The sequence below is a fragment of the Erwinia aeris genome (assembly GCF_041224955.1).
GTDB classification, from domain to species: domain Bacteria; phylum Pseudomonadota; class Gammaproteobacteria; order Enterobacterales; family Enterobacteriaceae; genus Erwinia; species Erwinia aeris.
Genome location: NZ_JBGFFX010000020.1, coordinates 1 through 57,671, shown reverse-complemented (window position 1 = coordinate 57,671; position 57,671 = coordinate 1). Strand labels below are relative to the sequence as shown.

Here is a 57,671-nt window from a genome sequence, read left to right as displayed (position 1 = left end):
GTGATGGATCTGCGCAATAACGTTATCCAGCGTTATCTGTAGCAGTAAGCTTTCCGCTTCACAGCGCGCAGGCCACTGCAACAATCGTTACTTTTTGCATGTTTGCTCTTCCCCATTGTCTGGATATCGCCTTAATGAAGGCTGGATGCCTGGCTCGCAGACCGGCCGACAGGAAGGTTTTTTGCTTATTACCATGCCCCATATTGTAGCTTGCACACGGAAACGCTCTGTTTCTCTCCAGGGCGGCAGCGAGAAGAAGGTGAACCAGAAAAAATGCGGTACATGCTTAGCGGGCCGCCACCCGGCTGCCAGCTGTGCATCCTCTTTGACAGGGATCTTTGCGCAACGGTAGTCCTGTCTCAGTTTTGATCATGAAGAAGGTTCATGTTCATTGAAAACAAATCACTTTTCCTCAACCAGCGACTCAGGCATAAAGTATGGATTGTTAATAACTTTAGATAATATGAAATCTGGGATGCCCTGAAAGGCAACAAATAAATCAGATTTATAACAAACCAGGATACCAGACGGCCATGAACAAAGCGTTTACCTTTACCATTAAAAGCCTTCGTTTCGACGAAAACTATAACCCCTCCGGGAGTACGCGCATCACCACCAACTTTGCCAATCTGGCGAGAGGTGAGAGACGTCAGGAGAATCTGCGTAACGCTTTAGTGATGATTGATAATCGCTTTAATGCGCTGGCGCACTGGGATAATCCCAAAGCGGATCGCTATTCCGTTGAGCTTGAAATTATTTCCGCTGAGTTAAACGTTGAAGTGAAAGGCAATGCCTTTCCGGTGATTGAAATATTAAAACCTACCATTATTGATAAAAGCACCAGTGAACGTATCGATGGTATCGTAGGCAATAACTTTTCCTCTTACGTACGCGATTACGACTTTAGCGTCTGGCTGCCGGAGCACAATAAAAGCCAGCCCGAATTTACTATCCCCGAAGATTTTGGCAAGCTGCATGGTAATATATTTAAACGCTTCGTTAATTCAGCGGCCTACACGGAAAATTTTAATAAAGCGCCTGTGATATGCCTGAGCGTTTCCACTAAAAACACCTATTGCCGCACGACTAATCAGCATCCTGTACTGGGCTTTGAATATCAGCAGGATGAGCCTTCTCTGACCGATATCTATTTTGCCAAAATGGGGCTGCAGGCGCGCTATTTCATGCCGCCCAACAGCGTTGCGCCTTTGGCCTTTTATTTTCATGGTGATTTGCTCAGTGATTACACCAATCTTGAGCTAATCAGCACCATCAGCACGATGGAAACCTTCCAAAAAATTTACCGGCCTGAGATTTACAATGCTAATTCCGCCGCAGGGGCATTGTATCAGCCCAACCTGACACACCAGGATTATTCGTTAACCCGAATTGTTTATGATCGAGAAGAGCGCAGCCAGCTGGCTGTTGAGCAGGGCAGGTTTACTGAAGAGCACTTCATTAAACCCTACCAGACTATTCTTGAGCAGTGGTCTGCCAATTCCGCTCTTTGATAAACCGAAAATATAAGGTCATCTTTTATGAAAAAGCTTTTACCGACATCCACTGCTGGCAGCTTACCTAAACCTTCCTGGCTTGCGCAGCCGGAGACGCTCTGGTCACCCTGGAAATTGCAGGATCGGGAACTGATTGAGGGCAAGCAGGATGCCCTTCGCCTGTGCCTTGACGATCAGCTGCAGGCAGGCATTGATATCGTCAGCGATGGCGAGCAAACGCGCCAGCATTTTGTCACGACGTTTATTGAGCACCTCAGCGGCGTGGATTTTGAAAAACGTCAGATCGTCAAAATCCGCGATCGCTATGATGCGAGCGTTCCTACGGTCGTGGGCGAGGTGACCCGGCAAAAGCCCGTATTTGTTGAAGATGCTAAATTTTTACGTCAGCAAACCCAACAGCCTATTAAATGGGCCTTGCCCGGCCCTATGACCATGATCGATACGCTTTACGACAGCCATTATAAAAGCCGCGAAAAGCTGGCCTGGGAATTTGCCAAAATTCTTAATCAGGAAGCCAGAGAGTTAGAGGCGGCCGGTGTCGATATTATCCAGTTTGACGAGCCGGCTTTTAATGTCTTTTTTGATGAGGTTAACGACTGGGGAATTGCCGCGCTGGAAAAAGCCATCGAAGGGCTTAAATGTGAAACCGCCGTGCATATTTGCTATGGCTACGGCATTAAAGCCAATACGGACTGGAAAAAAACGCTGGGTTCAGAGTGGCGACAGTATGAAGAGGTTTTCCCTAAGCTGAAAACGTCGGCTATCGATATCATTTCGCTGGAATGCCAGAACTCTCATGTACCAATGGATCTTATCGAACTGATCCGCGGCAAAAAGGTGATGGTTGGGGCTATCGATGTGGCGACCAATGCCGTTGAGACGCCCGAAGAAGTAGCCAATACGCTACGTAAAGCGCTCCAGTTTGTCGATGCCGACAAGCTTTATCCTTCCACCAATTGCGGCATGGTGCCTTTATCCCGTCAGGTAGCAAGGGGCAAGCTGAATGCCCTCAGCGCCGGCGCAGAAATCGTTCGTAGAGAAATTTTGGCCAGGTAACCTTGCTGACCAGCTAATTTTCTGAAAACTCAGTCCGGATTGGGCCATGCCAGCCGGACTCAGTGATAAATACCGTATTCAGCAACGTTATTCCCTGCCAGGACGTCTCCCAGCTATCTCCTGTTCATCCCGGATCATTCAGCGCTCCCTGTCTGCAACCTTTACCTGCGCATTGTGAAATACACCACATAATTTAATCGGTACTCTCAAGAGTTTCTTCACGATGACGATACAAACAGTAATCATCTGCCTTTCGGTATTCTCCCATGAAAGTTTCAACCCGTATTGTCGGAGGCTTCGGCCTCATGGTACTGCTGCTGGTCATTTGCGCCGGCGTGGCTATCAATGCTCTTAACCACGCCCGGGACGATATGGGTGACGTGGTAAACGTCAAAATGAAAAAGTTCCAGCTTGCGCTGGATATGCGCGCCAGCGTACGTGATTTGTCTATCGCGGTAAGAAACCTGGCGTTGCTGACCGACCCGAAGGAAATGGCGCCCGAATGGGACCGCGTGCAGACCCAGAAACGTCTGTTCCTCAAAAACCGTGAGGAGCTGGGTCGGCTGATGGAAACGGATTCGGTACCGGCGGGCCGGGAGGCATACCGGAAAATAGTGGAAAGAGAAGGACCGGCGCTGGCAAGCTTTGAAAAGGCAGGTCAGCTTGGATTGCAGAATCTGCAGCAGGAGACCGTGACTTACCTGATGACCGTCTCTCGCCCGGCGCAGCGGTCGCTGCAGGAAGCCCTCAATACCCTGACAGAGGTGCAGATGCAAAATGCCCGCAGCGCCGTGGAAAGCAGCAGCGATCAAAGCCGTCGTGCCGGGCTTCTGTTGGTCGGCCTGGTGCTGGTATCTGTGCTGCTTGCTGGCGGCACCGGTTTCATGACTATACGGATCCTGATGCGCCAGCTGGGCGGTGAACCGGCGCAGGCGCAGGTACTGGCGGCAGCGATAGCCGACGGTGACCTGACGTCTCAGGTCATGCTTCGTCCCGGCGATAATACCAGCATGCTGGCATCGCTCGCCCGAATGCAGAATCGCCTGGGCGAACTGGTATCGAGGATTAAGGACGCTTCGGCTTCCGTAGCCCTTGCCTCTGATGAAATCGCCAGAGGGAATACCGAACTCTCGGCCCGTACTGAACAGCAGGCAGCTGCGCTGCAGGAAACGGCCGCAAGCATGGAAGAGTTAACCGCGACGGTGAAAAGCAACACGGCGGGCGCCACTTATACGGCTGGATCGGCGCGGGAGGCGGCCGCGCTTGTCCGTGACGGTGAAAAAAACGTGCGCCAGATGACCGAAACGATGGCCGATATCTCTGCCAGCGCGGCGAAGGTTCGCGATATTACCGGCACCATTGAGAGCATTGCCTTCCAGACGAATATTCTGGCGCTGAATGCGGCGGTTGAAGCCGCACGCGCTGGCGAACAGGGGCGGGGATTTGCCGTGGTGGCCAGCGAGGTCCGCACGCTGGCGCAGCGTAGCGCGACGGCAGCGCGGGACATCAAAGGCCTGATTGAAAACGCGGTGACCATGGTGGAGGCTGGCGTGGTAGTGGCCGACGGCACTGCGGAAAATATCATGAGCGTGACCGGGAAGGTCAGCGAGCTGGCTGAGGCAATGGATGAAATCGCGCTGGCTTCAAACGAGCAGATGCAGGGCATTTCTCAGGTGACCGTGGCCGTTGGCCAGATGGACGGCGTAACCCAGAGCAACGCCGCGCTGGTAGAGGAGTCCACGACCGCTTCTCAATCGCTGGCGGAGCAGGTTCATGCCCTGAGAGGAATGGTGGATACCTTCCGCGTCTGAAGAGGAGAGCCCCGGGAGCAGGCTAAAAAGCCGCTCCCGGCTGGCTCGCTATGCAACCGATAAACCATCCCCGACGCTTTTCTTCTGTCCTTTGACTGCGTGCACGGCGGGTCATGACGCCTCTCAAGAGGATATCCAATGCCGGGCCTGAAACCGGAGCCGATCGCGCAACGTTGCCCTTGTGTCGGCCAGTCAATGCCGGTGTACAGGCTGGACGAATGCAGTAAAATTATTGAGATAAAACAGGATGCTACGTGTTAATCTTAGCAATCTTTAAGGCCGGGCCGGTGCCTGGTGATGCCATTCTTACATTTGTCGTCTGACAGCAGTAATGAAATCGGCCCGGACGATGCAGAAAGCAGCTAAAATTGACGTTAAATTAAATATCTGGAGTAGCTTATGAACGATGAAATCCCGCTTAAATACTACGACATCGTGGATGAGTATTCGACAGAATGCGCAGCACCCGTGGCTGAGGCAGAGCGTAAATCCCTGGCGCACTATTTCCAGCTGCTGCTCGATCGCTTATCAAATAATGAAGAGATCGGTGAAGACGCGCAGAAAGAGATGGCTAAAGAAGCCGGTATCAACGAGAGCCGTATCGATGATATCGCCTCGTTTCTTAATCAGTGGGGCAACGAGTAGTTTTGTCACAGCAGCCGTTAAGGCTGCTTGTCTGTGTCGGCAGCAATTTTTTCAGATAACTTTACTGAGCGAAAATTAGTACCCCTGTGTGATAATATTTATCGGAAATAAATCGCTGTAAATTTAAGTAAAAACGAATGATTTATAACAATAACGAACCGATGATATTAAGCCAAATTTAACCGTTATTTACCCCGTTATTCAGGGCTAAAATTCAGGATCCGGACAGGAAAAGATGCCACCATTACTCCCCCTTCGCACGATAACGGTTTTGGCGCTGATGATTGTGGCGGGCTGTTCTTCCCATAAGCCCGATGAAGCAAACGATAATAGTCCCGATACCACCCATCGCGCTGGCGAACCCGATCTTATTCCGGTTATCGCGGCATTACATGACCAGATGTACGCATGGGAAGGGACGCCTTACCAGTGGGGCGGTACGGAACTCTCCGGCGTGGACTGTTCGGGCTTTGTCTGGCGAACCCTTAAAGACCGGTTCAATTTACCCATGAAGCGAGTCACCACCAGCCAGCTGATCCATATGGGAAAACGTATCCAGCCCGATCGTTTGCAGCCTGGCGACCTGGTCTTTTTCCGTATTAACCGGCAGATGCACGTAGGCTTTTATGATACGGACCGGCATTTCCTTCACGCTTCGGCCAGCCGTGGCGTAATGCGATCGTCACTGGATAACGTTTACTGGAAATCGGTATTTCTGGAAGCGCGCAGGCTGCCGAACGAACACGGTGCCCGGATATCATTTAATTATGATGAAGACGATAAGAACGTTCTGGCTAAAAATTAACGCCGGTTCTGGATTTGCAATATATAAGCCTTCGGGCCAGGAAAAATATTTACAGGATCATAGCGTGGGCTGCCAGGACCACGCTGTGACACAGATTTTTCCTGACAGACTTCTTTATGCTGAGCAGTACAAACCGTCGAAAATATTTGTTTAATCTTCTCCGCACCTGCCGATGTTACAGACAATGGCTCCCCCTCGCTCTCCCTCCCGGCTGAAGATCCTTTAAACCTCCGCGCCTTCCACTGGCTGTCATCTGACAACACCGCACTGGTAAGAGATAATAAATGGGCACCAGCCTGATAAGGAAATAATGGGTCAGTTTCCAGAACCAGACTTATCAACTGATGAATTTTCTTCGTAGCTTCCCCGATCCATGCTTATGACAGCGCGTTCATTTATGCCTCCGCTTACGGGCCTTTCGGCCGTGCACAACAGTGAAAAATGCTCTTAAAACACGGCCGATAACCCTTCTTTATTACTGACTACCCTTCATCCAAATGCCCTTGCGCTGTTTTTAAGCCCTTTAATGTGATCTTCATCAGACTTTCATTGTTAAACAGATGTTGAATACTGGTTCTTTATTGTGAATGAAGGTTATATTTGTTTCACTCGAAACAAAGATGGCGAAAGCAGCGGAGAGCACCATGGACACCAGCTTCACTTCAGTCGATCAACCAGAAGACGCTAAGCAAAATATACGCCTGATGAAAAAGGCGCTCAGGGAAGAAATTGGCGATGTGGAAGGATTATTCGAACAGGTAAGAGCGAAGATTGTCGGCGAGCTCAAGGCGGCACGTACCGAAGAACAGCAGCAGGGCTCCGCATGGCCGGAAGTCAGCCTGCAAGAGATTGCCGCAGGACGTGTTTCGGAAGAGACCAGGAATTATATTCGCCGCAGGGGGTGTGTGGTGGTCAGGCAAACTTTCAACCGTGAGCAGGCGCTGGGATGGGATAAATCGATGCTCGACTACCTGGACGCCAACGATTTCGATGGCGTGTACCAGGGGCCTGGTGACAACTTTTTCGGTAGCCTCGACGCTTCACGCCCTGAAATCTACCCTGTTTACTGGTCTCCGGCTCAGATGGAAGCGCGGCAGAGCGACGCCATGGCGCAAACTCAGGCTTTCCTGAACCGGCTCTGGAAACTCGAATCGGCAGGTATACGCTGGTTTGAGCCTGATGTGAACATCATCTATCCCGACCGCATACGACGTCGTCTGCCGGGCACAACCTCAAAAGGGCTGGGTGCGCATACAGATTCAGGCGCGCTGGAGCGGTGGTTGCTTCCTGCTTATCAAAAAGTGTTCCGCAAAATTTTCTCGAACCGTTTTAATGAATACGATCCGTGGGACGCAGCCTGGCGTACCGATGTTTATGAGTACCAGGCCGGCACCACAACAAAATGTTCGGCATTTCGTACCTTTCAGGGCTGGACGGCGCTTTCTGATATGCAGGTCGGGCAGGGGCTGCTGCATGTCGTGCCGGTACCCGAAGCAATGGCTTATTTGCTGTTGCGCCCGCTACTGAAAGATGTCCCGGAGGAGGAGCTGTGCGGCGTTGCGCCCGGGAAAGTGCTGCCGGTGTCGGAAAAATGGCATCCTGAACTGATTCAGGGATTGTGCTCAATACCTTCACTCCAGGCAGGGGATTCAGTCTGGTGGCATTGTGATGTTATTCATTCCGTTGCCCCGGTAGAAAATCAGCAGGGCTGGGGAAATGTAATGTATATCCCGGCCGCGCCTCTCTGTGACAAGAACGCCGTCTGCGCGGCCGCCGTTGCGCAGGCGCTGGCATCAGGCGAATCGCCCGCCGATTTTCCACAGGAAGATTATGAAGTCACCTGGAAAGGTCGCTTCACCTCTGAAAAGCTGAACGCGAACGGGCGCCGCAGTCTCGGACTGGAATGAGACCCTTGCCGACCCGCTTTCGGCGGATCGGCAGCATTTGTAGCGGCCTGTCTTTCTGGTAAGCTTGCTAAAAAAGCTTACCGGCAGGCACCATGAACGTACGTCATCAGAATATTATTCAGCTCGTCAGTGAACGCGGCAGCGTCAGCGTCAGCGAACTTTCTCAAATCACTGGTGTTTCCGAGGTAACGGTACGTCAGGATCTGAACGTGCTGGAAAAAGGCGGTTTTCTGCGTCGCGTGCACGGATCGGCCGTTGCGCCTGAAAGTGATGATGTGGGCGCAAGGATGCGCACCCGCTATGCCGTCAAGAAACGTCTCGCAGAGCATGCGGCTTCACTGGTGAATGCCGGAGAGGCGGTTTTCATTGAGGGAGGCAGTACCAACGCGCTGCTGGCCAGGGAGCTGAGTGAAAGACGGGACATTACCATTATTACGGTCAGCCACTATATTGCCGGATTGCTCAGGGAGACGGGTGGGGAGGTTATTATTCTTGGCGGCCTGTATCAAAAAAGCAGCGAATCCGTGGTAGGGCCGCTGACCCGACTTTGTATCCAGCACCTCAACTTCCATAAGGTCTTTATCGGCATAGATGGCTGGGACGCGTTGACCGGTTTTACCGGTCGTAATATGCTGCGCTGCGATGTCGTTAACGCCCTGATGGCTAAAAACACCCATACTATTGCGCTGACCGACTCGTCGAAATTTGGTCAGATCCATCCGTATCCGCTCGCCCCTGAACACCCTTTTAGTCACGTCATCACCGATACTGATTTACCCGATACCTGCAAAGAAATTCTTCAGGCGCAGGGGCTGCGTCTGGATATTATTGGTCCCGTCTGAGCCTGGGTTTATCGACAGGCAGCGCCGTTTTCTCTCGCGATATATTGCAACGCTATAAGAGGTTTAGTAAGAGCGGATTGGGCTATACAAACCTACGTGCCCGTTTGGATTTGGTCATTGGGAAAATCGGGTGCTGAAGGCAGGTATAGCATGCGGGATGTGTGGAATAATTTAAATCGAAAAGTGATTTCAGGTGCGGTTTCTGCATACTTTTCAATGCAATACGTCGGAGCCAGGTATAATAACGCGGCCTGGCGTATTGCACAGCCAGCCAACAGGGTACATTTTTTCGGCACCCGCAGCGATCGTAACCCTGGCCTAAGCACCTGCCACCATTAATGCCTGATCCGCGCCAGTTCTTCTTCGCCAAGACCGGTCATTTTCATCACGGTGTTACGATCGAGGCCGTTTTGCAGCATAGTGCGGGCTACTTCAAGCTTTCCTTCTAGCTTGCCTTCGAGCTTTCCTTCAAGCCTGCCTTCATATCTGCCTTCCTGTCGGCCGAGCTGAATACCTTCGGCCCGCCCTTTTTCAATGCCTTTCTGTTCAAGCTGTTGCGCGATGGTCATCAGTGCATCCTCATGTTTCGGCACCCGTTGTGCCAGTTCACGTACAAAGGCCTCTGCGTCTGAAGTTTCGCCTGCCTGTATAAGGTAGTTTATCAGCGATGCCAGCTGCTGTCCTGTAACATGTTCCTTCAGCAGAAGCGTCGCCAGCCGATCCAGCAGCTCGGCCAGATCGCGTTGGTGGATATGTTTTTGCAGCAGCGTCAGGGCCGCCATACTGCGGTGCTCCATGATCTCGTCGTCAGGTATAACCGTAACGTCGACGAGGGGGAAATGACCGCTATAGAGCTTTTCAGCCTGCACCGGATCGGCAAATTCATCCAGCCAGCGCGTGGAGTAAGGATAGGGGCTGCGCCGGCCGGTATAGAATAAAACCGGGATCACCAGCGGCAGCTTTTTATGACCGGCGTCCAGATGGCGCTGCATAGCCGCTATTGCATAGCGGAAAAGCCGGAAGGCCATGTGCTTGTCCGGTGTGGACTGATGCTCAATCAAAACATGCACATAGGCGTCACCTGCAGCTGTTTTCAGACTGTAAAGCACATCGCTAAAATAGGGGCGCAGATTTTCCTCAATAAAACTCCCGGACTCCAGTTTTAGCGTGTTGAAATCGCAAACGGCCTGCAGTTCTGACGGCAGATGCAGCTGCATAAAATCCCGCGCGGTATCGGGATGGGTCAGGAACTGTTTGAATGCCAGGTCGTGTGGCGTTGGAGAGGTTTTCTTTCCGCCCTTTGCTTTTTTATCAGACATAATTGTTTTTACTGCATGCGTGGTGAGCGGACTGGCTGCACATTGACCGTAAAGCTTTCATCAGCCCCCTCCCTTATTTGATTGGAAAATCCCTGTTAATTAACCGGTTGTATAGTACAACCGCCTCCTGGCTGGTACAACAGCAGGCTTAAAAGGCGGTAGCTCAAACTCTTTGTCGGGCTGGGCCATCCACAGGGATTACTGTAAATAATCGACCGCTGGCATAAAACCATACTTTTCTGTGCACAGGCTATCCACTTTTTCTGTGGATAAAATGCCTGTCAGGATTGGACCGCTAACGGGCATTTTATGCGCCAGCGTCAGGGGGGCGGCGCAACTGCATAGCGGGCAAATCAGGGTTTCTTCTCCATTAAATCCACCATGGCTCCCTGATGAGCATCAACGTTACGGATATAGCGCATCAACGTTTCCGGTTTTTTCCAGGTTCCTTCCTGCATTATTTGCGCCACGGCATAGCCCTGTTTCGCCATATCCTGCGCTGCACCGACGCGGGCACTATGGCCGCTCCAGCCGCCATAGCGGTTTTTGTTCAGCTTCGCTGATTTTGAATGCCCTGACGTTCGCCAGGCATGGGCGAAAATAGTTTCAAAAGAGGGGGTGCTGAGCGGCCGCTCGGCGATCATTACCGCTTTATTAGAACGATGAACCGGACAGAACAGGAAAGCATCCGGTTCTGCGGCCAACCCCGCAGCCGCAATCCATTCCATCAGCCGCTGGGTAGAAAGATTGCTGAGTGCCTTAATCAGTCCGCCCGTCTGTACGATAGTTTTTGTCCAGGCCACATCAAGAATAATGCGTCCGTCATCGGCAAAGGTGACGTCGCGGACCCGAAGGCGGGAGAGTTCGCTGACGCGCAACAGTGTATTATACGCAACATGGAGGAAAGCCAGATTGCGTTTCTCCCTCAGTAAAGAGGAATTAAACCACAGGCTATCAAGCTTCATCAGGTCAGCGAGTCGGAAAGGGATCGCCTGACCGGTACGCTCGCCGCCTACGACAGCCACGCGGTTAATCTTTTTGATAGTACGGAAAACGATCGGCGAAGTGTTTGGTGGCGTCAATCCGGCGTTACGGTGTAACATCGAAATCAGTGAAGCATGAGTAGCAATCGTCGAAGAAGCTCGCCCTGTCAGCTGTAGGAAATTGAGATAATCGCGAAGATCGGCGTCAGTCATAGGCAAAAAGGTGCGTGCATTCTCCCTGGCCCAGCGATAGCAGACACGCATCACGCTAAGTAGCTGCCGCCAGGTATTGGATGAAAAGGCATCTTTGTCCTGCACGAACTCCTTTAGCCGTGCTGCAATATCTTCATCGGCGGTAAGGGCCGATACCATACCGTTGGCTATGATTTCACCCATTTTCGTCTGATAATCTCCTCAATTTTTTCCGATCGCGCTACGTGAATTCTGCATGAGTAAGAGGGGCTAATCCCCTAATAATTTACGTAGCGATGCCAGTTTACAGGCTGCATTTCAATCACGTATGCCGAGAGATACACAGTCGCTTTTTGCTGTGAACCCGCCTGGAAAAGCATACCTGCTTCCGGGCCTGATGTCCTGACTTTATATAAGTCCCATTATATAAAGTCATTAATTTACGGCTGAATGCGGCTGAAAGGTTAAAAATCACCCAAGGTGGTAACGGTTGGTTAAAACAGGCGCTACCGCTGATAGCCTGTTGCCGTTAATGCCGGAGCCGGTTTTTCCCACAATAGTCATTCGTTGGGCTAAAGCAGGATAGCCATTGGTACAGAGGACTCATGATAAGGATGATTAAAAAATCTGATTTTTTCAGAATAAGCTTAGCTTTGATAAGGTAATGTATCGCTTTCCCAGTGCATCTTATTATAAAGATGATGCCAGTTTGCATCGGTTGCTAAGTATAAAAAGGCTTCGCCATTATTTTTTGTGAACGATCTCAATTTTTGTGACATGATTATCATCCCATTCCTCTGTATACCTGGGCAGGTTTTTATAAACAGGAATAGTCAGGTCGGCAAGAAAATCGTCTTTTCTAAAAACTACCCTTTAATTTTATTTTTTTTTAACTTTATAAAAAAATAACATCATGAATTATTTGGTTTTTTATCTATGAAAATGAGATGTTGCTATCCTGATGTTGTTCTGCCACCATCAGAGTGAACGCGCTTTATTTAGTTACCTTTTGTATACGCTGGTACCCGCCAGAATGCAGATTAACAGATTGATTATCCTGACCGACAAAGTAATTATAGGTTTCAATTTCATGATTTGGATTTGAACCAGGAGAGTTAAATGGAGGTAATAGCGCTTTACCCTCTGCTCTTGATTCCACCATGCTGGCAATGCCGTTAACTAACGGATTTATAATCCCGTTATCTGTCAGCGCATTCCTGTAAATATCAACAGTCGGTGTTGCTTTTTTTGAGCAGCCGCTAACAGGTAAAATAAGAAATTTTAAATGCCTGAAAATAATAAATCTCTATGGTGATTTACATAAAACCATTGTATTCAGGATGTCCGGTTTTCTGAACAAACAGGAAAGGATAATCACGTCCATAGGTATTAACGCTTTCTTCGTTCAGATGTAATTTTCCAAATAAAAATAACTACAATATAATTTATAAACACATCCTTAATATATGTTTAGTGAAAACTGGAAGGGTGACTTATATTTTTAAGCGGAAAGTGCTCCCTGTCAACCGATACAATACTTCCAAAATATTGCCATCACGCAATCTGCATCTACACTTAACCTTTAATCAGAGGGGGAAATAATGTGCAATAAGATAATAGTTTTTGATGTCAATGAAACGCTTCTGGATACAGGGGCGCTGAACCCCATTTTTAAAAGGGTATTTGGTGACGAACGAATTTTGCGCCAATGGTTCTCTGAATTAATCATTTATTCCCAGTCGCTTACTCTCAGCGGCAGTTACATGCCCTTTGGCGAGCTTGCTGTAGCCGTGTTGCAAATGGTGGCTGAGATAAGAGGTACCATACTTTCAGAGCAAGACTTAAATGAATTCCGACAGCGTCTGGCGACGCTTCCTGCTCACCCGGATGCGTTGCCCGCGCTGGAAATGCTGCGGGCAGCCGGATTTCGTCTGGTGACGCTCACCAATTCATCCACTCAGGCTGGCCAGAAGGTGCTGGAACAATCGGGCCTTGCTCACTTTTTTGAAAAGCAGTTCTCGGTTGAAGAGGTCAAACGTTTCAAACCGGCCACGGAGAATTACACCAGCGTGGCACAGAGGCTCGGCGTGAATGCCGATTTGTTGCGGCTTGTCGCTGCGCATACCTGGGATATCCTGGGCGCAACAGCCTGCGGCTGGAAAGGTGCACTGGTTGCTCGTCCGGGCAATGCGGTATTACGCGTTGGCAAACAGCCTGATATTGTTGAAAAAGATCTTATCGCCGTTGCTCATCGCATCATCATTATTGATAGGCCAGAGTAAATGGCATTGGCCGCTTAAGCGTGGGATCCGTAATCTGGCCTGAAAATGGATTGCGGATTTCAGGGCCTGAACAAGAATTAAATATGCCCTTAGGTGAAGTAAGATAAGTTTTTCTGAAACCACCTGGTAACAGGGTGGCCTTTGCTTTTTATTTTATCGACATTTTAAAGGTAAATCTAAGCAGTCTCTTGAGTTATAAATCATAATCATTATAACTCTGTGCGGATTACATCAGCATATTTCTCCGATCGCCTTCTCGGGGCCTGAAAAAGAAACCGAAAAAGTCGTCGGTAGCGGTTATTTTCTTCACGACAATAGCCTGACTTTTTCTATGGCCGTTTCGCCTGATAAGGCAAATTTACAGCACCAATCTGCAATAGTGAATAAAATTTACCGACATGGCCTGTTAATTTGGCAAATTCTGCCGATATAGGATTGGGTTTCTTTTATCGCACCTGGCAAAGGATGGGCAGGGCGTCTGCAACTTGCCAGAGGTAAATACTTATTCCAATAGATTTATTTCATTATAAATAACATGATTTTCGGCGTGCCATCAATATTATGCAGAATTAAATTGCGTTTTTTAGTGATAACTACTGAATATTCAACTAATTATATTGCCGGGGTCCTCGGATGCACCTGAAACTTTTATGGTTAGCAATGCTTAATATTGTAACCATATTTTTGCTTTCCACCTTATGGGAGTACGGACTTGAGGCGCAGATTTCCGTGCTGCTCGGTCTGGGCTATAGCGCCGATTTTGAAACCAGCGAAAGGCTCAGGTTTATCCTGACGTCCTCTGCCTTTGCTCTGCTGGCCATGATCATTCCTGGCCTGCTGATCGGCAGGCTCATACGCAAAATGCTTGCCGCTGAAAAAAATGCCCTTCGGCTGGCCGATACCGATGAGCTGACCGGCGTGGGTAACCGGAGAGCATTCAGCGCTCGTATTGCCCAGCTTGAAGCGGTCGGGCAGCCTTATTTTCTGACATTACTCGACATCAACGACTTTAAAAGCATCAACGACCTGAACGGGCATCATCAGGGGGATGCCACGCTGATTTCTCTGGCAGGCCTGCTGGCAGAAGCTGCCGGCCCGGAAACCCATGTATTCCGCATCGGCGGTGATGAATTTGCTATGACTTCAGGGGGCGGGCAGCCTGAAGAGGCGGTCAGAACTGCTGCAACCCTCCGTCAGCGCGCTGCGGAGATCCGGACCGGGCCTGATACCATGTTGGGCCTGTCGGTAGGCGTAGCCTGCTCAACCTGTAGCGGAAGCTCTGGCGTGGTGCGGGCGGCGGACCTGGCCATGTACGAAGCTAAACGGGACAAAACGCTGCATCTGGCCCATTTCTCACCGGATATGGAGCAACGATTTCTCCAGAGGGAAAAGCTCGAGCACGACGTTACCGAGGCTATCAAAAGCCATACCATCGTCCCTTTTTTGCAGCCTATTGTCTCCCTGCAAACGGGCCGCATTACCGGATTCGAGATCCTGGCGCGCTGGATACCCGGCCCCGGTAAGGTTATTGCACCTGCGGTGTTTATTCCCGTAGTGGAAAAGCTGGGCCTGATGGACACTCTGACTGTTGAACTGCTGCAGGCCGTCGTTCGCATCACCCCAGGCTGGCCGGCAGGTCTGCATCTGTCTTTGAATATCACGCCGGAGCAGCTGCTCAACCCGGTGCTGACGGATTGCCTGTCCGGCATTATGCGGCAAGCGGCACTGGTACAGCTGGAGCTGGAGGTGACGGAGCAGAACGTGATGACCATTTCAGAAGAGGCCAGACGAGCTATTCGTGCCCTGCGGGACGACGGTATTGGCGTGGTGCTGGATGATTTCGGCACTGGTTACTCCAATATGTCGGTTCTGCTGGGCCTTGGTATTACCCGGATCAAGATTGACCGCTCGTTTATCTCCACCGTTGTGAGCGTCTCGCAGCAGCAAAAGGTAGTGGAAACCCTGCTGGCGCTGTGTCAGGAGCTGAAGGTAACGGTGACGGCAGAAGGAATTGAAGACGCTATTACTCTCGAGTGGCTGCAAAAACGACGCTGTGATTACGGCCAGGGCTATCTTTTCAGCCGGCCCGTACCGGCAGATCGGGCCGCCGCTCTGCTTACCACAGCGAGTGTTCAGGCATGTTTTACCGATAAGCTGATATCTGCGCCATAAGACGCGCTTACCCCCAGAGCGGGCGGCCTTTTCCCTGACGCCCTGGTTCGAAAAGAAGGCGGTCTGGCTGCTGTGTCAAAGCAGCTCTGACAGATAGCCGTCAGCATTAGCTAACTACGCGTCGGTTCGGATGTCATTGGCATTACCCGTTGCCTGAAAGCGACGGATAATGCCACCGCTGTGGCGCGGTTGTTATGCGATCGCCGCCGAATGGCGAAAAACATCTGATCGGCCTGGCTGTTATTTCTGCTCCTGCTTGCTGTTTGCCTCTTTTTCTTTTTCTTTCTTTTTAGCCATATGATGGCCAACCGCACAGCCTGCTGCTGCACCAGCTACGCCATGATGGGCAACGTGGCCTGCCACGCCTCCGGCAGCGGCTCCTTTCAGGCACCCTTTTGCATCAGCCTGTGAACTCATAACCAAAAGCATTCCGGCAGTGATGGCGATTACAGATAATTTTTTCATAATATTTTTCCTGGAGTAAGTGGAGGAAGCCTGAACGCTTCTGAGCATAGTCAATCCGCGCACGCCGCGTCGTCAAAATGCATAAATCTAAAACTTGCTTACCTGCCGTTACGCTTTTGCGCAGCAAACAAAACCGGATTGACGTTGTTTTATGCGCATGGCTTAATTATTCGTCTATCTGCGTAGAAAACCCGGGTGCCCTCTAAATAAAGAGAAGCAAAAAAAAACGACCGGTGTTTTACGGTGGATAGTAATAAAAATCAGGCCGTTTTTCCTGTAATACACTATTCCCCTGGTTTATTGCTGGAATGAAAACCCTTACCTTGCTACTAACTCCGCCGCCTCGGGGAAAAAGATATCAGAGCAGACTCTTAAAATTAAGTCAGGGTAATGCTAAACCATCAACCTCGTATGGAAGGTTTTAAGCTATTTTTTCTCTTTTATGCTTTGCAAAATAACTTTTTTAAGCCAGTCGGTAGATGATTTTTTACCGCTTCGTTTGTGAGAATATATTTTTACCGTAAAAGGAGGCGCATAAAAAGGTAAGGGAAAGGTTTTAATACTGGCCAGCTCGGCAATCTTGCTGGCTACCAAGGCAGGAATGGCCATCAACAGATCGCTCTCAGCAATAATATGTGGCGAAGCAAGCATCGATGGCGTTCTCAGGGAGATCCTGCGTTCCAGCCCCAGACGCGCGAGGTGTGCATCCAGTAAACCTTTTTTCTCATTCCACGGGGTGACCACTACGTGCCCTGCTGACAGGTACTCCTCCAGCGTCATGCTGAGTCGATTAATATTACTGATAACGACAAACTCATCGCTAAATAAATCAACCTCCTCTAAATCCTGATGTTTACCCTCATTCGCTTCGCTGAAACTCAACGCGAGGTCAATTTCGCCTGCCAGCAGTTCCTTTAGCGCTGGGTTATATGGCAAATGGCACAACTCGAAAGTAATGTCCGGCGCCATTTTTTCTGTTTCCTTCATTAACCCGGGAAATATGCAAAAGGCGGTGTAATCCGTCACGGCAATTCTGAACGTTTCCGTGCTTGCAAGCGGATCGAAGGGCTGTAACGGGCTGAGGTGTTGATTGAGCGTGGATAACGATCCCGCTATATAAGGCGCCAGCTGGCAGGCAAATACGCTGGGGCACATCTTATGCCCCTCACGATAAAATAGCGGGTCCTTGAGAAATTCACGCAGGCGCGTCAAAGCATGGCTCAGCGCTGAAGTGCTCATGGCAAGTTCAGCGGCGGCAAGCCTGACCGAGCGGTGTCGGTAAACAGCATCGAAAACCGGCAACAGGTTGAGATCAAGACGCCGTAGTACATGATGCATGAAATTCACCTGCCATTGATTTTATTGCACTTATTTCATCGAACAATACCGATTATCCTTGCAGGCAGCAAACTATATTGGTGAGAGAAAGTTTATGAGAGTTATTATTCGGCAGGCCGGTCCGGAAGATATGGATGCTATCTGTAATATGATAAATGGCTTATCCGTTTACCGCGAAAGCCCGCCGGAGGCTATGCCAGATGTTGACGAAATCCGAACGTTCCTGTTTTCTGCCGATACCGCAGCGGAGGCCTATCTCTGCGAGATTGAGGGGGATATTGCCGGCTATGCGGTTATCTCGTTGGGCTATTCAACCTGGCCAGGTCGCTACAGCCTTAACGTGGAAGACCTCTATTCGACTCCTGATTACCGGGGACGAGGCGCAGGAAAAGCCATGTTGCAGTATATCGCTCAGCTGGCCGTTAGCCGCCGCTGTAACCGGATCGAATGGAACGTTCTGGAGTGGGATAAGTCAGCCAAAGATTTCTACCGCAGTATTGATGCGCTTCCTCTGAGCGAATGGGTTCGATACCGGCTTGACGGCCCGGCCCTGGAGAGATTCGCTTCGCAGGAAGCTCTCTGAGCCAGCGCGAGGCCGACTTTGAACGTTATTGCAGGTGATTTCCTTCCGGATGTGCCGGTTTCCGACTGCAGGTCTGCAGCTGCCCGTGCAAGAGAAGCACGAAGCAAAAAACCGGCTGAAAAGCCGGTCTGTGCTCCTGTATAAGCCTAAAACCAAGGCCTTACGCTGTCCTTAAAGGGATTTCAGGAATGCCAGAAGATCCACGTTCAGCTGGTCGGAATGGGTGACCGCAAAGCCATGCGGCGCATTGTCATACACTTTCAGCTGCGCGCCTGTAATCATCTCCGCGGCAAGCTTGCCGGTTGATTCAAACGGCACCACCTGATCGTTACTGCCATGAATAACCAGCGCGGGCACGTCGATTTTCGCCATATCCGGACGGAAGTCGGTGGTGGAAAATGCCTTAACGCAGTCCAGCGTGCCCTTGAGCGAAGCCAGCAGCGCAATATTCAGCGTCTGGGTCAGTACGCCTTCTGAAACCGTCTGGCCGGCATTAGTGCCGTAAAACGGTACGGCAAAATCACTGATGAACTGCGCGCGATCCTGGCGCAATCCCGCCAGGATGCCGGCAAAAACGGACTGGTCGACGCCCTGCGGGAAATCATCGGACTTACCGAAGGCGGGCGTTACCGCGCCAAGCAGCACCAGGCCATCCACGCGCGCGGTGCCGTAGTTGTTGATATAACGCGCAACGTCGCCACCGCCCATCGAAAAGCCGACCAGCGTCACCTTCTGCAAATCAAGGCTGGTGATGAGCTCGTTGATATCCGAGGCGAAAGTATCGTAATCGTAGCCGGTCCACGGCTGATCCGAACGGCCAAAGCCGCGGCGATCGAAAGCGATGACGCGATAGCCGTTTTCAGCCAGAAAGTTCAGCTGGTTGTCCCACATATCCGCGTCCAGCGGCCAGCCGTGACTGAACAGCACCGGCTTACCCTTGCCCCAGTCTTTAAAGTAAATTTGCGTACCGTCAGCAGTTTTAATCGTGCTCATTGTCTTTTCCTTGCGATGTTGAATGAAAAAGCAGCGGTTATTCAGGCGCAATCAGATACCGTACAACGGGCGTCTGTTCGGCCTGGTGAAATGCGTAAACACGGCTCTGAATTTTGCGATCGTTCATCGTGTAGCGCTCAAGCTGCCGCAGTTGCTCCATCCAGGATCCGACCACAAAGGTTTCAACGAAAATGCCGGGCTGGAAGATATCTTCATAAAGCGCCCAGTTTATGGCGCCGCCGCGACGGCGAACGCGCCTCATGTCCTGCATACAGACCGTAAACGCGTGCGCGTCTTCTGCGCGGATCTGATATTCGTAGCTCACCCTGACCGGCCCGCGATCGTGATGAATGTTCAGCGTCGGAACCGGCTCGCTGAGCTCGCTGACGTCCAGATTCAGATCCGGATCCTTATCCAGTCGCCAGCGCAGCACGGTAAGGCTGGCCAGCACCATCCCCAGCATTGCGGTGCACAGCGAAAGCGGAATGCCGTAGCGCGAAGCCAGCTGCCCCCAGACCGCGCTGCCCACGGTCATCGAGCCAAAGAACACGGTCAGATAAACAGCCAGCGCACGCGCTTTAACCCATCTTGCCGCACTGCGCTGCGCCCCCAGATTCAGGGTGGAGAGCACGGTGATCCAGGCAAAGCCGGTAAAGAACTCAAAGGCGTTGAGCAGCCAGAAATGGCGGATAAACGCCAGCGCCAGCAGGGTCATGGCAAACAGCAGGCTGGCCAGCACCATCAGCAGATCGGCGCTGAAATGCTTGCGCAGGCGAGGCAGCAGCACCGCCCCGCAGATGGCGCCTACGCCGATAAAGGCCAGCATAATGCCGTAGCCGCCGGGTCCCAGACCGAGTTCGCGACGGGCAACCAGCGGCAGCAAAGCCCAACCGGCGCTGCCAAACACAAAAAACGCCACGGTGCGGACCAGCACGTTACGCAGCACCGGCGCAGCATGCACGTAGCGCAGGCCCGCGCGCACCGCCGAAAAGAAATGCTCCGGCGGCAGGCGCTGCACGTTGGGGGATTCTTTCCAGCGGTAAAGCACCCAGGCGACGCCCAGCACGGAGAGGGCGTTGAGCAGGAACACCATCCACGGCCCCGCAAAAGACAGGATCAGCCCGCCGAGCGCCGGGCCGATGGCGCGGCTGATGTTAATACCCAGCGAGTTCAGCGCGATAGCCGGCCCCAGCTCCGCCTTTTTCACCAGATCCGGCACGATGGCCTGAAAAGGCGGCGAACTCATGGCGGCGCCCATGCTCATCAGGAAGGCGGCGATCAGCAGCACCAGTGGGGTGACGTGCCCTGTAAACGAAAGCACTGTCAGACCCGCTGCCGCGATGAATACCCAGAGCTGAGAAAACAGCAGGTATTTACGGCGATCGATAATGTCGGCCAGCACGCCGGAAGGCAGCGCGAACAGGAACATAGGCAGGCTGCTTGCCGCCTGAACCAGCGCCACGCTCAGCGGATCGGCGCTGAGCGTCAGCATAGTCCAGTTGACGCCCACATCGTTCATCCATGAGCCAATATTGGAGACAACCGTGGCGAGCCACAGCATGCGAAACACCGGCTGACGCAGCGGCTGCCAGGGGGACGCGATCGCCGGAGCGGGAGCGATCTCCTCGCTCCCGGTCACATCGTTAATATCGTTAACCTGCGCCATAACGTACCTCTCTTCGCGTACCGCCACCGAGCCGCCACCGTCCCGGGCCGGTTATGGCCAGCGTGGTGAAGATAATCAACAGCAGCCAGCCAAACTGACCTTCCACCATGCTCCAGTCAGGATGAACAAACACCATGGCGACCAGCAGCACGCCGATAACGGACAGGCAGGCTGGGAGTGTGAATACGCCGGCCAGGATAAATAGCGGGCAAATCACTTCGGCAAAAATAGCCGGCAGCAGGCTCATATAAGGACCGAGGCCAAAGGGATCCTCGATACGCGTCAGTTCTTCGCTGAAATGGAATACCTTTGGCAAGCCGTGTACATACAGCAACAGCAGGCAGCCGGTAAGGCGCAGGAAGAACAGCCCCGCATCGATGCGGGGCGGCTGAGAAAATAAAGGTTTCATCATTATCAGAACGCAAAGCAGCTGCAGCCGAGCGCCCCCCAGAAGGCGTTTTCCTCGGATACCGGCAGGTTAGCGCCACGGGCGATACCGTGCGAGTGGCTGTGCACGCCGCACGGGCCGCTGCACTGATGAGGCATCTGCTGCATTCCCACACGCGCTGTCGTGGCTGGCGGCGCGCTGCGATAGTGGCCCGGCACCTTTACCACCGGCGACCATTCGGGCAATACCGGTATCGACGGCGGCGCTTCGCTGCTGAAAGCGCCGGCAGCGTAAACGATTTTGCCATCGACTACGGTCAGTACCGACTCAATGCCCTTGATCTCTTCATCCGGCACGCTGAAGTAATCCTTGCTCAGTACCACCAGGTCGGCCAGCTGGCCGGCTTTGATCTGGCCTTTTTTATTCTGTTCGTTAGAAAACCAGGCGCTGCCCTGTGTCCACAACATTAACGCGGTGTCGCGATCCAGCCGGGCATTGACGTCATACATCTGCATCCCGCCCACGGTGCGGCCAGAGACCAGCCAGTAGAGCGCGGTCCAGGGGTTATAGCTGGCGACGCGCGTGGCGTCGGTGCCAAGACCGACCGGCACGCCGGTTTCCAGCATGCGCGCCACCGGCGGCGTATGCCGGGTAGCCTCGATGCCGTAACGTTCGGCAAAGTATTCTCCCTGGAACGCCATGCGATGCTGTACCGCGATACCGCCGCCCAGCTCCTTAATACGGTCAATATTGCGTTGGGTGACGGTTTCGGCATGGTCGAAGAACCAGTGCAGGCCATTAAACGGAATGTCGCGGTTGACCTTCTCGAAGACGTCCAGCATGCGGCCGATCGACTCGTCATAGGTGGCATGCAGGCGGAACGGCCAGCGGTGCTCCACCAGATGACGAACCACGCGCTCCAGCTCATCCTCCATGCCCGGCGCCAGATCCGGACGCGGCTCCAGGAAGTCTTCGAAGTCGGCCGCAGAGAAAACCAGCATTTCACCCGCGCCGTTGTGGCGGAAATAGTCGCTGCCCTGGCCCGGCGTAAGCATGTCCGTCCACTTTTCAAAATCCTCCAGCTCGTGTCCCGGACGCTGAGTGAAAAGGTTATAGGCGATGCGAATGGTCATCTGCTGCTTCTCATGCAGCTCGGCGATCACTGCATAATCTTCCGGATAGTTCTGGAAACCGCCGCCCGCATCGATAGCGCTGGTGAGGCCAAGCCGGTTCAGCTCACGCATAAACTGGCGGGTTGAGTTTACCTGCTGCTCTAAAGGCAGCTTTGGCCCTTTTGCCAGCGTGGCGTAAAGGATCATGGCGTTAGGGCGGGCGATCAGCATCCCTGTCGGGTTACCGTTGCTGTCGCGTTGGATCTCACCGCCCGGCGGGTTCGGCGTCTCTTTGGTATAGCCCACGACTTTTAGCGCGGCGCGGTTGAGCAGCGCGCGGTCATACAGGTGCAGAACGAATACCGGCGTATCGGGCGCCGCTTCGTTAATTTCATCCAGCGTTGGCATGCGGCGCTCGGCAAACTGGAACTCGGTCCAGCCGCCTATTACGCGTACCCACTGAGGCGACGGCGTGCGCAGCGCCTGCTCTTTAAGCATACGAAGCGCGTCAAAAACGGAAGGCACGCCTTCCCAACGCAGCTCAAGGTTGTAGTTCAGGCCGCCGCGGATCAGGTGCAGATGCGAGTCGTTCAGGCCCGGCACGGCAACGTGGCCCTTCAGGTCGATGACTTTGGTGCCTTCGCAGTGATGCTGCATGACTTCCGCCAGGCTGCCTGCTTCCAGAAACTTACCGTCGCGGATGGCCACGGCATCGGCAACAGGATTTTCGCGATCGACGGTGTGAAATCGGCCGTTAGTGAGAATGACGTCGGCTTTACCAAGGGTAACCATAAAAGCTCCTGAATGAGAGTGCCGAAGCGGCGGTAACCACTGCGGACAGAGAATTTTCCTGCCGTAAAGCAGGCTGGTGGGATGGCTGGATTATGTTCAGGAGGCCAGGAGAGCGTCTAGTTATACAAAGGGATAAGTATACGTTCGTATAGTTATACCTATAGATAATAGTTTGAAAATAAAAAGGTTCTTACACTGCGAGCAGACAGTTACCCGGCGTAACGACGGCATTTGATAACGTTTTCAGGGCCGTTGATTAACCGCCGTATTTCCTTCGGAACACTCACCTCAATGGGCCAAAACATGACTAACCGTAAACTTGAAGTACTGACGCCGCAGAACTGCCAGATTATCTTTATCGACCAGCAGCCCCAGATGGCCTTTGGCGTCCAGTCGATCGATCGTCAGGTGCTGAAAAACAACGTCGTTGCGCTGGCTAAAGCGGCCAAAGTTTTCAACATTCCGACCGTACTGACCACCGTTGAGACCGAAAGCTTCTCCGGCCATACCTTCCCGGAACTGCTGGACGCGCTGCCGGGCCAGGACATTCTTGAGCGCACCTCAATGAACTCATGGGATGACCAGAAAGTTCGTGATGCGCTGGCGGCCAACGGCAAGCAGAAGATTGTGGTTTCCGGCCTGTGGACCGAAGTCTGTAACAACACTTTTGCGCTGTGCGCCATGCTGGAAGGCGATTACGAAATTTATATGGTGGCTGATGCCTCCGGCGGCACCACTAAAGAAGCGCACGACTATGCGATGCAGCGCATGATCCAGGCTGGCGTGATCCCGGTGACCTGGCAGCAGGTGATGCTGGAGTGGCAGCGTGACTGGGCGCACAAAGACACTTACAACGCCGTTATGGACATTGCCAAAGAGCATTCAGGCGCTTACGGCATCGGCGTCGACTACGCCTACACCATGGTGCACAAAGCGCCTTCTCGTCAGAAGAGCGAGCACCGTACCCTGGCGCCAGTACACGCACCGGTACGTTAATCGATCCGGCTGGCCCCTTACCGGGCTGGCCGGCTATCCTGGAAAGGAGGATCTGTGAGTCCTTTAATCATTTCTCTGGGCGCGGGCGCGCTGATCGGGCTGGTTTATTCGCTGCTCAAAGTCCGCTCTCCTGCTCCGCCTGCCGTGGCGCTTGTCGGGTTGTTGGGCATGGTCATCGGCAGCACGCTGGGCGGAAAGCTGCTGAACAATGTACCAATAGCCCGGGCACCCTCTGGCTTACACATCCAGGCCGTCACCGAGAAAAGCCCGGTATCGCCATCCCTTATCGCAAAACAGGCAGGCTGATATGTTAAAGACCTATTCTGTTTCGCTGGCGGTCGGCGTTCTGGCAGGCGTTATTTACGCCGTTCTGGACGTGAGCTCTCCGGCGCCGCCGTTCGTTGCGCTGGCAGGCCTGGCAGGCATGCAGATCGGCGAACATATTATCCCGTTGATAAAACGTCTGCTTAGCCGTCAGCCCGTTAACCTGCGCTGGTTTCGCCATGAGTATCACCATAAAATTGGCGACAACCCACCGTCTTCGGGCGACTAAACCTTCCAGGGAAGCGCCTCACCAAGGCCTTAGCTTTATAAAGGAACATAGCATGCAGCTGCCGCAGCGCATCGTCGTCGTCGATGATGAACGTTCTGTCCGCAATGGCCTGACCAACCTGCTTCAGTCTGAAGGTTATCTTACCGATGCCTTCGAGTCGGCAGAATCTCTTCTTGGCGATGAAGCAGCGATGGCGACTGCCGCGCTTTTTATTATCGATGTGCAACTGCAGGGCATGGATGGTTTTGAGCTTTTTATCAATCTTACCCGGCGGCTGGAAAAGCCGCCGGGTATTATCATTTCCGGCAGCGGCGATGAAAACATGCTGCGGTATGCGGTTCATCTGGGCGCCATCGCGTTTTTGCCAAAGCCCATCGAAATTGATACGTTGTTTGAACACATCCGTCAGGAGTTCTCCTCAAAGGCTGCCCCTCAATGAGTATGGATCCGCAGGAGTTGAATGCCGCAGAAAGCGATGAAGTGATGCTGTCAGAGGATATTGCTTTTAGCCAGCTGGCGCAGGAGGGCAATATCGACTGGCTTTTGTGCCGACACGCCACCACCGGCGAAACCTTTGTGCTGGCCACGGCAGCCAGTGAAGAGGCGGTTTTCCACGTCACACAGCTGCTTAAAAACGAGTATGCCCTTCGCGCCAGCCTGGCGGAAAGCTGGGCTTTGAAGCCCCAGCGGCATACCCTTTTTAAGGGCCGCTATGCGTTGATCTACAGGACGTTTAATTATCGTACCCTGGCGGATATGCTGTGTATGCCGCCCGGCGGCATTCCCGACTTTCTTGGCAGCGCCGCAATGCTCTGCCATACGCTGGGCAGCATGCATCAGCAGGGGCTGGTGCACGGCGACATCAAGCCGGCAAACTTTTTTTATAACGATAACGGAACCGTTTATCTTGGCGGGTTTGGGCTGTCATTCATCGACAACGATCTACTTCAGCATCCTCGTCTGCCGGTGGCAGGTGGAACGCTGGCGTACATGTCCCCGGAACACACTTCCCGCTCTGCCCATCCCGTCAGTCGGGTAAGCGACCTGTACAGTCTGGGGATCGTGCTTTATGAGTTGCTGACCGGCAGGCTGCCCTACGGCAGCGCTGAAGGCAGGCACGCCGAATGGGTGCATCACCATATTGCCTCGGAAGCGTTACCGCCCCACCTTATTCGTCCTGACGTCCCGCTTATTCTGTCATCAATTATTCTCAGGCTGCTGGCCAAATCGCCGGAATACCGTTATCAGACGGCTGAGGGCGTCCTCGCCGATCTCGGCCGGTGTGCGGCCACGCTGATGCCGGGCGGCATGATTGCATCTTTTACGCTCGGGCTACAAGATTCACAGCCGGCGGACTATTCACCCGATAGCCTGTGTACAGATCATCCGCAGGCAACCGATATTCTGGCGGCTTTTGATGAGGTCAGCAGCAGCGGCAAGCACAGTCTGGTGGCGATAAGCGGGGTGCCCGGCGCAGGGAAATCGTCGCTAATCGGATCTGCGCTGAAATTACTACGCCATAAGAAAGCGCTGCTTACCGTCGTGAAGGCAGACCAGCATTCGCCTGTCCTGCCTTATGCCGTTTTTACTGCCGCATTCAGGACGCTGACTCTCCATGTGCTGGGCCTTCCCACCCAGGAAATGACGCGCTGGAAAACCCACATTACGCGCCTGCTGGGAGAATATGCCGGCCTGGCTGTTAACCTGGTTCCCGAGCTGGGCATCCTTCTCAACCAGAAAGCCGCCGTTCAGATGCACTCGCATCCCCTTGATGCAAAAGATCGCTTCAATCTTGTAGCCTGCAGCCTGGTCAAGGCGTTTACGGCTTCCGGGCGGCCGCTGGTCATGCTTATCGACGATGTGCACTGGGCCGATCGGGCTACGCTGCTCCTGTTACAGAATCTGCTGAGCTTAAGCGAAGATATTCCCCTGCTGCTGGTGATTACCTATCGTGACAGCGTCTCGCTGCCCTGTCCTACCATCGCCGGCAACCTGAATCGTATACGGGCCTGTGCGGTCCGCATTACCGATATCACGCCGGAACCGCTTTCCGAAAAAAACATCGCCGACTGGCTTGCGGGACTTTTTCATACCCGCAGCTCGGCAACAAGCGAACTGGCCCGGGTGATCCACGAAAAAACGGCCGGTAATCCGCTCGCTACACGAGAATTTTTTCGTCAGGCCGTTCGGGACGGGCTGATTACCCATCATGCGCCATTAAAATGGAGCTGCGATCCGCAGGCCCTCAGAAACTGCCACTATACGGCGAACGTTGCAGCCAGCGTATTGCGGCATCTGACCTCGTTGCCGCTGCCGACCCGGCATCTTCTGGGCAGGCTGGCGTCGCTGGGCAGCGCTGGCGGGCTGGACGTGTTGAGCAGGATTATCACTGTTCCCGTTTCGGAAATAGAACGAACGCTTCTGCCGGCCGTCACGGCCCGGCTGATAACGCTGAATGAGGCGGGATATGCCTTTATGCATGACACCATGCACGAGGCGGCGCTTAATCTTCTGAACGATGAAGATAAAGACAGCTTCCATTGCGCTGCTGCGCTTTATTACATTCACGAATCCAGCCTTGATGTTACCAACGCTTTGCTTTTCCGGGCGGCGCATCATCTGCTTGCTGTCAAAACGCTTTCTCTTCTTACGCCAGATGCAGCGCGGTTCTGTCAGCTGCTGCTTAAAGCCGGCAGGCGCGCCAAAACCATGGGCGACTATATTTCAGCGCTGCGCTACCTGCAAACCGCTCGTTTGCTTAACCAGGGCGCGGGTAAGGCAGAAAGCGGCGAATTTTTGCTTGAAGAAGCGGAGTGTGAGTTCCTGAACGGTAATCTGCCAGCCGCGCTGAAATTAAGCGCGGCGATCCACGCTTCGCCTGGTGAAGCCGCGGACAAAGCGGAGGCCGCCTGCCTGATTGCCGAAATTCATATGCGCCAGTCGGACAGCAAGCTTGCGCTGGAAACGGCGCTCGCCTGGCTTGCGGTGTTTGGCATCCAGCTGAACCGCAACCCGGCTCAGGAAGAGTGTGATGAAGCAAGGATCATCCTGAAGGAGGACGTAGGGAAAAATCCCTATACCCGTTTCCGTTCTCTGCCGCTGGTTACCTGCAAAAACACGGAAGCCGTGATGGATCTGCTGGCCAGCGCCAGCACCTTTGCCGCCTTCATTAATCCGCGGCTGCATTTTATAATCCTGTGCAGGCTGCTGCATTTGTCGATGGCGCACGGCCTGAGCGGAGCTTCGACGCTGGCCCTCTCCTGGTACGGAGTGGTGTGTGGCGATCGCTATGATGAATACAGTCGTGGCTTTGCCAGCACGCTTCTGGCGCGGGAGCTGGTCTATAAGCATGACTTCGTCAGTTTTAAAGCCCGTACGCTGCTGCCGCTGGATCAGGTCAGCGTCTGGACGATGCCGCTGACCTATGCCATTGAACGGGCAAAAGCCGCTTTCGACGTTGGGGTGGAAACGGGCGATCGCACATCTGCCTGCCTGGCGTTGCGCCATCTCATCATGAACTATCTTGCCCGCGGCGACCATCTTGACGGGGTGCATACGTCAATTACGCGCGGACTGCTGTTTGTCAGAAAGGCGCAGTATAAAGACGTTGAAGTGATCCTCGGGATGCAGCTGGACTACGTTCTTTTTCTGCGTAAGCCCAGGGACGGCCTCTTCACCGGTAATCATTTCGTCACGCCGGTGCTGGCGGTGGTTAAACCTGAAAATGCCGTTGAACCCATGTATCTGATGCAGTTCTGGTTGCGTCTTTATAAAGCGATGGCGCATTTTTTTGCGAACGAATACGCCGACGCACAACGGTGGTTTAAAGAGGCCGAGCCGTTTACCGCGCTGATCCCGGGGCATGTGCATATGCTCGATTTTCATCTTTACAGCGCGCTTTCGGTCACGATACCGCTCAGCTCCGGCTCTGTGACCGACGCGTTACGGCTACAGTTAGGGAAGCACCTCGACAGGATCGTGACATGGTCAAATGAAAACGCGAAAACGTTTTCAGACAAGGAGGCGCTGCTGCGCGCGGAGCTGCTTCGCCTTGAAGGTGAAACGGCGCGGGCATCGGAGCAGTTTGAACGAGCTATCACGCTGTCCCATGAGGGGCAATTTCATCATATCAACGGCCTTGCCTGCGAACTGGCCGCGCGTATGGCGTATGCCCGGGAGATGGCGTTTGCCGGTGATGCCTATATTAAAGGCGCCATGGCGGCCTGGGAGCATTGGGGAGCAGGCGCCAAAGTTCGCCAGCTGGAAGCGCAGTATCCGGCCCTCGCCAGCCACACGTCCCGGACTGCGCTGAGCACCGTATCTTTTGAGCAGAGTGCGGTCACAAGCGATTTGCAGAGCATGGTGACCGTAATGCGGGCCCTCACAGAAGAAATCAATCTGGATCGGCTTATCCATATCCTGATGATGATGCTGGTGGAGCGTGCCGGGGCGCAGCATTGCATGCTGATCCGCCTGATTGACGGCAATGTGCCCGAGATTCAGGCAAGAGCCTCCACGACCACGGAAGGGGTTAAGGTTAAAATCGTGCGGGAGCTGCCCGTAGCAACCGACCTTCCGCTTTCGGTGCTTTCTGCCGTGATCCGTACCGGCCAGGAAATCCGTACCGGTAAGCCAGAAGTGTTCAGCCCGTTCAGCCAGGATAACTATCTGGTGGCGTCCGGCGCGGCGGTCATGTGCGTACCGATGTTCAGACAGGCGCAGATGGTAGGCGTGCTTTATCTGGAAAATCGGTTAATGCCCGACGTGTTCACCGCCGATCACTCAAGGATCGTTGCCATGCTCGGGGCACAGGCTGCGGTATCGCTGGAAACGGCCCGTCTGTACGCTGAACTGGTCGATGAAAACATTCAGCGCCGCAAAATTGAAAAGCAGCTTCGCGCCAGCCAGACCTCGCTGATGCTCGGGGAAAAAATCAGCCATACCGGCACCTGGCACTGGCATCTGGAGCCCGATATCCAGTACATCTCTGATGAATATAAACGCATCATGGGGCTGCCTGCGGAGCAGGTCGCGACCTCCATGGCCGAGTTCCAGCGGCGCGTACATCCGGATGATATTGCCTGCCTCAGAGAGCTGATCGAAACCAGCGTGCGTGAAGGCGTTACCATGCAGGCAGAGTTTCGGATTGTCCGCGATGATGGGGAGTGCCGTTACATTAAAGGGATCGGCGAGCCGAATGAAAACTGGCCGGAAGTAGCGGAGTATTTCGGCACGCTTACGGATATTACCGCACAGCGCCAGTCAGAGGATGCGGTCAGGATCGCTCAGGCGGAACTGGCGCGCGTCGCACGCGCAACCACCGTTGGGCAACTAACCTCTTCTATCGCACATGAAATCAACCAGCCGCTGATGTCTATCGTGGCCAACGCCGGTGCCAGCCAGCGGTGGCTTAAACGCGACCCCGCTAATCTGGAAAACGCCAGCAAAAGCCTTGATGAAATCATCCGTGAAGGCCGCAGGGCCGGTGATATTATTCACGGTCTTCAGGCGCTCACACGTAATCAGGTTGCAAAGTTTGCGCCAGCAAAAATGCATCGCCTTACGCGAGACATTATTGTTCTCTCCCGGCTCGAGCTTGAACGCCGTTTCGTCTCCCTGGAGCTGGATCTGACTGCCAGAAATGACGAGGTTTTTTGCGAGAGCGTACAAATTCAGCAGGTATTGCTTAACCTGGTTATCAACGCTATTGAAGCGATGGCCAATAATGCCGGCGCGCGTACTTTACGGATCGCCTCTTCCCATCCCGCCAGCGATCTTATCCGTATTGAGGTTGCCGATAACGGAATCGGCCTGTCTGAAGAAGTAACAGGAAAGATTTTCGATTCTTTTTACACCACGAAAGCGGAAGGAATGGGAATGGGGCTGACTATCAGCAAAGAGATAATTAAACGCCACGGAGGAGAACTACGGGCGGAAAACCGCCTGGATGGCGGGTGTCTGTTCTGGTTTACCCTGCCGGTTGAGGGGGTTGTGTAAGCCTCAATATTCTCCCGCCCCGTGCGGGAGCGTCTTAAGAGGGCCGGGATGACTACATCTCCTGCAGCAGCCCCAGCTTTTCCGCCGTTCTGACAAGTTCTGAGACCGACCGGACTTTCATTTTCTCCATTACCCTGCGCTTATGCACTTTTGCTGTTATTTCACTGATGCCCATTTCCGCGGCAATCTGTTTATTCAGCAGCCCCAGAAGAACAAACTGCATCAGCTCTTTTTCACGGGGAGTAAGCGAAGCGTATCGACCGGTAATTTCCAGCTTTTCCTGGGAGATAACCGCGCTTTTTTCAGACAGCGCAAGCGCGTCAGCAACCACCCGCAGTAAATCGTCCGGCATAACGGGCTTGGTCAGGAATTCAAACGCGCCGGCCTTCATTGCCCTGACCGTGAGCGGAATAGTGCCGTAGCCGGTCAGGAAAATGGTGGGGATAACATGGCCGCGAGCGGTAAGGTGTACGGAAACATCAAAACCGTCAAATCCGGGCATATTCAAATCCACTATCAGACAACAAGGCGTAGGATAATCTCTCTGCTCAAGGAAATCTGACGGGCGGGTAAAGGCCGAGATCAGATAGCCTTCCGACCTGAGAAGATTTTGCAGCGAGCTAATGACGGATTCATCGTCGTCGACAAGATAAATTGTTTTATCCATAGAGATCCATTTTGATTCTTACGAATTCTGTTTTTGCAGGCAATGCAACATAACATGAAATGATGAACCGTAGAATCAGCCTTACTTATAGTTCGTTTCGATTCAGGTTTTTCCTTATTGCCTGTCGCTACGCGGTGCATAAATGTAGCCGTAAAGTACATTGCTGTAGGGTTTACAGGCATTACTGCTTAATTCACTGCCACAGGCGGAAACGCTATTCGCTATAAGATGCGGTACGGCTGGTCGTCGCAATGGTGATGGGCAATCCTGAAAAAAGCCTGCCAGAGTAGCGTAATGAGATAATCCCGGTATGGCCTTGTTGGGCCTGACTACTGGTGCAACTGTCTCCAGCAGCGGAACGGGAACCATCACGGAAAGCGAACATGATGCTCATTTGCTATCTTTCCGAAATAGCAGAAATATTTAATGGCACAATACCAGAAAAAAACAGGCCAGCCGTAAGATACGCTGGCGTAATTTAACCCCGGCCTGACTGAACAGCAGGAACGGAAAATAACCATGAATTCTACAAATCGCTGATGGTATTTCCGTCCTGCTGGTACGTTCGAGGCCTGTTTAAAATCCAGTATCGTCATAATCACTTTTATTTTTAATGCCTTTTTCGTACCTGGTTTTGATATTAAAGGCGTAAAGAATTACCTCTGCCACCTCTTTTTGTTCATTGCATAAATTTTAACCGGAAGATAAAGCCCCGGATCCCGGGTAATAATTAAAAGGGCTCATGCGTTTTGCTGTCTTCTGCAATGCTGAAATCATGCTTCCAGAACCCATGGCTGCCGGCCAGGGCCTGAACCGTTTCATCTCTTTTAGCCGATGGCTGAGAAGCCCCGACGAGAAAATCCGTGAAGGGTTTTATATCTTCATTAAACGTCTTAATTGTGATCCCGCCAGTCCTGCATGTTCTGCAAAGAAGTTTATTCTCTGCCTGGCTTTCGGGATAAGTAGCGGTTTTCTGATTAAGGGGATCAGAGGCGTTATGCCAGGGTATCAGAGCCTGCATCTGCGCAAGAATTACCAGTCCCTCCGGTTTGAAATGCCAGAACAATAAAATTTTTTCGCCAGCTCACTCAGGCCGGCAGGATCCTTATAGTCTGCATATTCCACGTAATCCTTAATCCGTTGAGTAGCAGTCGGCCAGTAATATCTTCTGTCAGGCGCCCGCATTGCAAACACTGAGCACGTCTGCGGCCACTGAATGAGTACATCATGGCTAACGGGCGGCAGGCGGGAGATTTTTAACGAATAACGCTGCCGGACGAGGCTGCACATGCAATATATCCGGTTGTGCGGCCTTATATCTGTCCGGTTCAGCCCTAAAAGACGCCGGCTGCTGCTGCGCTCCCGCCATCACTGATACTGAGAAGCCTGCCCCCTGATTTTGTGACTATTGACATTTATGGTCACTGGTCTGAGAATGCCGTCACCGTCCTGTTAAATCAAAAAGGGAACCCATGCACAGGCTTAAACCTGCCACCTTAGCCGTATGCCTGTTGCCGCTTGCCCTTGTGGCCTGCGGCGAGCCTTCCGACGCCAGCGATCCACGTACTCAGCCCCCTTTGGTCAGAGCCGCAACCGTAGTGAGTGCTGTCGATACCTCCCGCGCATTTACCGGCGTTGTTGTCGCACGCGTTCAAAGCGACCTTGGTTTCAGAGTTCAGGGAAAGATCCTTGAACGCCTGGTTGATACCGGCCAGGCCGTTAAGCGTGGCCAGCCCTTGATGCGTCTGGATCCCGTTGACCTGCGTCTGCAGGCACAGGCTCAGCTTCAGACCGTCGCGGCTGTACAGGCTCGTGCCAGACAGGCGGCTGATGATGAGGCGCGTTATCGTGGCCTGGTCGCTACAGGCGCCGTATCGGCATCGGCCTACGACCAGATAAAAGCCGCAGCGGATACGGCAAAAGCTGAGCTCAGTGCGGCTCAGGCACAGGCCAGAGTGGCACAAAACGCAACGGGTTATGCCGTGCTGCTGGCCGACGCCGATGGCGTGGTCATGGATACGCTGGCCGAGCCGGGCCAGGTCGTCAGTGCAGGGCAGCCTGTGGTCAGGCTGGCCAGAGCAGGCCAGCGCGAAGCGGTTGTGCAGCTGCCCGAGACGTTACGCCCGGCTCCCGGAAGCGAGGCTAATGCAACGTTATACGCTGGAGGAAAACAGTCGTCTCCTGCGAAGCTGCGCCAGCTCTCCGATGCGGCCGATCCCGTGACGCGCACCTTTGAGGCTAGATATGTGCTGGAAGGGATGCTGGCAGGCGCACCGCTGGGTTCTACCGTTACGCTCCATATTGCAGAAGATAAAGCAGCCCGGCAGGTGATGCAGGTACCTTTAGCGGCAATCTATGATCCAGGAAAAGGGCCGGGTGTCTGGAGTATTTCAGGTAAGCCCGCCAAAGTGTCATGGCGGTCCGTTCAGGTGCTGGGTTTGGCTGACGATGCTGCAAAGATAACGGGTAGCCTCAGGCCAGGCGAGCAGGTGGTTGCTTTGGGTGCGCATTTGCTGCACGACGGTGAGGCCGTCCGCATGGAACAAAGCGATACCCGCGTCGCCGGGAGCCAGCTATGAGCGAGGGGAGATTCAATCTTTCAGCGCTTGCGGTTCGTGAGCGCTCAATCACACTGTTCCTTATCATCCTGATTACGGTTGCGGGCGTTCTCTCATTTTTTGAACTGGGGCGGGCTGAAGATCCCCCTTTTACCGTCAAGCAGATGACGATTATCTCTGCCTGGCCGGGCGCTACCGCGCAGGAAATGCAGGATCAGGTTGCCGAACCGCTTGAAAAGCGCATGCAGGAGCTCAGGTGGTATGACCGGAGTGAAACCTACACGCGTCCCGGACTGGCTTTTACCACGCTGTCACTGCAGGACAGTACGCCGCCTTCACAGGTGCAGGAAGAATTCTATCAGGCGCGTAAAAAGCTGGGTGATGAGACCAAAAACCTGCCGGCTGGTGTTATCGGGCCGATGGTTAATGATGAATTTTCCGATGTGACCTTTGCGCTCTTTGCGCTGAAAGCAAAAGGGGAACCACAGCGACTGCTGGTCCGCGATGCGGAATCGTTGCGCCAGCGCCTTCTGCATGTCCCAGGGGTCAAGAAAGTCAATATTATCGGGGAGCAGGCGGAACGTATCTTTGTCTCGTTCTCCCACGACCGGCTGGCCACGCTGGGTATTTCTCCTCAGGATATTTTCTCCGCCCTCAACAGCCAGAACGTACTGACACCCGCCGGTTCAATTGATACCCAGGGACCGCAGGTCTTTATCCGCCTTGATGGCGCTTTCGATAAACTGGAAAAAATTCGGGAAACACCCATCGTTGCGCAGGGCAGAACCCTGAAACTTTCTGACGTCGCAACCGTTGAGCGTGGCTATGAAGATCCGGCGACTTTCCTGATCCGTAATCAGGGTGAACCGGCATTGCTGCTGGGCATCATCATGCGGGACGGCTGGAACGGCCTGGATTTGGGGAGCGCGCTGGATGCTGAAACGGCCAAAATCAATGAGGGTATGCCGCTCGGCATGACCTTGACCAAGGTCACCGATCAGTCAGTCAACATCAGCTCCGCTGTTGATGAGTTCATGATCAAATTTTATGTCGCGCTGCTGGTGGTCATGGTGGTGTGCTTCGTCAGTATGGGATGGCGCGTGGGCATTGTGGTCGCGGCCGCCGTGCCGTTAACGCTGGCTATTGTCTTCATGGTGATGGAGGCTTCCGGCAAAAACTTTGACCGTATCACCCTGGGGTCGCTGATCCTTGCGCTCGGGTTGCTGGTTGATGATGCCATCATCGCCATTGAAATGATGGTGGTGAAAATGGAAGAGGGCTATGACCGGATCAAAGCCTCGGCCTATGCCTGGAGCCACACAGCCGCCCCGATGCTCGCCGGCACGCTGGTTACCGCCGTTGGTTTTATGCCTAACGGTTTTGCACAGTCCACAGCAGGTGAATACACCAGCAATATGTTCTGGATTGTAGGTATCGCCCTTATTGCTTCCTGGGTTGTGGCGGTGGTGTTTACGCCTTATCTGGGCGTGAAGATGCTGCCGCAAATCAAAACGGTAGAGGGAGGGCATACGGCCCTCTACAACACCCGTCATTACAACCGCTTTCGACGGGTGCTGACCCGCGTTATCGCGCAAAAATGGCTGGTGGCCGGCACCGTTATTGCCCTCTTTGCCGTTGCTGTTCTCGGGATGGGGCTGGTGAAAAAACAGTTTTTCCCCACTTCCGATCGCCCGGAGGTGCTGATTGAGGTTCAGATGCCTTATGGCACCTCTGTTGAGGAGACCAGCGCCACCACGGCGAAAATTGAAGCCTGGCTGAGAAAGCAGAAAGAGACAAAAATCGTCACCTCCTACATCGGGCAGGGGCCGCCGCGGTTTTATCTGGCCATGGCGCCCGAGCTTCCCGATCCGTCGTTTGCGAAAATTGTCGTGCTGACGGACAGCCAGGATGCACGTGAGGCGCTTAAGTTCCGCCTGCGCGAAGCGGCAGCCGGCGGTCTGGCGCCTGAGGCGCGCGTACGCGTGACGCAACTGGTGTTCGGTCCGTATTCACCTTATCCGGTGGCCTACCGGGTTATGGGGCCGGATCCCGCCACCCTGCGTGAAATTGCAGATAAGGTAGAGAAGGTGATGCAGGCCAGCCCGATGATGAGAACCGTCAACACCGACTGGGGGCCACGGGTACCGACGCTGCATTTCACGCTTAATCAGGACCGCCTTCAGGCGGTAGGGCTGACAACAAACGCGGTTGCGCAGCAGCTTCAGTTTCTGCTTTCAGGGGTTCCGATCACCTCTGTGCGGGAGGATATCCGTTCGGTGCAGGTGATGGGACGGGCTGCAGGTGATATCCGGCTCGATCCGGCAAAAATAGCGGGCTTTACCTTAGTGGGGGCTTCCGGCCAGCGCATTCCGCTCTCTCAGGCAGGCGAGGTTGAGGTACGAATGGAAGATCCTGTTCTGCGCCGTCGCGATCGTACTCCGACCATTACCGTAAGGGGAGATATCGCCGACAACCTGCAGCCGCCGGATGTTTCTACGGCAATGATGAAAGCGTTGCGGCCGGTCATCGATAAGCTTCCGGCCGGATACCGCATTGAGCAGGCGGGATCGATTGAAGAATCCGGTAAAGCGACGAAAGCGATGGCGCCGCTGTTCCCGATTATGATCGCCATGACGCTGCTAATCATCATTTTGCAGGTGCGGTCGATGTCAGCGATGGTGATGGTCTTTCTTACCGCGCCGCTGGGACTGGTTGGCGTAGTGCCCACGCTGCTGCTCTTTAACCAGCCGTTTGGCATTAATGCACTGGTTGGACTGATTGCGCTGTCAGGCATCCTGATGCGTAACACTCTGATCCTGACAGGACAGATCCACCATAATGAGCAGGAAGGGCTGGTACCTTTTGATGCGGTGGTGGAGGCAACGGTACAGCGCGCCCGCCCGGTGTTACTGACGGCAATGGCTGCCATTCTGGCATTTATTCTGCTGACGCATTCCGTGTTCTGGGGAACGCTGGCCTATACGCTGATTGGCGGTACGTTGGGCGGCACCATCATCACGCTGGTGTTCCTGCCCGCTATGTACGCAATCTGGTTCAACATTCGTCCTGATAAACCGACGTCTGCTGACGAAGAAGCCTTGAAGCGACCATAGCGCTTAATCAGGCGTGATCTCTGAAGAAGGGATCACGCCCTTTACTATATCGAATTGAGTGAGGAGGTTTAACCTGTGGCGCCTGAAAGTCAAAAGCGCATTGTCGTGACCGGCAGCGGCGTTGTCAGTCCTCCCGGATGCGGTACTTATAAGGTCTGGTATAGGCTTCTGAGGAGCGCTCGGGTATAACAAGCCTTTCGATACCAATCCATTGATGTCGCCTGAAAGCGTCAGGAGATTTTAAATGCCGTTTTGTCGGTGAGTAGTACCGTAGCCCGGCAAAGGCGGCTACGGTTTGACATATTTCACCAACCCTCCTCGCTGCAAAGTCAGAGCTGCCAATACTGGTGAAGAACCCCTTGTGCGCCATCGGGGTGATCATGGCAAGGCCTCTATCTCCGCGTTAGTGCTGTGAGGCACTTACGGGCGTGTACACGAAATCTGAAGCGACACATCTTAAAGCAGTACTGATTTTAGTTACAGCATCCTATTTAAAGCCAAGTCTGTCCCAAGCCTATGGCCCGGAGCGGGGCAACTTTTCAGTGAGGAGAAGCGGGTCCGGGTATCGGGATGTACATGGAGGTTACCAAAAGACTTCATGAATGCTGTAACTAATTATGTGATGGACAATGCCATCCGTATACAGTTAACTACCTTAATTTTCATAGCTACCGCGAAAGTTTTTTAATAAAGCGAGGTTTTATACCGGTAACTAAGTGGAGGGAGCGACCTTTTTAGTGCTGTCTCTGGCACACGAAAGCTACACCCTTTTTGAAGGGCATGCTGTGTTAAGGATTAATATTCGAAATTAATAGCTACCGGCCCTACTTTTGACGCTAATCTCATGTGTCGAAGTTAAGTGCTTTTCAGATGCCCCTTCGCCATTTTTCGGTTTCAACATGACCAACTCATGCGATAAAAGGCATAAGAAAAGGGGTTAGTTTAGTGAAACCTGACAAAGCTGAATTTATGTCACGGTGCCAGCGCAAAACCGTGCCCGACTGCAGTAAGTTAATAAAGGGCAATGTTAAGGCTTGAGGGCAGTATAGGGTTCCGGATCGGTATTCAGGCGCCTCGGCTGTTCGGTTTTCAGCACCGATTCCAGCGCGATGACCTGCTGAACCATTATTTTCGATGATCAGGCGACCCAGGTATGGTAATGGCCGTTCTTTCTGCCCGCTTTGGCTGCCGCAAGGGAACCCACCTGCCCTGCCGTTTCATCCAGCAGTTCATCCAGACGTTCCCCGTTCTGGCGGCTGCGTTTTTCCGGCTCGCCTGCCTGATGACTTTGTCCTGCTCCTACCTCGCCAGGTCCGTACTGATAGCCCAGTTGCGGAACTGGCCAGGTCAGGCACGGCTCTCTTCTACAGAGATGCCGCATAACGCAAAAATTTTTCAGACAACCAAAGACGCAATGGCTTGTTCGGGCCGCTATCATTATCCTTCTCGTGCAGCACGATAACGTAGCGCAGCTGTTCATGTACTGATGAGGCTTCAGGCGGGCTGTTACAGGCTTTACGTCCGTTTTCATAAACCTGAAGCATGCCCCTTGCCACATCGATATGCTTCAATGGCGCCATGATTTCAGACGGATAATCGCTGTCGGGATTGTAATCGCAGTTTGCAACCAGTGTGAGGGACAGGACATCCAGCACCTGGCGGTTTTCAGAACGCGCATGTATGCGCATCGGTTTTGGTTTGAAATCCGGATCGTTGTGACGCGTATAGAGTACATATCCCGTCTGACAGAGCTTAATTAGATCCCGGTTTCTGTGCCAGTCGTGGCTTTGGAAACTTACAACTATCCTGGCTGCCAGATAAATACGTATCCTCTTATGCCCATAGTGTGTAGCTCAGATGCTTGCTCGTTCCACATTGAAGGCACATATATCTGCACCCTTAAGTCACATAATGCCCGCTTCTCCAGCGCAGATATATTTGTGACAAGCGCCAATGCATGAAAAAGTGTGATGTGCATAAAGACATCCTGCCGGATTAAAGTTGTCTGTGTTCCGACCTATGCGATGCCGACAAATCTGCCCGCAGCAAGCAGAGGGCGCAGCGTCGAAACCGCACCTAGTGCACTACAGGCAAGGATTAATACGAAATCTACAAACCAAAACAGAAGATCATAGTGGGACTTTCAATATGAAAGAAATCAAAAAATAATTTATTTATCATAAAGTTAAGTACATAAATTCTGCGGGACAATTTTATGAGTGGCTGCATAATGAGCGATGCATTCTGGCGCGGCATAAATGATACTATTTAAGACAGTTATGCTTTCCAAATACACGCCGCTCAACCTCTTCGCTGATGAAGTTATCTGTAGGCTCAGAAAAAAACCTCGGGACTTTCAGTATGAAAGGATCCGAGAAAAAAATTAAAATTCAGTCAGTTACATACGAATTTTTGGCGGGACAATTTGACTGGCAGACGATGCCGGGATCGCCCGGCACTCGATAAACTTTCTATTCACCGCCAGGCATTTTTTCCATTATTTGCTTTATTGCCTCATCAATCTCCGCCTGTAAAGCAGGTGAAATTCGGGAGAACTCGTAGACTACCAGACGTTTTTTCAGGTCAGTTTTCTTTCTGGCATATTGACGACGATCGGCAAATTCGCGCAGTTTTACTGTTTCAACCTGCTTACCCACTGCCTGTTTTAAACTCTTACTTTCAGCACGAATTATCGCAATAATTTTCGCTTTATCCGTACTTGCCCCCTCAGTCTCTGCAATCTGCTGCCTGACCTTTTTCATCAGTTCAGCAACAGGCATTCCTTTATTTTTAGCATCTTCAGCCACCTTGAGAAGCAACTGGTAGTCAGCCAGGGAGATATCATTGATCACGGGAAATACGGCGACCATCTCATCAGGAACCGCAGCAGCCTGGAACGCGCGCGTAACTTTAGCTGGAGAGATATTTTCCGCTCGTGCTATTTCGTCCTTGGACATACCTTTGTCGTACATCATCTCAAAACGTTTGCCCAGCTCGCGTAAACTGTGTTCCCGTGCTGTCTGGATATCAATAGCCAGTTGGCGCGCGTCTGCAATGCTGAGCTCGTCTTTGGTGACCAGTACGTCAAATTTTGTCTGGCTAAAAATACATGCGGCACGCCGGCGTGTACCGTCCAATATTTCGATACGCCCACCGACTTCGCGACCGATAGCCGGAAAAAATTGTTGCAGCTTAATGGTACGCGAGATATCACTAACTGATTCAGGCGTAAGCATGGTTTGATCACGCCCGTTAACAGCTGAGTCAACAAATGTTTTAGCCTCGATATCTCCGCTAAACACAACGGTACTGACAAATTTTGCGGTTTTACCTGATTTAAGCGTAAAGGTCCTGAAATTACCTTCCCCTTCGAGCATTTTGGCAAACTCAGAACTGCTGTTTCCCAGTACACGCCCGCGTGCTAATACCTTTTTCATTCTGCGGCTCCCCTGATGAACTCAATTCGGTCAAAAACCGCCTTTGTGAAACGTTCGGCTTCTGTACGGGCCTTTTTTAGTGCTTCTGCGCTACCGGGATAAGACACCGGATTTGCACTTATTATCGTATCGAATGATTCACCGCAGCGCTCAAATCCATCCAGGCGCGGCAAGGATGAATCCAGAATGCTGCTTGCATAAACTTCCCGCGCCAGACTGTGTGACGTTTCATGATCGCGCTTATTGGTCATCTTGGACATAAACCCGATATTTGCGCTTAAACGCGGTTCGACGCCTTCTTCTTCCAGGCGCTCCAGCATTTCAGGTAAGCGGGTCAGATATTTAAGCGTCGAATGGAAATCGACCTGTGCCGGTGGAGTGGGCGTCAACAGTAAATCACTGGCCGCCAGGCCATTAAGCAAAAACGGATCGAGGTGAGGGCCGGTATCGATAAAAATAAAATCGTAGTCGTCAGCAACACGGTCAATGATTTTTTTCCTGAGGACTTCAGAAGGCTTTGAGCCGGGCAGATGTTCTGCAACCAGTGACTCCCACTGGCTGGCCACAAAACCATCATCAATGGATGCCGGTATCACATCCACGCCAGGGATGATCGTCGGGCGGATGACGGTTTCGCGTAATGTTTCCGCATCAAGATCGTTCAACATAGCCTGCGCAGCAGTCTCAAGAACCGACCCGATACTGTGGGTATGATCCAGGAACATGGTGCTTGATGCCTGAGGGTCGAGATCTATTACCAGAATCCGCAAATCATGACGCAACAAATCCTGATGTACACGTAGTGCATGTGCCAACGTTACGGTGCTGACGGTCTTCGATACCCCACCTTTCAGGTTTACCACAAAAATCACATAAGGTTCCTGATGTATATCCCGGTATTTAGGAATTTTGCGATGCGCATAGATATCTATAACGTTTTGAATTGTTAATGCATATTGTTCAACGTTACCGACCTGCTTTTTGTTGAAATCATAACCCTGTTCTTCCATTTCTTTCATGGATTGTTCGACGATACGGCGGCTCAGTTTAGGTAGCTTTGCCACTGCATTGCGAGTATAAGTCTGATGGTACTCTGTCAGGTTAAACTCTTTCCGCTGCTCCTCAATATCCCGGCTCATCGCCTGCAGTAAAGAACTTGCTCTCAAAGCTATCGTACCAACACCACCGTAATCGCGTTTCATCATTATTCCTCGGTTATAATCCCTTGCCTGAACGGGCATCTCAGCAAAAACAATTGTACATACACCCGGCCAACGTACAACAAAAAATAGCCAGGCAAAAAAAAATTGTACGTAATCATTTTAATTGACGCTCAACCTGAAATCAGGTGGCCTGGAAGCGCTATAGAAAGATTTGCTATCCGGCGTAAACCGGCATCATTGAATCCAGGGTAGGGCAAACAATGGTGCGAATGTGTGATGAGGATGAAAAAGGCATTTCGCCTTTCCATGCGTTACGTTGTTAGCGATAGTGGGCACGCTTTCCGGTGCAAGCTCAATGTTGTCCATCACAACAGTGAGTGGTTGAGCATGCGCCTCGTTATGATGTCGTTTCCATCAGGGTTAACCTGTCCTGCAAACTGCTGAACGACGACCTCTGGGAGCTCGATATCATTAAGAGAGATCCGATGAACGTGCGTAGAAAGTTCTGTTAGTTACCGCAATTCAGGAAACCGCTGGGGTTTGGACTGGTGAAATAGCTTCCGGATGCGCCGGAGAGTAAGTCTTGCCGTCTGCATCCGGAGGATCGGCAGAATGAACTCAAATCATTTGTGGGATACCTTTCCTGCAGAAGCACAAACGGACCAGGGTAGAAAGAATGGCAAACATTAAGCCAAGAAATACTTGATACCCTGCATTAAATGCAAATGCTTGCAGCCTTAGCGTAAGTTTTTTCTGTTCGCCTCTTATAGCCTGAACAAAGTTATGGCTTTTTTGCCGGGATCCTGATACGAATTCATGTCAAATCGTGAAGCGATTTACTCAAAGGAGACCCGAGCCTGAACTCGTCAAATGTTATTTCAAGTCCTTCTCTCTCCGGGGTGCAGCCCATCACGCCGATAAAACGATTTTTTATATCTGGCCAGTGACATAGCCTCAGCAGCGGCCATTTTTTACCATCTGTCGAATACTGGATCCTTAAGGCCTCGTTTTCCAGCGTAGTGCGCATCCAGAAAGTTTGCGGATCGCCGGGAAAAAGACCGGTTGACCAGTCAGAGGTTTTACGCGTAACCACGCACCCTATAGATGACAGATCGTCATTAAATTCAATCCCAGCTTTAACCCAATGATGTTCGTCATCCTGCAAAAAAATACCTGCCTGGTCATACAGATGGCAGAAATTCGCCATGATTTTTACCTGAAGGGTAAAGTCGTTCTCCACGTAAAATCCATACGCATGTCCGGTATGCCGCTGAAAACCGTAATAGGTTTGACGCCAGAAATCCGTGTTGAGCGCGGTAGTTAACTGTAGTTTTCCATTTTCCAGTGAGTAGTTATCGGGCTTGTTGATCCAGTTGCCTTTGCCTGCTTCCAGTGAATCCACAACAATCATAAGCCTTCCCCATGTTGAGCGTATATCAGACCCTGTTTTTTGAATTCTCGTTTATTCAGCAAACCGCAATATAAGCTTTTAGTCACAAGCGGTTAGCCAGAGGCGGTCAGTCAGGGCATAACGCATTAAAAGCGAGAGTCTGGTTTCCCGGGCGCAAGGTTAAAATCCTGGCATGGGAAGTATTGTCAGCGTAGCTGATTATTGTGGCATGGGTTCTCTCAATGCATATATTGCTTTTTTAGCGGTGCCTTAATGTGCAACTAAAGCCAATGTTAATTAGTACATTTTATCCGCTGTGATCCCCTTGCATATGTGAAAAGTCGCTGCCAGTTGAAAGCACTTATCTATTTTTTTCAAATCAGTCAGACCATGTTGCGGTCTTAGTTTTGATATCGAACATCAAAAGGTGGTAAGAGGCGTAGTGTACCAATAGTGATAGCCAGTTTTTCCTTATTATTCACAGGCCAGATCCAATCAATCGATCCTGAATAGATCCTTCTAAGATCCCTAAGAGATCCCCGGAGTCGCTCAGCCCTTATCTGGCCTGTCCTGGAAGGGGGTTACTATCCACTGTGGTGAGCAAAATAACCACTGTAATAAGCTAAATAACCGCTATAACGAGTAAAACATCCACGCTGGACAGTAGTTAAAAACCACTGTAATGAGTATCATGCCAATTTGCCTGTAGATAACTGATGATTAAGCAGTTGCCGCTGTAGCATTGCCTGTAGCGGGTTTGCTGAACCTTTGTATTATCCGGACACAGCTTTAACCCATAGCTATCCACAGGCTCCTGAAAATAAGATTTTTTTATCCACTGGTTCGATCCAATAACAGATCATATAAAGAACCAGAAAGACCCATAAAGATCCCCGCGCTTCGCAAGGCCTGCCGTAACTGGCCTGAGAAGGGATCGTTAACCACTGTGGTAAGTAAAACAACTACTGTAGAGAGTAATAAATCCACTATAGCAAGTAGCCTGACCACTACGGTGAGTGTTAGTATCCACTGTAACCAGTAACGGCGAATATCGCTTGTTCATATCACGGGTTTGTAAAATGCCGAAAAAAGAACAAGAAATCAGTCAGATAGATGCAGCTTTTTGTGAAACGGACAAGAAGACGGGAGAGGTTATCAACCTGACTCCTAACAGTAACAATACCGTTCAGCCGGTGGCGCTGATGCGGCTTGGGCTGTTTGTACCCACGCTTAAATCGACGGCGCGGGGCAGAAAAAACCAGATGTCGACCATGGATGTCACTGACGAGCTGAAACAGCTGTCGATCGTTAAATCCGAAGGGTACGAAAATATCAGGATAACCGGTGCCCGGCTTGATATGGATAACGATTTCAAAACCTGGGTCGGCATTATCCATGCCTTTGCCAAATATAAGGTGCTGGGAGACAGCGTAACGCTGCCGTTCGTCGATTTCGCTAAACTGTGCGGCATCCCTTCTGTACGCTCTTCAGCGAAGCTGAGAAGCCGTCTGGATGCTTCCCTGACCCGCATTGCGACCAATACTATTCAGTTCAGCAACAAAGAAGGGGAGTATTACGTCACGCATCTGGTGCAGTCAGCCAAATACAGCACTAAAACCGACAGTGTTACTCTCCAGGCCGATCCCAAGATTTTTGAGCTCTATCAGTTCGATAAAAAGGTGCTTCTTCAGCTCAGAGCCATCAACGAGCTGTCCCGTAAAGAGTCTGCACAGGCCCTTTATACTTTTATCGAAAGCCTGCCGCCTTCACCAGCGCCCATATCCATGGCCCGCCTGCGCGCTCGCCTGAACCTTACTTCGCGTACCATCACGCAAAACGCGACCGTCCGTAAAGCGATGGAGCAGCTGAGGGAGATCGGCTACCTGGACTACACAGAGATTAAGCGAGGCAAAATCGTCTATTTCGTCATCCACTACCGGCGGCCAAAGCTCAGACCGGCAGAAATCCCGCTTGGCCTGCCCGATTTGCCTGAGGACGAGATTGAGGAAACCGTACCCCAGGGCGAAATGGTTATGCTTTCGCGAGAAGAGCTGGAACTGTTAGAAAAGATCCGTAGCGGTAAAAAACCGTAACCACTGTGGAGAGCAAAAGCGCCAGCAACCACTGCGATGAGCGTCAGTTTGCTCCTGTAAGTCACCGTTATGTCGGATAAGCAACCACTGTAATGAGAGGCGGATCTCATTACAGTGGTTGTTGAGCCAGCGTTAAGCAAGTCAGGCTCAAATACCTTCCTGCCTGGCTTTACCAAAACATGGCTCTAGCCAGACACGCTGTACGCCTCGCTATTAAAGGTCACGCTCACCAGAGTGGATACATTTTTACCGCCGTTTTACTCACTATAGTGGTTATTACTCCCCATAGTGGTTTATTACTTTCCGCAGTGGTCAAAAGTTTACGCCTTTTTACTCGCTTCAGTGGTTAAGCGGAAACTGCCCGGCAGAAACCAGGAAGGGCGTTTTCTTCATTCTGAGAGCGGCGGTTGGTCACCTACGAAATGATATTAATGCTTTATATCGCTCGAGATGGACTGCTCTCGGGAGCTCGCTGACTACAGTCATCTTCGTGCGCACAATGCGGCAGGACAGCAGGCGTTCCTTCCATTTATTGATCCCTGTTCTGCAATCAACCAGCTATTTTTCAGCAGCCTGCCATACTCTGTTAACGAAAATTCGTGCGTTTATCATTTTTTATTTATCAGACGGCTGTGACGCAGCGGTTTATGAGGGCCAGATATGTTGCAGGAAAAAGTAGCGGTAATTACAGGTGGGACTTCTGGCGTAGGACGCGCCAGCGCACAGGCCTTTGCTGAAGCAGGCTATGCGGTAGCGGTGATTGGCCGTAGTGAACAAAGCGTAAAAGAGACTATTGAAGAGTTAAAACTGTTTGGTGTACAGGCATCGGGCGCGGCAGTAGATGTGGCAGACGGCGGCGCGCTGTTGGCGGCCGGTCGTAAAATCGAAGCCGAACTTGGTCCGATCAACGTCTGGGTTAACGCAGCCATGCTGACCGTGCTGGCGCCCGTTACGCAAATTACTGACGAAGAATTCCAGCGCGTCACCGATGTGACCTATCTGGGCTGCGTTCACGGCACCCGTACTGCGCTAACGCTGATGGGGGAACGTGACGAGGGGATTATCGTACAGGTAGGCTCAGCGCTCGCTTATCGTTCGGTTCCGCTACAGTCCGCTTACTGCGCGGCCAAAGCGGCAATCAGGGGCTTTACGGATTCGCTGCGCAGCGAGCTGCTGCATAACAACAGTTCGATTCGGCTGACTATGGTGCATCTGCCGGGCGTTAATACCCCTCAGTTTGACTGGTCGCGTAACAAAATGGGCAACACCGTTCAGCCTATGCCGCCCATTTTCCAGCCGGAGGTCGCCGCCAGAGCCATTCTTAAAGCCGCGCGCCATGCGCCGCGGGAAGTGTGGGTCGGGCGTTCCACATTCCAGTCCATCGTGGGCAATATGCTGTTCCCGGGCCTGCTGGATCGTATGATGGCAAAACAGGGCTGGAGCGGCCAGATTACCGAGGAGCCGGAGGTCGCTGGCCGGCCGGATAACCTGCATCAGTCCGTCGAAGGACTGCACCGCAGTCACGGCCGTTTTGATGAAAAAGCGGAGCAGCGTGCGCTTAATCTGAACGTCAACAACCCCGGATTGACCATTCTGGGCGTTGCTGCCGTGGCCTGGCTGGGATTACGCAGCTTGCGGCGCCGTTAAAGCCTCTGCACGGGCAGGAGGTGAGCATATCGCAATTTTTGAGTAAAAGGCGCTCACAGAGCGCCAGTTACCGCGAAAACTACTGCGTAAAGACCTCGCGGAAGGCCTCCAGCGCCGCTGCCGAATCATCCGATGCCCAGCCTTCCAGCGCGACCGTGCCGTGATAGTCAATCTCCCGAAGCGCTCGCGCCACCGCCTTGTAATTGATCTCACCGGTGCCGGGCTCTTTACGGCCCGGTACGTCAGCTACCTGAATCTCACCGATATGTTTCTGGCTTTTACGGATCAGCTCAATCAGGTTGCCTTCGCCGATCTGTGCGTGATACAGGTCGAGATTCATTTTCAGCGCGGGGCTGTTAACGGCGCTGACCAGCGCCAGCGTATCGGCCGCCAACGCAAACGGCGTTCCCGGATGGTCAACGGGCAGATTGAGGTTTTCCAGCGTAAATATTCGTCCGGCGCGTTCGCCCATTCGCGCCAGCTGACGTAAGGTTTCCACAGCCTTAAGCCACATCGCACCAGTCACCACCTCGACCGGTTTTACCGGTAATCCTTTGTCATCCAGACCGGTTCCGTGAAGATTTAAAGCCGGACACCGTAGCCGCTCTGCGATCGCCAGCGAGGCTTCAGCGCTTTGCAGCAGCTGCCGGATATCGTCGTCATCGGTCAGATTACCGCTGAGATAGCCTGTCATGGAGGTGAAGCGCGCGCCGGTGGCGGCCAGCGCATCAATGTCTTTACCGGCCCATCCCCAGATTTCGACACCAAACCCCAGCGCATGAATACGCTTTACCCGCTCCACAAACGGCAGATCGAGGAAGACCATTTCGGCGCAAACGGAAAGCTGATAGCTGTTCATTAGCGTGCGTCCAGTTTGACGGGCTGACATTGTTTAACTGATTCAATGCAGGCCAGCGCAATTTCGAGCGCGTTACGCGCATCTTTGCCCGTAGCACGCGGCGTTTCGCCGGTGCGGATACAGCGCGCAAATTCGGCCATCTCCGTCACATAGGCTTCACGCAGCAGCTCGGAATCCATGCGGGAAGTTTCAATAACAATGCCGCCCTCGTGATAGCGCACGCAGTTGGTAGCGTTGATATTGCCCGCCTGCAGCATGCCTTTGCTGCCAAAGACTTCACCGCGGACGTCATAGCCATAGACCGCCTGAAAATTGGCTTCCGCCGTCGCGATGGCGCCATTGTCAAAGCGGATAGTCACTACTGAGGTATCCAGCAGGCCTTTGTCTTTAAAATCCGGACGCACCAGCGCGTCGGCCAATGCGTAAACCTCCACCGGTTTTGCGCCGGGGTTAAAATGCAGCAGCGTATCGAAATCATGGATAAGCGTTTCAAGAAAAATGGTCCACTGCGGGATGGGGGCCGGATCGCGCAAGGCCGGATCGCGAGTGACCGAACGGCTTAACTGAGTCGTGCCGTTCACGCCCGATTTCACCGCCGCAATCGCAGCGGCAAAGCCGCCGTCAAAACGACGGTTAAAGCCGACCTGCAATACCACACCGGCATGGCTGGCCGCCGCGATCGCACGGTCCGCTTCCTCAAGGGTTACCGCCATCGGCTTTTCGCAAAAGACGTGTTTTCCCACGCTGGCGGCCGCTATGACCCATTCAGCATGAGTACGCGCGGGGGCAGCAATAGCAATGGCGTCAATGTCCGGGTCCTGCAACAGCGCATGAAGATCGCTGTAGGCTTTTGCCACGCCGAGCTTTTGCGCCAGCTTTTCCGCCGCGCCGGGCTGCGGATCGGCTACGGCCGCCAGCGTCGCGCCCGGCACGCGCCAGGCAAGGTTTTCAGCATGGAAACTGCCCATCCTTCCTGCACCGATAAGTCCCACTCGTACAGTTTTCATCATCACAGCACTCCTTATTATTTAGTGTTTGCCCAGTCGGGCAGGGAAGATTGTTCAGCGGGCCGCGTCGCCCTGGCTGCGAAGCGGCGGGATTTGGAAAGCATCAGCGGTTCGATATGTTCAAGAGAGACGCCACGCGTTTCCGGCAGGAAGCGCTGTACGAACCAGAACGCTACCAGGCATCCCACCGTGCACAGCATCAGCGGAAAAGCGCCGTGGAAATGCGTCATCAACAGGGCGCTGCGGTTCATCATGGGGAAGCTTTGCGTGACGATAAAATTCGCCACATACATGGAAGAGAAGGCGAAACCCATCGCCACGGCGCGCATGCGATTAGGGAAAATCTCTGAAATTAGCAGCCACGCGCCAAGACTCCACGACAGCCCGAAAATCAGAACGAAGGCCACCAGCCCAATCACCGGCAGCATGCCGTCAATCTGCGCGATAAACGCCCATGAGGTGAACATCAGGCACAGCGCGCATCCTATTGCGCCCCAGCGCAGCAGCGGCTTCCGGCCAAAGCGGTCGATGGTGCTCAGACAGACTGCCACGCCCGCCAGCAGCGCCACGCCCAGAAAAATGCTCTGGAACAGCGAATCCTGGGTGCTGCCGGTAATGTTCTGCAGCAGGGACGGCGCGTAATAAAGCAGGATATTGATACCGGAAACCTGCTGCAAAATGGCGATCGCGCAGCCTGTCAGCAAAATGTAGCGTGCACGCGGGTCGCGCAGGATGCCGCGTTGGCTGGACTGGGCAGGTGCGTCCTGAGAAGAAGCCAGAATTTCCGTGAGTAAACGCTCGGCGTGTTGCGCGTTGGACAGGCGGGTCAGCACCTGGCGAGCGCGATCCGTTTTACCTTTCAGCGCCAGCCAGCGGGGAGATTCCGGCATCAACGGCACCAGCAGCAGGAACAGCGCGCAGGGCACCACGCCGGAAGCCAGCATCCAGCGCCAGCCCTCGCTGACGATCCAGGCATGCGGCATACCGCGCGCAATCAGATAGTTAACGATATACACCGTGACCTGGCCGCCAACCATCAGCATTTGCTGCAGGCCAAGCATACGGCCGCGCCAGTCCTTGGGGGAGATTTCCGCGATATAGAGAGGGGTAATCGCTGACGCCATTCCTACCGCCAGCCCGCCAATTAGTCGATAGAGCACAAAACCCGTCAGCGAATGGGCGAGAGCGGATCCCACGGCGGAAATAACAAAGAGTACGGCGGTAATAATCAACGTGGACTTGCGCCCGATACGGTCTGAAACGTATCCCACGCCCCATGCGCCCGCCACGCACCCCAGAATAACGTTTGAAACGGCCCAGCCGCTTTCCCACGCAGAAAGGTTGAGATGTTCTGTTAAAGGCTCAATTACGCCGGAGATCACCGAAGCGTCATAGCCAAGGATCACGCCGCTGAGTGAAGCAACGGAACAGATGAAAAGAATCAACCGGATATTATGTTTACGCATCACAACCCCTTTCCTTTTAACGCTTTCAACGTGTCTGTAAGAGGTATTGCAAAGGGCATGCCAACCGGTAAGGGGCCTGTAATGTGAAGTACCACACAGTTAGAGATCACAAACTGGAAACAAAATTTACATGTCAACTTAACATGTAAATAAAATGGACATTCCAGACCTAAAAGGATGTGTAGATGAAAAACCTGAGCCGGCTACCCTTTAAAGACGAGAGCGATCCTATCTTCAGCCTGCCGGACAGCACGGAAGTCACGGAGTGGGACAGCCTGCTGTGGCAAGGCTGGCACAGCTTTACGGGCGGCAAACAGCCGGGCTGGATGCGGCAAAGCATTTTGCATTCCTGGCAGCGTTCTCGGGCGCTTAATATCGATCCGGAAACGTTCAGCTATATTTCCCCATCGCCAGACGAACTGGCCGCTATCCTGGAACAAAATGCAGAGATGATTCAGGTTGCGCGCAGCATTATGGAAAACCTGCTGGCCTATAATCCGGACGGCCATATCAACCTGACGGATGCTGACGGGGTAACCTTGTATTATTGCGGTGCCGATCTGACGCCCGTTGGCAGCATTTTGCGTGAGGAGGTGCTGGGCACCAACTGTACCGCGCGCTGCCTGATCGAACAGCGGCTGGTATACGTGTTAAGCGGTGAAAACTGGAAGCTGGATCTGCGTAGAAGGCATCGGCAGTGCGCCGCCGCGCCGGTGCGCGATAAGAACGGCAAGCTGGCTGGCGTACTGACGCTTACCGCCACGCCGGATAAGTTCAACACGCACACGCTGGGCACCGTTCAGGCAGCGGCGGAGACGATAGGCCAACAGCTGCAGCTGCGTCATTTGCTCGCCGAGCAGCAATCTATCCTGGAAACGCTGAATGAAGGGGTAATCGTCTGTGACCGCCACGGCAGCATCAAAACGCTTAATCGCTATGCCCGCCAGATTTTTTGTGGCCTCGATCCGGAAGCGGGATCCATTGATGCGCTGCTGCGTCCGCAGGACGTCTCGCTGCTCAGCCTGCCTTTCTGTAACGATCGCGAGCTGCTTTTTATGCCCGGCGGCAAAGAGCCGGTCTCCTGCCTGGTTTCACTGATGCCCGCGCCTGACGGCGGGCGCGTATTGTCTCTGCGCGAAAACCAGCGTATCCGCGCCATTACCCGGCGGGTGATGGGCGTGAGCGCCAGCTATACGTTCGATATGATCCGCGGCTATTCGCTGCCGCTGCAGCAGGCTATTCAGCAGGCAAGGGCCAGTAGCCGCACCGACAGCACCGTGCTGTTGACGGGTGAAAGCGGCACGGGTAAGGAGCTGTTTGCCCAGGCGATCCATAATGCCGGCCCGCGCCAGCAGGAGCCTTTCGTGGCGCTGAACTGTGGCGCGCTGCCGCGGGATCTGGTACAGAGCGAGCTGTTTGGCTACGCTGATGGCGCATTTACCGGCTCGCGGCGAGGCGGATCGGCCGGAAAATTTGAGCTTGCCGACGGCGGAACGCTGTTTCTCGACGAAATTGGCGAAATGCCGCTGGAAGCACAAACCAGCCTGCTTCGGGTGATCCAGGAAAGCGAAGTGGTGCGTATTGGCGCCGCGCATCCTCTTAAGGTCAACGTCCGTATTATTGCCGCTACCCACTGTAATTTGTCCGATGCCGTGGAGAAAGGCGCTTTCCGCCGCGATCTGTACTATCGCCTCAATGTTGTTTCCCTCAATATTCCCCCGCTACGCGAGCGGCGTGAAGACATACCGGGCCTGGTAAATACTTTCATTCAGGCGCTTTGTAACCGGCTGAAGCGCATCGCCCCGGCTGTTTCACCGCAGGCGATGGCCTGTTTACAGGCCTGGCAATGGCCCGGCAACGTGCGCGAGCTGGAAAACCTGGTCGAACGGATGGTGAATTTATGCGAGGGGATGGAAATCAGCCAGCAGGATCTGCCCGAGGAGATGCGACAGGGAGATCCTGTTGCTCAGCCAGCGTCCGGGCAGGCTTCGCTGCATGAAAAAGAGCGCCAGCACGTGCTCGAGGTGTTGAGTGCAAATAAGGGAAATATGCGTCAGTCGGCCCGGCTTCTGGGAATTTCACGCACTGCGCTTTACAATAAATTAAATCAGTGGCAGGTGGATCTCATTGCCCTGCGCAAAAACATGCGCAGCCCGGTGTAGGCTGGTGAAGCATGACGGCACAGTTGCACAGCGCGTACAACGTCAGTGCCGGAAAAACACTAAGCGGGCCCGATGTGCGTTAAAATGGTGACCAGACTATATTGCGGTCACATTTCGTTAACGGGAGCTCACTGAGCGAAGCTAAAAAAAATGACTGAACAAAAACTTCCTGCCGCCACGCGCGGCCCGTCCGATCACACCCTTCGTGACCAGATTGTCAATGCCGCCATGGAGTACTTCAGCCATTACGGCTTTGAGAAAACCACCGTGTCCGATCTGGCTCGCTCGGTGGGCTTCTCCAAGGCGTATATCTATAAGTTCTTCAGTTCAAAACAGGAGATAGGTGAAGTCATCTGCGCCAGCTGCCTTACGCAGATAACCCAACGTCTGAACGCCGCGCTGGAAGAGGCGCCTTCGGCTACGGAGAAAATGCAGTGCCTTTTTCAGACGCTTACGGTGGCGGGGAGCGAGCTGTTTTTTCGGGAACGCCGCCTTTTTGATATCGCTGCTGCGGCTTCGCGCGATCGCTGGTCGTCGGCAGAGCGGTATGAAGCCTGGCTGCGCGAAACCACCGTTGCCATTCTGCGCGAGGGGCGCGAGGCGGGAGAGTTTGAGCGTAAAACGCCGCTGGACGAAACGGCTGCCGCTGTTTATCTGGTGCTCAGGCCCTACGCCGATCCGGTGCAGCTGCAGGCCGCCCTTGATACGGCCAAAGAAGATGCCAGCCGCCTGGCTGCGCTGGTGCTGAGAAGCCTTGCGCCTTGATTGCCTATTTTTTGAGGCATGGCTCAGAGAAGGGCGCACTTATGCTGCTATTAAATAAGATAACTTATGCGCTGGCCCGATCCCTTTTTGCCCGCCTGCCTGCTGACCGCGCGTGGCGACAGCCAGCGCGGCCAGGCTGCGTCAAGAGGCGCTGACAGACCTTAAAAGCACTCAGCAGAGAGATGCGGCGGGAGTCGGGGCAACGGTGAATTGCCCCCGTTATTGGCTTTTAGAAAAAGTCAGGCCTGCGCAACCACGATATTTACGGCTTCCAGCGTCGCAGGGAAGTACTTTCTTCATAGGGAAGCCTGGAGGGCAGTGAGATTAATTCAATTACGCTGCCCCAGGGCGTCCGGCCGTAGCAGAAAAAGTTATTGTCTCCTGCCTCGGTCGGAAACATCAGCGGCTGCGGAGACGTAAACATTTTCCCGCCGGCACGCTCAAACAGGCCGATGGCTTCGTTAATGTCATCAACGTAAACGGCAAAATGCTGGATGCCGTAATCGCTGGGCCGTACGGGCTGATGCTGCTCCGGCCCCTGCATTTCAAACAGCTCAAGGCCGGGGCCGTGCTGTAGTTTCATCATCCTGACCGTGGTGATTCTGGTTCCCGGAAACAGGTTCAGGATACTTTCCGTCTCTTCGCCTTTCACGTCGTCGTCCGAGGGCGACACGGAGTCGTAGATAACTTCAGCCCCAAAAGCTTCTGAAAAGAAGCGGGTTGCTTCTTCAATATCAGAAACGGTGATGCCAACATGGTCCATACCGCGAACGGTGCCGGTAGACATAATTTCCTCCAAAGATTTTACAGACAGGGTAAAGGTGTTGCTCAGCTCTGCTTTACCGCCATTTCTGCCAGCGCGCTGAGCTGAGCCGCAATCAGGCTGCGGGTATCCGCATCCGTTATGGTGCAGCTTTGCGGATCGAGCCTGGATGAAGCCTGGCTAATCATCACTTCAGGCTTGTTCAGGACGCTGCCGTCCAGAAAGACCAGGATCTGACGCAGATGATATTGTGCCCGGGCGCCGCCTATGGCACCGGGCGAGGCCGTCAGTATGGCGACGGGTTTGCCGGCAACCGGCGTGTCGGACAGGCGTGAAAGCCAGTCCAGGGCATTTTTAAGGGCACCCGGCACGGAATAGTTATATTCAGGCGTGACGATAATCAGCGCGTCCGCTGCCGAGATCGCTTTGCCCATTGCCATCACGGTCTCGGGAAATCCCTGGGCTTGCAGATCGGCATCATAGTGCGGGATATCGCCCACAGAGCCGAGCGGGCTGATGTCCACGCCTGGCGGCGCCAGCGCAGCAAGATTTCGCGCCACAACCGCATTGAAAGACCCTGCCCGAAGGCTGCCCAGCAGGGACACGAACGTAAGGGGTTTTGTCTGTGACATAACGATTTCCCGGTTCAGACGAATTTTCCGGCCGTGGCCGGTCGTGTGTTTATATGCTGACTTCAGTCTGGTATAGAATTAAACATCGATAAACACGCTATAAGTCGCCAGTGAGTAAACTTTATGTCTACCGAATTAACGGCCGAATCCCTGCGGGGGATCACGAATTTTGTTATCACGGCAAAATCGAGCAGTTTTACCGAGGCCGCAGAGCAGCTGGGCATCACAAAATCCGCGGTCGGCAAGAGCGTGGCAAGGCTGGAGGAAAGGCTGGGTACACGGCTGTTCCACCGTTCAACCCGTAAACTGAGCCTGACCAGCGATGGAGAAGCCTATCTGACAAGCTGCCTGTCGGCGCTGGAAATCCTGGACTCTGCTGAAAACATGCTCAGCAGACGTCAGGACAACCCTGCGGGCACGGTTCGTATCGATATGCCGGCATCATTTGGTCGCAACCTGATGATGCCGATACTGCTGGAGCTGACAGCCCGCTATCCGGCTTTGCGGCTGGCGCTGACCTTTAATGACCGTCTTATCGATCCGGTTGAGGAGGGGGTGGATCTGGTGCTGCGCCTGGGCGAACTGCAGAGCACGGATGAGCTGATTGCCCGGCGCCTGAGCCGGCAGCGTCTTTTCCTGTGCGCGTCCCCCGGTTATCTTGAACAACACGGCGTGCCTGACGACATTGAAGCGCTGAAAAAGCACCGCTGCATAATGGGCTTCCGGCGCGGGGCGCCCCTTGCCTGGCGGCTACGTCCGGTGGCAGAGCGGGAAATAAAGTTTATATCCGGTACGGCGCATCAGATAAGCGACGGCGATGCCATGCTGCTGGCCTGTCTGGCAGGGGCGGGGATTGCGCAGTTTCCGGAGTCGATGGTGGGCAGCCATATCACCGCCGGCCATCTTGTTACCATCATGGCCGATCACATGCCGGTTCCGGTTGCGCTTAGCGTAGTCTGGCCCCGGACGCGCCATCTCATTCCGAAAGTCCGGATTATTGTGGACGAACTGCTGAAAAAAGCCGACGAGGGCTATTTCGGCGAGCTCAGGTAGCGTTTTTGTCAATACGCAGTTGATTTCACGCCTGTTTACTAACTTTCGGCAGGCTTATATTCTGGCCGTCCCGTATACGGGTACACACAGGCCGATCGAGCTGCGCCGTCATCACTTTACGTCGGCAGCTCAGCAGTCAGCCTGCTTATAAGACCCGGCAAATAAAAGATGACGGCTATCCGCTTTTCTCACTGTCCATAAGTAAATGCGCAGGCTGGCCGGTTTCGACCATACGCAACATCAGGCTGAGCTCTGCCGGTGAAAGAATGCCTTGTGCGATATTATTTTCAATGCGGTCATGCCGGTCAATTTTCTCCCTGCCAGCAAGATTATTTTCCGACAGGCTTTTGACAAGGGCTTGCCGATCGCCGTCACCCGGCCCAAGAGAAAGTTTGGCCCTCAGGTTGTCAGCAACAATTTCCTTACCCAGATTCTTCAGCTCCACCTCCGTGTCATTATCAATATACCCCGCTGATGCCTCTGTAATCAGACGGTTATAGGGGATACGTCCCTGCCAGGGGGCATGGCGTTCAGGCGTGAACAGGGATTTAGGTTCAAGGTAAACGACGTTATGCCCTAACAGACTCAGCGGTTCAAGCGCGCCGCTGCGCACGCCGATGAAGGCTTTCCCGTTTGATTTCTGCATTATCCGATCAAGAAAATACCACTGATTGACACGCTCTTTCAGAAGCGCAGATTTTTGCCAGAATTTGCTGAGGTCGGGCGTACTGCGATTTTCCCAGGGATGGCGATCTTCAATGCGATTTTTGTACTCATTTCGGAAGCCGTCCCCGATATAGGCTACCGGCGTTCCCTGCTTTTCCAGCGCAGCGTGGATAAGCTCAAACATACGGGGATTGGCAAACGCCTCTTTCTGACGGGCAGAGGCGGCGTCACGAACCGGCGTCTCAAATGGCTTGTTTGTTTTCCATAATAAGACGGAGTTATCTTTCAGGCCCGTTTCCTTAATCGTGCTGTCAACAAGGCTGTCAAGCTCTGCCCGGGCCTCTTCATTAACCAGGCCATAAACCAGCTTTCTGATTTCAGCGCCGGAACGCACCGGATCATCATTGTCTTCCCAGTGTTTTGCCATCATTACCGTCGTTGCGGAGATATGGAAGAGATGGCTGTCGGGTGAGGCATTCTGTGGTTCACAAATGGCGGATTTTTCTCCCAGTACCGTGGTGAAATTTTTCCGGTTCTCCGGATCGTTAAAACTGCCGCTAATGTGGTTCAGCGGGGTTTCACCGTCATAGCGCACTACGGAAAGCCGTTTGTTGATATTTTCCTGACTCACGCCAGACTTTTTCAGGGCATCCGTAATGATTTCAAATGCTTCCATGGCGTATTTTTTTTCAGCAGGCAGTACCGGTTGCTTCTCGCTGTAGCCGATGGTGAGCTTCATTTCCGGATACGTCAGCATTGTCAGAATGGCAGAATACCGATCGCCCACGGCATAACCCGGCATGAATACAGCGGAAGGCTGATTTTTGATATCCGGTATGGTGTTCCATACCGCTTCATCATGGGGCCAGAGTGTGCCGCTGAGTATTCCCTTCCCTGTTTTTTTATCGATCCAGGCTTCCTGATTTTTCCCAACGGTCTTTGCACTGGCACCATAACGTCTTCCACGCTCAGAAGCCTGTCTGCGAAAATCATTCAGGACATCGCTGTCATGAATGACATCTGGTGACGAGGCTGCGCGCGGCAGCAAAACCGATGGGGGACGGAGATTATTGTCAAACCTGGCCAGATGTTTTTTATCGCCTTCCACCATGCTACGGGACAGTGCATCTTTGTATCCCACAAGCAACTTTCTGTTGCCGGAAATCCCCTTGTCTGCTTCCGGATGATGACCGTGCTGTTTCGCCTCAGAGGAGGGCTCTGTAGGCGGTTCGCTGTCACGGGCGGAGGCCGCGCCCGCTGTCAGGCGACTTTCATCTGCAGACGTATTACTGGAAGGTGAGTCACTGACAGGAGGCTGATTATGAGTATGTTTATGACCGGAAATATACATGGCTTTCTTTATTCATATTGGTGAGGACTATTAAAGTGGTTGGAAAGTTTATTTTGTTCCTTTATCAACCATCACCATCGGAAAAAATAACCTCAAAGGCCCTGTGTGCGCCATATCTGGCCTTCTGTACGGATACACCCCGTAATCAACCTGAAGCAATTCATCATCCTGCTAAAGCACCGTAATGTGTTTTTGCCGTAAAACCTCAAGCATTTGTTTATCAGGCTCACCATCTGTGATCGGCGCCAGGTCGCCAATAGCAAACGCAGAATGCCCGAAGCATGCATCGTTGCTCATGCTCAATAAAAAATTGTTATCACGTTCGCCGTTTCTGCTGAATAACCTTTCGTCCTGTGTCTGATTTATAATTTTTAGGGATATGCCCTCAGCGTGCCGTTGCGGTGTACACTAGCGAGCTGGATTCAAATCACCACAATATGGAGTCTATGTGCCCCGGGCCTGGTTTTT

At 53.0% G+C, this 57,671-nt stretch carries 43 protein-coding genes and 2 pseudogenes (1 of these 45 running past the window's edge); 24 read left to right on the top strand and 21 right to left on the bottom strand.

What is annotated here, in order from left to right:
- Nucleotides 1-84 (bottom strand): annotated as a pseudogene (locus tag AB6T85_RS22940) (GrpB family protein) (its annotated part extends 69 nt beyond the left edge of the window); the annotation flags it as partial.
- 449 nt (nt 85-533) lie between these two features.
- Here AB6T85_RS22940 and AB6T85_RS22935 point away from each other — a divergent pair.
- From AB6T85_RS22935 to AB6T85_RS22905, 7 genes are all read left to right on the top strand, one after another.
- Nucleotides 534-1,511: a DUF1852 domain-containing protein gene (locus AB6T85_RS22935; RefSeq protein WP_253461421.1), complete on the top strand. Its 978-nt coding sequence runs from the start codon at nt 534-536 to the stop codon at nt 1,509-1,511.
- Between the two features lie 27 nt (nt 1,512-1,538).
- The gene (locus tag AB6T85_RS22930; protein WP_253461419.1) at nt 1,539-2,570 is read left to right on the top strand and encodes a methionine synthase; all 1,032 of its coding nucleotides are present in this window, start codon (nt 1,539-1,541) and stop codon (nt 2,568-2,570) included.
- Nucleotides 2,571-2,836: 266 nt separating this feature from the next.
- Entirely contained in the window at nt 2,837-4,381 is a 1,545-nt protein-coding gene (locus AB6T85_RS22925) for a methyl-accepting chemotaxis protein (protein WP_301253020.1), read from the top strand.
- A gap of 399 nt (nt 4,382-4,780) precedes the next feature.
- A complete protein-coding gene (locus AB6T85_RS22920; protein ID WP_253461415.1) occupies nt 4,781-5,026 on the top strand; it encodes a YmjA family protein in 246 nt (81 codons plus the stop codon).
- Between the two features lie 235 nt (nt 5,027-5,261).
- On the top strand, nt 5,262-5,831 hold the full coding sequence (locus AB6T85_RS22915; RefSeq protein WP_253461413.1) for a C40 family peptidase: 570 nt from the start codon (nt 5,262-5,264) through the stop codon (nt 5,829-5,831).
- A gap of 644 nt (nt 5,832-6,475) precedes the next feature.
- Entirely contained in the window at nt 6,476-7,738 is a 1,263-nt protein-coding gene (locus AB6T85_RS22910; RefSeq protein ID WP_369896927.1) for a YbiU family protein, read from the top strand.
- A gap of 92 nt (nt 7,739-7,830) precedes the next feature.
- Complete coding sequence (locus tag AB6T85_RS22905; protein WP_253461409.1) at nt 7,831-8,580, top strand: DeoR/GlpR family DNA-binding transcription regulator; 750 nt, start codon at nt 7,831-7,833, stop codon at nt 8,578-8,580.
- 335 nt (nt 8,581-8,915) lie between these two features.
- Here the strand turns inward: AB6T85_RS22905 and AB6T85_RS22900 are convergent, their stop codons facing one another.
- Together AB6T85_RS22900 and AB6T85_RS22895 are read right to left on the bottom strand one after the other, a co-directional pair.
- A complete protein-coding gene (locus tag AB6T85_RS22900) occupies nt 8,916-9,899 on the bottom strand; it encodes an Rpn family recombination-promoting nuclease/putative transposase (RefSeq protein WP_253461407.1) in 984 nt (327 codons plus the stop codon).
- Between the two features lie 353 nt (nt 9,900-10,252).
- Nucleotides 10,253-11,278: a tyrosine-type recombinase/integrase gene (locus AB6T85_RS22895; RefSeq protein WP_253461405.1), complete on the bottom strand. Its 1,026-nt coding sequence runs from the start codon at nt 11,276-11,278 to the stop codon at nt 10,253-10,255.
- A gap of 1,397 nt (nt 11,279-12,675) precedes the next feature.
- Here AB6T85_RS22895 and AB6T85_RS22890 point away from each other — a divergent pair.
- Together AB6T85_RS22890 and AB6T85_RS22885 are read left to right on the top strand one after the other, a co-directional pair.
- Complete coding sequence (locus AB6T85_RS22890; protein ID WP_369896925.1) at nt 12,676-13,356, top strand: haloacid dehalogenase type II; 681 nt, start codon at nt 12,676-12,678, stop codon at nt 13,354-13,356.
- A 660-nt stretch (nt 13,357-14,016) separates the two neighbouring features.
- Nucleotides 14,017-15,528, top strand: coding sequence for a putative bifunctional diguanylate cyclase/phosphodiesterase (locus tag AB6T85_RS22885; protein ID WP_369896923.1), 1,512 nt, complete (start codon nt 14,017-14,019; stop codon nt 15,526-15,528).
- A gap of 240 nt (nt 15,529-15,768) precedes the next feature.
- On the opposite strand, the gene AB6T85_RS22880 is transcribed toward AB6T85_RS22885, so the two are convergent.
- Nucleotides 15,769-15,993 (bottom strand): hypothetical protein, encoded by a 225-nt coding sequence (locus AB6T85_RS22880; RefSeq protein WP_301253013.1) that lies wholly within the window; start codon nt 15,991-15,993, stop codon nt 15,769-15,771.
- Between the two features lie 426 nt (nt 15,994-16,419).
- Nucleotides 16,420-17,331, bottom strand: a complete 912-nt coding sequence (locus AB6T85_RS22875) for a LysR family transcriptional regulator (RefSeq protein ID WP_369896920.1) — start codon at nt 17,329-17,331, stop codon at nt 16,420-16,422.
- 94 nt (nt 17,332-17,425) lie between these two features.
- Here AB6T85_RS22875 and AB6T85_RS22870 point away from each other — a divergent pair, with 94 nt between their 5' ends.
- Nucleotides 17,426-17,914, top strand: coding sequence for a GNAT family N-acetyltransferase (locus AB6T85_RS22870; RefSeq protein WP_369896917.1), 489 nt, complete (start codon nt 17,426-17,428; stop codon nt 17,912-17,914).
- A 171-nt stretch (nt 17,915-18,085) separates the two neighbouring features.
- Here AB6T85_RS22870 and AB6T85_RS22865 read toward each other — a convergent pair whose 3' ends face one another.
- Genes AB6T85_RS22865 through AB6T85_RS22850 form a run of 4 tightly spaced genes read right to left on the bottom strand, consistent with a single transcriptional unit; the run spans nt 18,086 to nt 22,865 of the window.
- Nucleotides 18,086-18,907, bottom strand: coding sequence for an alpha/beta fold hydrolase (locus tag AB6T85_RS22865; protein WP_301253008.1), 822 nt, complete (start codon nt 18,905-18,907; stop codon nt 18,086-18,088).
- Between the two features lie 37 nt (nt 18,908-18,944).
- Nucleotides 18,945-20,573: an MFS transporter gene (locus AB6T85_RS22860; RefSeq protein WP_369896915.1), complete on the bottom strand. Its 1,629-nt coding sequence runs from the start codon at nt 20,571-20,573 to the stop codon at nt 18,945-18,947.
- Entirely contained in the window at nt 20,560-20,985 is a 426-nt protein-coding gene (locus tag AB6T85_RS22855; protein ID WP_369896913.1) for a DoxX family protein, read from the bottom strand. Before AB6T85_RS22855 ends, AB6T85_RS22860 begins: the two co-directional genes overlap by 14 nt.
- A 2-nt stretch (nt 20,986-20,987) precedes the next feature.
- Entirely contained in the window at nt 20,988-22,865 is a 1,878-nt protein-coding gene (locus AB6T85_RS22850; RefSeq protein ID WP_253461389.1) for an amidohydrolase, read from the bottom strand.
- 303 nt (nt 22,866-23,168) lie between these two features.
- Between AB6T85_RS22850 and AB6T85_RS22845 the strand changes: the two genes are divergently transcribed.
- Genes AB6T85_RS22845 through AB6T85_RS22825 form a run of 5 tightly spaced genes read left to right on the top strand, consistent with a single transcriptional unit; the run spans nt 23,169 to nt 30,411 of the window.
- Nucleotides 23,169-23,861 carry a hydrolase gene (locus tag AB6T85_RS22845; protein ID WP_253461387.1) on the top strand — a complete coding sequence of 231 codons (693 nt, stop codon included), beginning with the start codon at nt 23,169-23,171 and terminating at the stop codon, nt 23,859-23,861.
- Nucleotides 23,862-23,915: 54 nt separating this feature from the next.
- A complete protein-coding gene (locus tag AB6T85_RS22840) occupies nt 23,916-24,167 on the top strand; it encodes a DUF1427 family protein (protein WP_253461385.1) in 252 nt (83 codons plus the stop codon).
- Between the two features lies 1 nt (nt 24,168).
- Entirely contained in the window at nt 24,169-24,414 is a 246-nt protein-coding gene (locus tag AB6T85_RS22835; protein WP_253461383.1) for a DUF1427 family protein, read from the top strand.
- Between the two features lie 52 nt (nt 24,415-24,466).
- The gene (locus AB6T85_RS22830; RefSeq protein ID WP_253461381.1) at nt 24,467-24,853 is read left to right on the top strand and encodes a response regulator; all 387 of its coding nucleotides are present in this window, start codon (nt 24,467-24,469) and stop codon (nt 24,851-24,853) included.
- A complete protein-coding gene (locus tag AB6T85_RS22825; protein ID WP_440135770.1) occupies nt 24,850-30,411 on the top strand; it encodes an ATP-binding sensor histidine kinase in 5,562 nt (1,853 codons plus the stop codon). The genes AB6T85_RS22830 and AB6T85_RS22825 overlap by 4 nt, the downstream gene beginning before the upstream one ends.
- A 52-nt stretch (nt 30,412-30,463) precedes the next feature.
- Here AB6T85_RS22825 and AB6T85_RS22820 read toward each other — a convergent pair whose 3' ends face one another.
- A complete protein-coding gene (locus AB6T85_RS22820; protein ID WP_253461377.1) occupies nt 30,464-31,078 on the bottom strand; it encodes a response regulator transcription factor in 615 nt (204 codons plus the stop codon).
- A gap of 742 nt (nt 31,079-31,820) precedes the next feature.
- Here AB6T85_RS22820 and AB6T85_RS22815 point away from each other — a divergent pair.
- The 4 genes and pseudogenes from AB6T85_RS22815 to AB6T85_RS22800 form a co-directional block, all read left to right on the top strand.
- Nucleotides 31,821-32,147: a hypothetical protein gene (locus AB6T85_RS22815; RefSeq protein ID WP_369896908.1), complete on the top strand. Its 327-nt coding sequence runs from the start codon at nt 31,821-31,823 to the stop codon at nt 32,145-32,147.
- A 403-nt stretch (nt 32,148-32,550) separates the two neighbouring features.
- Nucleotides 32,551-33,657, top strand: a complete 1,107-nt coding sequence (locus AB6T85_RS22810) for an efflux RND transporter periplasmic adaptor subunit (RefSeq protein WP_369896906.1) — start codon at nt 32,551-32,553, stop codon at nt 33,655-33,657.
- Nucleotides 33,654-36,749 carry an efflux RND transporter permease subunit gene (locus AB6T85_RS22805; RefSeq protein ID WP_369896904.1) on the top strand — a complete coding sequence of 1,032 codons (3,096 nt, stop codon included), beginning with the start codon at nt 33,654-33,656 and terminating at the stop codon, nt 36,747-36,749. Before AB6T85_RS22810 ends, AB6T85_RS22805 begins: the two co-directional genes overlap by 4 nt.
- A 75-nt stretch (nt 36,750-36,824) precedes the next feature.
- Nucleotides 36,825-36,949 (top strand): annotated as a pseudogene (locus AB6T85_RS22800) (hypothetical protein); the annotation flags it as partial.
- Between the two features lie 938 nt (nt 36,950-37,887).
- On the opposite strand, the gene AB6T85_RS22795 reads toward AB6T85_RS22800, so the two are convergent.
- The 5 genes from AB6T85_RS22795 to AB6T85_RS22775 all read right to left on the bottom strand — a co-directional run bounded on the left by AB6T85_RS22795 (nt 37,888) and on the right by AB6T85_RS22775 (nt 42,760).
- A complete protein-coding gene (locus tag AB6T85_RS22795; protein ID WP_369896902.1) occupies nt 37,888-38,130 on the bottom strand; it encodes a hypothetical protein in 243 nt (80 codons plus the stop codon).
- Nucleotides 38,114-38,437: a hypothetical protein gene (locus tag AB6T85_RS22790; protein ID WP_369896901.1), complete on the bottom strand. Its 324-nt coding sequence runs from the start codon at nt 38,435-38,437 to the stop codon at nt 38,114-38,116. Before AB6T85_RS22790 ends, AB6T85_RS22795 begins: the two co-directional genes overlap by 17 nt.
- Nucleotides 38,438-39,220: 783 nt before the next feature.
- Complete coding sequence (locus AB6T85_RS22785) at nt 39,221-40,186, bottom strand: ParB family protein (protein ID WP_253461366.1); 966 nt, start codon at nt 40,184-40,186, stop codon at nt 39,221-39,223.
- Nucleotides 40,183-41,388 (bottom strand): AAA family ATPase, encoded by a 1,206-nt coding sequence (locus AB6T85_RS22780; protein WP_253461364.1) that lies wholly within the window; start codon nt 41,386-41,388, stop codon nt 40,183-40,185. The genes AB6T85_RS22785 and AB6T85_RS22780 overlap by 4 nt, the downstream gene beginning before the upstream one ends.
- Before the next feature lie 775 nt (nt 41,389-42,163).
- Nucleotides 42,164-42,760: a DUF1349 domain-containing protein gene (locus tag AB6T85_RS22775; protein ID WP_301253033.1), complete on the bottom strand. Its 597-nt coding sequence runs from the start codon at nt 42,758-42,760 to the stop codon at nt 42,164-42,166.
- A gap of 1,058 nt (nt 42,761-43,818) precedes the next feature.
- On the opposite strand from AB6T85_RS22775, the gene AB6T85_RS22770 reads away from it, so the two are divergent.
- Entirely contained in the window at nt 43,819-44,832 is a 1,014-nt protein-coding gene (locus tag AB6T85_RS22770) for a RepB family plasmid replication initiator protein (RefSeq protein WP_301253031.1), read from the top strand.
- Nucleotides 44,833-45,492: 660 nt separating this feature from the next.
- Nucleotides 45,493-46,479, top strand: coding sequence for an SDR family oxidoreductase (locus AB6T85_RS22765; RefSeq protein WP_253461358.1), 987 nt, complete (start codon nt 45,493-45,495; stop codon nt 46,477-46,479).
- A gap of 79 nt (nt 46,480-46,558) precedes the next feature.
- Here AB6T85_RS22765 and AB6T85_RS22760 read toward each other — a convergent pair whose 3' ends face one another.
- The 3 genes from AB6T85_RS22760 to AB6T85_RS22750 are packed head-to-tail and all read right to left on the bottom strand — an operon-like array spanning nt 46,559 to nt 49,811.
- Nucleotides 46,559-47,338, bottom strand: coding sequence for a TIM barrel protein (locus AB6T85_RS22760; protein ID WP_301253030.1), 780 nt, complete (start codon nt 47,336-47,338; stop codon nt 46,559-46,561).
- Nucleotides 47,338-48,348 carry a Gfo/Idh/MocA family oxidoreductase gene (locus tag AB6T85_RS22755; protein ID WP_253461354.1) on the bottom strand — a complete coding sequence of 337 codons (1,011 nt, stop codon included), beginning with the start codon at nt 48,346-48,348 and terminating at the stop codon, nt 47,338-47,340. The genes AB6T85_RS22760 and AB6T85_RS22755 overlap by 1 nt, the downstream gene beginning before the upstream one ends.
- A gap of 14 nt (nt 48,349-48,362) precedes the next feature.
- On the bottom strand, nt 48,363-49,811 hold the full coding sequence (locus AB6T85_RS22750) for a sugar porter family MFS transporter (RefSeq protein WP_369896896.1): 1,449 nt from the start codon (nt 49,809-49,811) through the stop codon (nt 48,363-48,365).
- A gap of 185 nt (nt 49,812-49,996) precedes the next feature.
- Between AB6T85_RS22750 and AB6T85_RS22745 the strand changes: the two genes are divergently transcribed.
- Nucleotides 49,997-51,973 carry a sigma-54-dependent Fis family transcriptional regulator gene (locus AB6T85_RS22745; RefSeq protein WP_301731064.1) on the top strand — a complete coding sequence of 659 codons (1,977 nt, stop codon included), beginning with the start codon at nt 49,997-49,999 and terminating at the stop codon, nt 51,971-51,973.
- A 150-nt stretch (nt 51,974-52,123) separates the two neighbouring features.
- Complete coding sequence (locus AB6T85_RS22740) at nt 52,124-52,738, top strand: TetR/AcrR family transcriptional regulator (protein WP_253461434.1); 615 nt, start codon at nt 52,124-52,126, stop codon at nt 52,736-52,738.
- A gap of 262 nt (nt 52,739-53,000) precedes the next feature.
- On the opposite strand, the gene AB6T85_RS22735 is transcribed toward AB6T85_RS22740, so the two are convergent.
- Entirely contained in the window at nt 53,001-53,525 is a 525-nt protein-coding gene (locus tag AB6T85_RS22735; RefSeq protein WP_253461432.1) for a VOC family protein, read from the bottom strand.
- Nucleotides 53,526-53,566: 41 nt separating this feature from the next.
- The gene (locus AB6T85_RS22730) at nt 53,567-54,133 is read right to left on the bottom strand and encodes an NADPH-dependent FMN reductase (protein ID WP_301253026.1); all 567 of its coding nucleotides are present in this window, start codon (nt 54,131-54,133) and stop codon (nt 53,567-53,569) included.
- A gap of 123 nt (nt 54,134-54,256) precedes the next feature.
- On the opposite strand from AB6T85_RS22730, the gene AB6T85_RS22725 reads away from it, so the two are divergent.
- Nucleotides 54,257-55,186 carry a LysR family transcriptional regulator gene (locus AB6T85_RS22725; protein ID WP_253461429.1) on the top strand — a complete coding sequence of 310 codons (930 nt, stop codon included), beginning with the start codon at nt 54,257-54,259 and terminating at the stop codon, nt 55,184-55,186.
- Nucleotides 55,187-55,361: 175 nt separating this feature from the next.
- On the opposite strand, the gene AB6T85_RS22720 is transcribed toward AB6T85_RS22725, so the two are convergent.
- Nucleotides 55,362-57,203 carry a hypothetical protein gene (locus AB6T85_RS22720; protein ID WP_301253024.1) on the bottom strand — a complete coding sequence of 614 codons (1,842 nt, stop codon included), beginning with the start codon at nt 57,201-57,203 and terminating at the stop codon, nt 55,362-55,364.
- Between the last annotated feature and the right edge of the window lie 468 nt (nt 57,204-57,671).

What these genes read in the sequence shown, in the direction of transcription:
- AB6T85_RS22935 (WP_253461421.1), top strand. Translation starts at nt 534, where the DNA reads ATGAACAAAGCGTTTACCTTTACCATTAAAAGCCTTCGTTTCGACGAA.
- AB6T85_RS22930 (WP_253461419.1), top strand. Translation starts at nt 1,539, where the DNA reads ATGAAAAAGCTTTTACCGACATCCACTGCTGGCAGCTTACCTAAACCT.
- AB6T85_RS22925 (WP_301253020.1), top strand. Translation starts at nt 2,837, where the DNA reads ATGAAAGTTTCAACCCGTATTGTCGGAGGCTTCGGCCTCATGGTACTG.
- AB6T85_RS22920 (WP_253461415.1), top strand. Translation starts at nt 4,781, where the DNA reads ATGAACGATGAAATCCCGCTTAAATACTACGACATCGTGGATGAGTAT.
- AB6T85_RS22915 (WP_253461413.1), top strand. Translation starts at nt 5,262, where the DNA reads ATGCCACCATTACTCCCCCTTCGCACGATAACGGTTTTGGCGCTGATG.
- AB6T85_RS22910 (WP_369896927.1), top strand. Translation starts at nt 6,476, where the DNA reads ATGGACACCAGCTTCACTTCAGTCGATCAACCAGAAGACGCTAAGCAA.
- AB6T85_RS22905 (WP_253461409.1), top strand. Translation starts at nt 7,831, where the DNA reads ATGAACGTACGTCATCAGAATATTATTCAGCTCGTCAGTGAACGCGGC.
- AB6T85_RS22900 (WP_253461407.1), bottom strand. Translation starts at nt 9,899, where the DNA reads ATGTCTGATAAAAAAGCAAAGGGCGGAAAGAAAACCTCTCCAACGCCA.
- AB6T85_RS22895 (WP_253461405.1), bottom strand. Translation starts at nt 11,278, where the DNA reads ATGGGTGAAATCATAGCCAACGGTATGGTATCGGCCCTTACCGCCGAT.
- AB6T85_RS22890 (WP_369896925.1), top strand. Translation starts at nt 12,676, where the DNA reads ATGTGCAATAAGATAATAGTTTTTGATGTCAATGAAACGCTTCTGGAT.
- AB6T85_RS22885 (WP_369896923.1), top strand. Translation starts at nt 14,017, where the DNA reads ATGCTTAATATTGTAACCATATTTTTGCTTTCCACCTTATGGGAGTAC.
- AB6T85_RS22880 (WP_301253013.1), bottom strand. Translation starts at nt 15,993, where the DNA reads ATGAAAAAATTATCTGTAATCGCCATCACTGCCGGAATGCTTTTGGTT.
- AB6T85_RS22875 (WP_369896920.1), bottom strand. Translation starts at nt 17,331, where the DNA reads ATGCATCATGTACTACGGCGTCTTGATCTCAACCTGTTGCCGGTTTTC.
- AB6T85_RS22870 (WP_369896917.1), top strand. Translation starts at nt 17,426, where the DNA reads ATGAGAGTTATTATTCGGCAGGCCGGTCCGGAAGATATGGATGCTATC.
- AB6T85_RS22865 (WP_301253008.1), bottom strand. Translation starts at nt 18,907, where the DNA reads ATGAGCACGATTAAAACTGCTGACGGTACGCAAATTTACTTTAAAGAC.
- AB6T85_RS22860 (WP_369896915.1), bottom strand. Translation starts at nt 20,573, where the DNA reads ATGGCGCAGGTTAACGATATTAACGATGTGACCGGGAGCGAGGAGATC.
- AB6T85_RS22855 (WP_369896913.1), bottom strand. Translation starts at nt 20,985, where the DNA reads ATGATGAAACCTTTATTTTCTCAGCCGCCCCGCATCGATGCGGGGCTG.
- AB6T85_RS22850 (WP_253461389.1), bottom strand. Translation starts at nt 22,865, where the DNA reads ATGGTTACCCTTGGTAAAGCCGACGTCATTCTCACTAACGGCCGATTT.
- AB6T85_RS22845 (WP_253461387.1), top strand. Translation starts at nt 23,169, where the DNA reads ATGACTAACCGTAAACTTGAAGTACTGACGCCGCAGAACTGCCAGATT.
- AB6T85_RS22835 (WP_253461383.1), top strand. Translation starts at nt 24,169, where the DNA reads ATGTTAAAGACCTATTCTGTTTCGCTGGCGGTCGGCGTTCTGGCAGGC.
- AB6T85_RS22830 (WP_253461381.1), top strand. Translation starts at nt 24,467, where the DNA reads ATGCAGCTGCCGCAGCGCATCGTCGTCGTCGATGATGAACGTTCTGTC.
- AB6T85_RS22825 (WP_440135770.1), top strand. Translation starts at nt 24,850, where the DNA reads ATGAGTATGGATCCGCAGGAGTTGAATGCCGCAGAAAGCGATGAAGTG.
- AB6T85_RS22820 (WP_253461377.1), bottom strand. Translation starts at nt 31,078, where the DNA reads ATGGATAAAACAATTTATCTTGTCGACGACGATGAATCCGTCATTAGC.
- AB6T85_RS22815 (WP_369896908.1), top strand. Translation starts at nt 31,821, where the DNA reads ATGCGTTTTGCTGTCTTCTGCAATGCTGAAATCATGCTTCCAGAACCC.
- AB6T85_RS22810 (WP_369896906.1), top strand. Translation starts at nt 32,551, where the DNA reads ATGCACAGGCTTAAACCTGCCACCTTAGCCGTATGCCTGTTGCCGCTT.
- AB6T85_RS22805 (WP_369896904.1), top strand. Translation starts at nt 33,654, where the DNA reads ATGAGCGAGGGGAGATTCAATCTTTCAGCGCTTGCGGTTCGTGAGCGC.
- AB6T85_RS22795 (WP_369896902.1), bottom strand. Translation starts at nt 38,130, where the DNA reads ATGCGGCATCTCTGTAGAAGAGAGCCGTGCCTGACCTGGCCAGTTCCG.
- AB6T85_RS22790 (WP_369896901.1), bottom strand. Translation starts at nt 38,437, where the DNA reads ATGCGCATACATGCGCGTTCTGAAAACCGCCAGGTGCTGGATGTCCTG.
- AB6T85_RS22785 (WP_253461366.1), bottom strand. Translation starts at nt 40,186, where the DNA reads ATGAAAAAGGTATTAGCACGCGGGCGTGTACTGGGAAACAGCAGTTCT.
- AB6T85_RS22780 (WP_253461364.1), bottom strand. Translation starts at nt 41,388, where the DNA reads ATGAAACGCGATTACGGTGGTGTTGGTACGATAGCTTTGAGAGCAAGT.
- AB6T85_RS22775 (WP_301253033.1), bottom strand. Translation starts at nt 42,760, where the DNA reads ATGATTGTTGTGGATTCACTGGAAGCAGGCAAAGGCAACTGGATCAAC.
- AB6T85_RS22770 (WP_301253031.1), top strand. Translation starts at nt 43,819, where the DNA reads ATGCCGAAAAAAGAACAAGAAATCAGTCAGATAGATGCAGCTTTTTGT.
- AB6T85_RS22765 (WP_253461358.1), top strand. Translation starts at nt 45,493, where the DNA reads ATGTTGCAGGAAAAAGTAGCGGTAATTACAGGTGGGACTTCTGGCGTA.
- AB6T85_RS22760 (WP_301253030.1), bottom strand. Translation starts at nt 47,338, where the DNA reads ATGAACAGCTATCAGCTTTCCGTTTGCGCCGAAATGGTCTTCCTCGAT.
- AB6T85_RS22755 (WP_253461354.1), bottom strand. Translation starts at nt 48,348, where the DNA reads ATGATGAAAACTGTACGAGTGGGACTTATCGGTGCAGGAAGGATGGGC.
- AB6T85_RS22750 (WP_369896896.1), bottom strand. Translation starts at nt 49,811, where the DNA reads ATGCGTAAACATAATATCCGGTTGATTCTTTTCATCTGTTCCGTTGCT.
- AB6T85_RS22745 (WP_301731064.1), top strand. Translation starts at nt 49,997, where the DNA reads ATGAAAAACCTGAGCCGGCTACCCTTTAAAGACGAGAGCGATCCTATC.
- AB6T85_RS22740 (WP_253461434.1), top strand. Translation starts at nt 52,124, where the DNA reads ATGACTGAACAAAAACTTCCTGCCGCCACGCGCGGCCCGTCCGATCAC.
- AB6T85_RS22735 (WP_253461432.1), bottom strand. Translation starts at nt 53,525, where the DNA reads ATGTCTACCGGCACCGTTCGCGGTATGGACCATGTTGGCATCACCGTT.
- AB6T85_RS22730 (WP_301253026.1), bottom strand. Translation starts at nt 54,133, where the DNA reads ATGTCACAGACAAAACCCCTTACGTTCGTGTCCCTGCTGGGCAGCCTT.
- AB6T85_RS22725 (WP_253461429.1), top strand. Translation starts at nt 54,257, where the DNA reads ATGTCTACCGAATTAACGGCCGAATCCCTGCGGGGGATCACGAATTTT.
- AB6T85_RS22720 (WP_301253024.1), bottom strand. Translation starts at nt 57,203, where the DNA reads ATGTATATTTCCGGTCATAAACATACTCATAATCAGCCTCCTGTCAGT.